This window comes from Micrococcus sp. GbtcB5 (assembly GCF_019091605.1).
GTDB lineage: Bacteria > Actinomycetota > Actinomycetes > Actinomycetales > Micrococcaceae > Micrococcus > Micrococcus luteus.
Window position 1 is genome coordinate 56,211 of record NZ_JAGXJK010000008.1, and the last position, 42,900, is coordinate 99,110.

Annotated in this window: 38 protein-coding genes, 4 tRNA genes and 2 rRNA genes (1 of these 44 cut by a window edge); 19 read left to right on the forward strand and 25 right to left on the reverse strand. The window is 73.8% G+C overall.

Annotation, left to right across the window (positions count from 1 at the left end; all coding sequences use genetic code 11):
• On the forward strand, positions 1–420 hold the end of the coding sequence (locus KVS67_RS04305) for an alcohol dehydrogenase catalytic domain-containing protein (RefSeq protein WP_041103050.1). 774 nt of this gene lie to the left of the window's left edge; 420 of the gene's 1,194 nt are visible here — the last part of the coding sequence; its start codon lies off the left edge, out of view; it ends in the stop codon at positions 418–420.
• A gap of 76 nt (positions 421–496) precedes the next feature.
• Here the strand turns inward: KVS67_RS04305 and KVS67_RS04310 are convergent, their stop codons facing one another.
• Positions 497–820, reverse strand: a complete 324-nt coding sequence (locus KVS67_RS04310; RefSeq protein WP_041103052.1) for a DUF202 domain-containing protein — start codon at positions 818–820, stop codon at positions 497–499.
• 4 nt (positions 821–824) lie between these two features.
• The gene (locus KVS67_RS04315) at positions 825–1,244 is read right to left on the reverse strand and encodes a YidH family protein (RefSeq protein WP_041103054.1); all 420 of its coding nucleotides are present in this window, start codon (positions 1,242–1,244) and stop codon (positions 825–827) included.
• Positions 1,245–1,337: 93 nt separating this feature from the next.
• Between KVS67_RS04315 and KVS67_RS04320 the strand changes: the two genes are divergently transcribed.
• Positions 1,338–2,468, forward strand: coding sequence for a VIT1/CCC1 transporter family protein (locus KVS67_RS04320; RefSeq protein ID WP_041103056.1), 1,131 nt, complete (start codon positions 1,338–1,340; stop codon positions 2,466–2,468).
• Positions 2,469–2,594: 126 nt separating this feature from the next.
• Here the strand turns inward: KVS67_RS04320 and sucD are convergent, their stop codons facing one another.
• The 3 genes from sucD to pcrA form a co-directional block, all read right to left on the reverse strand.
• A complete protein-coding gene (gene sucD / locus KVS67_RS04325) occupies positions 2,595–3,515 on the reverse strand; it encodes a succinate--CoA ligase subunit alpha (protein ID WP_012750749.1) in 921 nt (306 codons plus the stop codon).
• Between the two features lie 27 nt (positions 3,516–3,542).
• Positions 3,543–4,712, reverse strand: a complete 1,170-nt coding sequence (sucC, locus tag KVS67_RS04330) for an ADP-forming succinate--CoA ligase subunit beta (protein WP_101965708.1) — start codon at positions 4,710–4,712, stop codon at positions 3,543–3,545.
• A gap of 184 nt (positions 4,713–4,896) precedes the next feature.
• Positions 4,897–7,458: a DNA helicase PcrA gene (gene pcrA / locus KVS67_RS04335; protein WP_044659022.1), complete on the reverse strand. Its 2,562-nt coding sequence runs from the start codon at positions 7,456–7,458 to the stop codon at positions 4,897–4,899.
• 261 nt (positions 7,459–7,719) lie between these two features.
• Here pcrA and KVS67_RS04340 point away from each other — a divergent pair, with 261 nt between their 5' ends.
• The 3 genes from KVS67_RS04340 to KVS67_RS04350 all read left to right on the forward strand — a co-directional run bounded on the left by KVS67_RS04340 (position 7,720) and on the right by KVS67_RS04350 (position 9,838).
• A complete protein-coding gene (locus KVS67_RS04340; protein ID WP_101967279.1) occupies positions 7,720–8,901 on the forward strand; it encodes an acyltransferase family protein in 1,182 nt (393 codons plus the stop codon).
• 172 nt (positions 8,902–9,073) lie between these two features.
• Positions 9,074–9,721, forward strand: a complete 648-nt coding sequence (locus KVS67_RS04345; RefSeq protein ID WP_044659023.1) for a hypothetical protein — start codon at positions 9,074–9,076, stop codon at positions 9,719–9,721.
• A gap of 43 nt (positions 9,722–9,764) precedes the next feature.
• Positions 9,765–9,838: transfer RNA gene (locus tag KVS67_RS04350), tRNA-Arg, on the forward strand.
• A gap of 26 nt (positions 9,839–9,864) precedes the next feature.
• On the opposite strand, the gene KVS67_RS04355 is transcribed toward KVS67_RS04350, so the two are convergent.
• The 3 genes from KVS67_RS04355 to KVS67_RS04365 all read right to left on the reverse strand — a co-directional run bounded on the left by KVS67_RS04355 (position 9,865) and on the right by KVS67_RS04365 (position 13,186).
• Complete coding sequence (locus KVS67_RS04355) at positions 9,865–11,733, reverse strand: ABC transporter ATP-binding protein (protein ID WP_041103066.1); 1,869 nt, start codon at positions 11,731–11,733, stop codon at positions 9,865–9,867.
• A gap of 76 nt (positions 11,734–11,809) precedes the next feature.
• Positions 11,810–12,304 (reverse strand): HNH endonuclease, encoded by a 495-nt coding sequence (locus KVS67_RS04360; RefSeq protein WP_020628346.1) that lies wholly within the window; start codon positions 12,302–12,304, stop codon positions 11,810–11,812.
• 159 nt (positions 12,305–12,463) lie between these two features.
• Positions 12,464–13,186, reverse strand: a complete 723-nt coding sequence (locus tag KVS67_RS04365; protein WP_020628347.1) for a metal-dependent transcriptional regulator — start codon at positions 13,184–13,186, stop codon at positions 12,464–12,466.
• A 128-nt stretch (positions 13,187–13,314) separates the two neighbouring features.
• Here KVS67_RS04365 and serC point away from each other — a divergent pair, with 128 nt between their 5' ends.
• Entirely contained in the window at positions 13,315–14,442 is a 1,128-nt protein-coding gene (serC, locus tag KVS67_RS04370) for a phosphoserine transaminase (protein WP_115165379.1), read from the forward strand.
• Between the two features lie 19 nt (positions 14,443–14,461).
• Here the strand turns inward: serC and KVS67_RS04375 are convergent, their stop codons facing one another.
• Entirely contained in the window at positions 14,462–14,983 is a 522-nt protein-coding gene (locus KVS67_RS04375) for a DUF3027 domain-containing protein (RefSeq protein WP_063190190.1), read from the reverse strand.
• Positions 14,984–14,986: 3 nt separating this feature from the next.
• Positions 14,987–15,370: a cold-shock protein gene (locus KVS67_RS04380; protein ID WP_020628350.1), complete on the reverse strand. Its 384-nt coding sequence runs from the start codon at positions 15,368–15,370 to the stop codon at positions 14,987–14,989.
• Between the two features lie 211 nt (positions 15,371–15,581).
• Here KVS67_RS04380 and KVS67_RS04385 point away from each other — a divergent pair, with 211 nt between their 5' ends.
• The 5 genes from KVS67_RS04385 to KVS67_RS04405 all read left to right on the forward strand — a co-directional run bounded on the left by KVS67_RS04385 (position 15,582) and on the right by KVS67_RS04405 (position 19,784).
• Positions 15,582–15,845: a hypothetical protein gene (locus KVS67_RS04385; RefSeq protein ID WP_063190203.1), complete on the forward strand. Its 264-nt coding sequence runs from the start codon at positions 15,582–15,584 to the stop codon at positions 15,843–15,845.
• A gap of 78 nt (positions 15,846–15,923) precedes the next feature.
• Entirely contained in the window at positions 15,924–16,631 is a 708-nt protein-coding gene (locus tag KVS67_RS04390; RefSeq protein ID WP_063190189.1) for a response regulator transcription factor, read from the forward strand.
• Position 16,632: 1 nt separating this feature from the next.
• Positions 16,633–18,438 carry a HAMP domain-containing sensor histidine kinase gene (locus KVS67_RS04395; RefSeq protein WP_063190188.1) on the forward strand — a complete coding sequence of 602 codons (1,806 nt, stop codon included), beginning with the start codon at positions 16,633–16,635 and terminating at the stop codon, positions 18,436–18,438.
• A 55-nt stretch (positions 18,439–18,493) separates the two neighbouring features.
• Complete coding sequence (locus tag KVS67_RS04400) at positions 18,494–18,784, forward strand: WXG100 family type VII secretion target (protein WP_010079419.1); 291 nt, start codon at positions 18,494–18,496, stop codon at positions 18,782–18,784.
• A 67-nt stretch (positions 18,785–18,851) separates the two neighbouring features.
• A complete protein-coding gene (locus KVS67_RS04405) occupies positions 18,852–19,784 on the forward strand; it encodes a DUF4031 domain-containing protein (RefSeq protein WP_063190187.1) in 933 nt (310 codons plus the stop codon).
• Positions 19,785–19,893: 109 nt separating this feature from the next.
• Here the strand turns inward: KVS67_RS04405 and groL are convergent, their stop codons facing one another.
• The 3 genes from groL to KVS67_RS04420 all read right to left on the reverse strand — a co-directional run bounded on the left by groL (position 19,894) and on the right by KVS67_RS04420 (position 23,178).
• Positions 19,894–21,525: a chaperonin GroEL gene (groL, locus tag KVS67_RS04410; RefSeq protein ID WP_063190186.1), complete on the reverse strand. Its 1,632-nt coding sequence runs from the start codon at positions 21,523–21,525 to the stop codon at positions 19,894–19,896.
• A 318-nt stretch (positions 21,526–21,843) separates the two neighbouring features.
• A complete protein-coding gene (locus tag KVS67_RS04415; RefSeq protein ID WP_217564765.1) occupies positions 21,844–22,830 on the reverse strand; it encodes a LytR C-terminal domain-containing protein in 987 nt (328 codons plus the stop codon).
• A gap of 3 nt (positions 22,831–22,833) precedes the next feature.
• Complete coding sequence (locus KVS67_RS04420; protein WP_230282309.1) at positions 22,834–23,178, reverse strand: DUF3263 domain-containing protein; 345 nt, start codon at positions 23,176–23,178, stop codon at positions 22,834–22,836.
• Between the two features lie 36 nt (positions 23,179–23,214).
• Here KVS67_RS04420 and KVS67_RS04425 point away from each other — a divergent pair, with 36 nt between their 5' ends.
• Entirely contained in the window at positions 23,215–23,892 is a 678-nt protein-coding gene (locus KVS67_RS04425) for a uracil-DNA glycosylase (protein ID WP_036382484.1), read from the forward strand.
• A 13-nt stretch (positions 23,893–23,905) separates the two neighbouring features.
• Here KVS67_RS04425 and KVS67_RS04430 read toward each other — a convergent pair whose 3' ends face one another.
• From KVS67_RS04430 to KVS67_RS04450, 5 genes are all read right to left on the reverse strand, one after another.
• Positions 23,906–25,828, reverse strand: coding sequence for a threonine/serine exporter ThrE family protein (locus KVS67_RS04430; protein ID WP_063190212.1), 1,923 nt, complete (start codon positions 25,826–25,828; stop codon positions 23,906–23,908).
• A gap of 166 nt (positions 25,829–25,994) precedes the next feature.
• Positions 25,995–26,068, reverse strand: a tRNA-Val gene (locus KVS67_RS04435).
• Positions 26,069–26,268: 200 nt separating this feature from the next.
• Complete coding sequence (locus KVS67_RS04440; protein WP_231866357.1) at positions 26,269–27,720, reverse strand: S8 family peptidase; 1,452 nt, start codon at positions 27,718–27,720, stop codon at positions 26,269–26,271.
• Between the two features lie 276 nt (positions 27,721–27,996).
• A tRNA-Thr gene (locus KVS67_RS04445) sits at positions 27,997–28,073 on the reverse strand.
• 119 nt (positions 28,074–28,192) lie between these two features.
• Positions 28,193–29,065, reverse strand: a complete 873-nt coding sequence (locus tag KVS67_RS04450) for a thioredoxin domain-containing protein (protein ID WP_063190213.1) — start codon at positions 29,063–29,065, stop codon at positions 28,193–28,195.
• A gap of 107 nt (positions 29,066–29,172) precedes the next feature.
• Between KVS67_RS04450 and KVS67_RS04455 the strand changes: the two genes are divergently transcribed.
• Positions 29,173–30,474 carry a DUF4032 domain-containing protein gene (locus tag KVS67_RS04455; RefSeq protein WP_217564766.1) on the forward strand — a complete coding sequence of 434 codons (1,302 nt, stop codon included), beginning with the start codon at positions 29,173–29,175 and terminating at the stop codon, positions 30,472–30,474.
• A gap of 13 nt (positions 30,475–30,487) precedes the next feature.
• Here KVS67_RS04455 and treZ read toward each other — a convergent pair whose 3' ends face one another.
• From treZ to KVS67_RS04475, 4 genes are all read right to left on the reverse strand, one after another.
• A complete protein-coding gene (gene treZ, locus KVS67_RS04460) occupies positions 30,488–32,479 on the reverse strand; it encodes a malto-oligosyltrehalose trehalohydrolase (protein ID WP_217564767.1) in 1,992 nt (663 codons plus the stop codon).
• On the reverse strand, positions 32,476–34,956 hold the full coding sequence (gene treY, locus KVS67_RS04465) for a malto-oligosyltrehalose synthase (RefSeq protein WP_095695339.1): 2,481 nt from the start codon (positions 34,954–34,956) through the stop codon (positions 32,476–32,478). Before treY ends, treZ begins: the two co-directional genes overlap by 4 nt.
• Before the next feature lie 62 nt (positions 34,957–35,018).
• Positions 35,019–35,504 (reverse strand): hypothetical protein, encoded by a 486-nt coding sequence (locus tag KVS67_RS04470; protein WP_063190217.1) that lies wholly within the window; start codon positions 35,502–35,504, stop codon positions 35,019–35,021.
• 36 nt (positions 35,505–35,540) lie between these two features.
• Positions 35,541–36,584, reverse strand: a complete 1,044-nt coding sequence (locus KVS67_RS04475; protein WP_217564768.1) for an aldo/keto reductase — start codon at positions 36,582–36,584, stop codon at positions 35,541–35,543.
• 65 nt (positions 36,585–36,649) lie between these two features.
• On the opposite strand from KVS67_RS04475, the gene KVS67_RS04480 reads away from it, so the two are divergent.
• The 5 genes from KVS67_RS04480 (at position 36,650) to KVS67_RS04500 (ending at position 40,902) form a co-directional block, all read left to right on the forward strand.
• Positions 36,650–37,552 (forward strand): fumarylacetoacetate hydrolase family protein, encoded by a 903-nt coding sequence (locus KVS67_RS04480; RefSeq protein WP_123244020.1) that lies wholly within the window; start codon positions 36,650–36,652, stop codon positions 37,550–37,552.
• The gene (locus KVS67_RS04485; protein WP_123244021.1) at positions 37,539–38,279 is read left to right on the forward strand and encodes an NAD(P)-binding domain-containing protein; all 741 of its coding nucleotides are present in this window, start codon (positions 37,539–37,541) and stop codon (positions 38,277–38,279) included. Before KVS67_RS04480 ends, KVS67_RS04485 begins: the two co-directional genes overlap by 14 nt.
• A 62-nt stretch (positions 38,280–38,341) precedes the next feature.
• Positions 38,342–39,892 carry a DUF5129 domain-containing protein gene (locus tag KVS67_RS04490; RefSeq protein ID WP_095695337.1) on the forward strand — a complete coding sequence of 517 codons (1,551 nt, stop codon included), beginning with the start codon at positions 38,342–38,344 and terminating at the stop codon, positions 39,890–39,892.
• A gap of 92 nt (positions 39,893–39,984) precedes the next feature.
• Positions 39,985–40,482, forward strand: a complete 498-nt coding sequence (locus KVS67_RS04495) for a carboxymuconolactone decarboxylase family protein (RefSeq protein WP_095695336.1) — start codon at positions 39,985–39,987, stop codon at positions 40,480–40,482.
• Between the two features lie 57 nt (positions 40,483–40,539).
• Positions 40,540–40,902 carry a GNAT family N-acetyltransferase gene (locus tag KVS67_RS04500; RefSeq protein WP_217564769.1) on the forward strand — a complete coding sequence of 121 codons (363 nt, stop codon included), beginning with the start codon at positions 40,540–40,542 and terminating at the stop codon, positions 40,900–40,902.
• A gap of 65 nt (positions 40,903–40,967) precedes the next feature.
• Here KVS67_RS04500 and KVS67_RS04505 read toward each other — a convergent pair.
• Positions 40,968–41,044 (reverse strand) — tRNA-Pro (locus KVS67_RS04505).
• Between the two features lie 131 nt (positions 41,045–41,175).
• On the opposite strand from KVS67_RS04505, the gene KVS67_RS04510 reads away from it, so the two are divergent.
• Positions 41,176–41,604: a hypothetical protein gene (locus tag KVS67_RS04510; RefSeq protein WP_063190221.1), complete on the forward strand. Its 429-nt coding sequence runs from the start codon at positions 41,176–41,178 to the stop codon at positions 41,602–41,604.
• Positions 41,605–41,732: 128 nt separating this feature from the next.
• On the opposite strand, the gene rrf is transcribed toward KVS67_RS04510, so the two are convergent.
• Together rrf and KVS67_RS04520 are read right to left on the reverse strand one after the other, a co-directional pair.
• Positions 41,733–41,849 (reverse strand): 5S ribosomal RNA (gene rrf, locus KVS67_RS04515).
• A gap of 192 nt (positions 41,850–42,041) precedes the next feature.
• Positions 42,042–42,900: ribosomal RNA gene (locus KVS67_RS04520) — 23S ribosomal RNA — on the reverse strand; the annotation flags it as partial.

Below are 42,900 nucleotides of genomic sequence, written 5' to 3' on the forward strand. Positions count from 1 at the left end.
GCGGTGGACTGCGTCGGCTCCGAGGCCCACGGCCTGGGCTCCGCGTCCGATGAGATGCAGCCGATCGCCGCCGTGAACCAGGTCCTGGACATCACCCGTCCGGGCGGCGCCACGGGCATCATCGGCATCTACGGGCCGGACCCGATCGCGGAGACGAAGGCCGAGCAGGAGGGCACCTTCCCGGTGGACTTCGGCAAGGCCTGGATCAAGTCGCCCCACATCATCGGCGGCCAGGCGCCCGTCATGCGCTACAACCGCCAGCTGATGATGTCGATCCTGTGGGATCGGATGCCGTACCTGACGGAGATGGTCAACCCGCGCGTGATCAGCCTGGACGAGGCACCGCAGGCCTATGCGGAGTTCGACCAGGGCTCCCTGGAGAAGTTCGTCATCGACCCCCACGGCATGATCGCCCGCTGAGCGGTCCGCCTCCGGATGCACGACGGCGCCCCTCACCCGCCCCGCGCAGGTGAGGGGCGCCGTCGTCGTCCGCGGATCATGCCGCGTGCAGCAGCGTGGCGGTGATCCCGAGGGCCGCCAAGCCCACCACCAGCGCGACCATGCAGGCCACCGACGCCAGGGCCGGCCGGGCCTGCTCCCGCGCGATTCCGTCCGCGTGCGCCACGTAGCGCCGGCGCTGCGTGGCCAGCACCGCCGCCCCGCCGACGGCCGCCACCACCGCAGGCCCGAACGCCCACGCGCCGACGGTCGGCCACCACCTCAGGAACGTGAGGCTGAGGACGCCCAGCGCCAGGACCGTGCGGCCCCAGCTCATCACGGTGCGCTCGGGCTGCAGCCCCGGGTCGTGATGCAGGCGCATCGTCTCAGCCCCGCGGAAGGACGACGGCGGCCAGCAGCACCACGACGGCCAGCACGACGCCCCCCGCGAGGACCGGGACGATCAGCGGCAGCGGCAGCGGACGGCCGCGGCGCATCGCCCGCTCCACCCGGAGCCAGCGCGCGCCCGCGCCCAGGGCGAGCAGCGCCGCCAGGACGAGCAGCACCGTGCTCAGCACCACCCGGACCGGCGGCGCGAAGAGGGCGCCGGTGAACGCCTCCACCGCGACCCCGCCGGCCAGCAGCGCCAGCGCCGTCCGGACCCAGGCCAGGAACGTGCGCTCGTTGGCGAGCGTGAACCGGGGGTCCGGCTCCTCCCCGCCCGCCAGGAGGCGGTGCTGCCAGGCCGGCCGGCCGCCGTCGTGGGCGGCGGTCTCGGGGCCGTCGGGGGTCTCTGCTGCGTCCATGCGGCCATGGTAGCGACGGCGTAGACTGGCCGGTCGGGCGCGCCCGGCCGCGACGGCGCCGCCCGTCCCCGCCCGCCCATCCGATGGAGCCCCATGAGCCCCGCCCACACCGCCACGCCCGCGGCACGTCCCGAGCCGACCCGCGAACAGGTCCGACGCTGGCGCCGCTACCTCGCCGACGAGATCGCCGAGGGCCAGATCTACCGCGACATCGCCGCTCGCAAGGACGGCGTGGAGCGCGACATCCTGCTCGGCCTCGCCGAGGCCGAGCGCCGCCACGAACAGCACTGGCGGGCCCTCCTGGGCGAGCACGCCGAGAACCCGCCGCGCCCCTCCCTGCACCGCATCCTGCTGCGCTGGCTCGCGCGGATCTTCGGCTCCGTGTTCGTGCTGGCCCTGGCCCAGCGCGCCGAGTCGGACACTCCCTACGCGGAGGACCAGGACGCCCCCGAGGGCATGGTGGCGGACGAGGCCATCCACGAGGAGGTCGTGCGCGGCCTCGCCGCCCGGGGTCGCGAGCAGCTGGCCGGCAACTTCCGCGCCGCCGTCTTCGGCATGAACGACGGGCTGGTCTCCAACCTGGCGCTCGTGATGGGCATCGGCGCGACGGGCGTGGCGCCGTCCGTCGTGCTGTTCACCGGCGTGGCCGGCCTGCTGGCGGGCGCGCTGTCCATGGCGGCCGGCGAGTACGTCTCGGTGCGGTCCCAGCGGGAGCTGCTCGAGGCCTCCTCCCCCACCCAGATCACCCTCGAGGCGGCCCAGCACCTGGACCTGGACCACAACGAGCTCACGCTCGTCTACCTGGCCCGCGGCATGACGCCCGAGGACGCCGAGCACCGCGCGCTCGAGCGCCTCGGCTATCTCACGTGCGACTGCAACCCGCAGTTCTCCGCCCGTCCCGACGGCTCCCAGGGGCCGGTGGACCACTCGGACTCCTTCGCGGAGATCGGCTCGGCGTGGAGCGCCTCCCTGTCCAGCTTCGCGTTCTTCGCCTCCGGCGCACTCATCCCGATCCTGCCGTACATCTTCGGCATGTCCGGGCTGTGGGCCCTGGGCCTGGCGGCGGCGATGGTGGGCGTGGCCCTGCTCTTCACCGGCGGTGTGGTCGGGCTGCTGTCCGGCTCCTCACCGCTGGCTCGGGGCCTGCGCCAGCTCGCGATCGGCTTCGGCGCCGCTGCCGTGACGTACGTGCTCGGCCTGCTCTTCGGCGCGAACGTGGGCTGACGGGCGCCCACCGCCTGCTCCGCCCCGCACAGCACACGGCCCCTGCCCCTCAGGACGAGGGACAGGGGCCGTGGTGCATCCGCCTGCCGGTGCGGAGCGCCGGCATCGGCGCCCCCCACCGCGGGATCAGGCCTGGGCCTGCAGGATCTCCCGCATGAGCTGGGCGGTCTCGGACGGGGTCTTGCCGACCTTCACGCCCGCGGCCTCGAGGGCCTCCTTCTTGGCCTGCGCGGTGCCGGCGGAGCCGGAGACGATGGCGCCGGCGTGGCCCATGGTCTTGCCCTCCGGGGCGGTGAAGCCGGCCACGTAGCCGACGACCGGCTTGGTGACGTTGGCCTTGATGAACTCGGCCGCACGCTCCTCGGCGTCGCCGCCGATCTCGCCGATCATCACGATGGCCTGGGTGTCCGGGTCGGCCTCGAACGCCTCGAGGGCGTCGATGTGGGTGGTGCCGATGATCGGGTCGCCGCCGATGCCGATGGCGGTGGAGAAGCCGAAGTCACGCAGCTCGTACATCATCTGGTAGGTCAGCGTGCCGGACTTGGACACGAGGCCGATGGGGCCGGAGCCGGTGATGGTGGCCGGGGTGATGCCCGCCAGGGCCTCGCCCGGGGTGATGACGCCGGGGCAGTTCGGGCCGATGATGCGGGTCTTCGGCTTGCCGTCCTCGCCGGTCTTCGACTGGGACAGGGCGAAGAACTTGGCGGTGTCCTGCACCGGGATGCCCTCGGTGATGACCACGAGCAGCGGGATCTCGGCCTCGATGGCCTCGATGGCGGCGTCCTTGGCGAAGGCCGGCGGCACGAAGGCCACGGACACGTCCGCACCGGTCTTCTCCATGGCCTCCTTGACGGTGCCGAAGACGGGCAGCTCGACGGCGTTGCCGTCCTTGTCCTCGTGGGACACGGTGGTGCCGGCCTTGCGGGCGTTCACGCCGCCCACGATGTTCGTGCCGGCCTTGAGCATGAGGCGGGTGTGCTTGGTGCCCTCACCGCCGGTGATGCCCTGGACGATGACCTTGGAGTCCTTGTTCAGGTAGATCGACATAGCTGTTTCCTCAGTCTTTCCGAACGGTCAGTTCGCGGAGTGGGCGAGCTCGGCGGCCTTGTCGGCGCCCTCGTCCATGGTGGCGGCCAGGGTGACGAGCGGGTGGTTCGCCTCCTGCAGGATGCGGCGGCCCTCCTCCACGGCATTGCCGTCCAGGCGCACGACCAGCGGCTTGGTGGCGGTGTCACCCAGGATCTCGAGGGCCTTGACGATGCCGTTCGCGACCTGGTCGCACGCGGTGATGCCGCCGAAGACGTTCACGAACACGGACTTGACCTGCTCGTCGCCCAGGATGACGTCGAGGCCGTTGGCCATGACCTCGGCGTTGGCGCCGCCGCCGATGTCCAGGAAGTTGGCCGGCTTCACGCCGCCGTGCTGCTCGCCGGCGTACGCGACGACGTCGAGGGTGGACATCACGAGGCCGGCGCCGTTGCCGATCACGCCTACCTGGCCGTCCAGCTTCACGTAGTTGAGGCCGTTGGCCTTGGCCTTGGCCTCCAGCGGGTCCTCGGTGCGCTCGTCGACGAGGGCGGCGTGGCCCTCATGGCGGAACGCCGCGTTGTCGTCGAGGGAGACCTTGCCGTCCAGGGCGAGGATCGTGCCGTCGCCGGTCTTCACCAGCGGGTTCACCTCGACGAGGGTGGCGTCCTCCTTCTCGAAGACCTCCCAGAGCTTCTGGATGACCTCGGCGACGTCGGCGCGCAGCTCCTCGGGGAAGCCCGCCTCGGTGACGATCTTCTGGGCGGTCTCGGCGTCGATGCCGGTCAGCGGGGAGACGGGCACCTTGGCGAGGGCCTCGGGGCGCTCCTCGGCGAGCTGCTCGATCTCCATGCCGCCCTCGACCGAGCACATGGCCAGGTAGGTGCGGTTGGCGCGGTCCAGCAGCACGGAGAAGTAGTACTCCTCGGCGATGTCGGCGCCCTGGGCGATCATGACCTGGTGCACGGTGTGGCCCTTGATGTCCATCCCCAGGATGGCCTTGGCGTGCTCGTAGGCCTCGTCGGCCGTCTTGGCGACCTTCACGCCGCCGGCCTTGCCGCGGCCGCCGACCTTCACCTGCGCCTTGACGACGGTGACGCCGCCGATCTTCTCCGCGGCCGCCTTGGCCTCGTCCGGGGTCTGCGCAACGATGCCGGCCAGCACGGGGACGCCGTGCGCCTCGAACAGATCGCGCGCCTGGTACTCATACAGGTCCACGGTGGTGTGTCCTTCTTGGTCGAAGACAGGGTCTGCCGGCCTCGCCCGCGGGCGCGGCCGACGTCGACGCCCCCTCCGTGGCCGGGCCGGGCGCGGGGGCACGGCGGGGCGGCGGACGGCGGCGTTCCACGGCTCACTGTAGTCCACGCCCCGGGGCGACCGGGGGGTCGGCGGGCCGGTCCCGTCAGCCCTCGACCTTCGTCAGCGGGGCGTAGCGCAGCAGCAGCCGCTTCTGCGCCCCGGTGGCGTCGAAGGTGACGGTCGCGACGGTCTTGTCCCCCGCGCCCGCGACGGCGTCCACGCGCCCCTCGCCGAACGTGGCGTGGGAGACGCGGTCGCCCGGGCTGAGCGCCACGATCTCCTTCTGCGGCTGCACCCGGCTCGGCGCCTTCCCGCGCACCACGCCGGAGGGCACCGTGAGGTCCGCCGGCTCGTCCCCGCGGGTGAGGCGCTGGGGTCGCGCGCCGTCGTCGTCCCGGGACCGCCAGGCCGGCCGGCCGCCCCCGAACCGCCCCGCGTAGCGCGAGGTGCCGGCGCCGGTCAGGCTCAACGAGCCGGCCGAGCGGGTGGTGCCCTCCCGCTCCCAGTCGATGAGCGTCTCCGGGATCTCCCCGAGGAACTGGCTGGGCGGGTTGAACTGGTGCTGGCCCCACAGCGAGCGTGCCTCGGCGCGCGTCAGGAACAGGCGACGGCGGGCGCGCGTCAGGCCCACGTAGGCCAGACGGCGCTCCTCCGCGAGCTCCTTCTCGTCCGTCATCGAGCGGGCGTGCGGGAACACCCCGTGCTCCATGCCCGTCAGGAACACCACGGGGAACTCGAGGCCCTTGGCGGTGTGCAGCGTCATGAGCGTGACCTGGCCCTGCTGCTCGGCGAGCGCCTCGCCCTCCACGTCCGGGGCCGTGGGCAGCTGGTCTGCGTCCGCCACGAGCGCCACCTGCTCGAGGAAGTCGGACAGGGTGCCGTCCGGGTGCGTCGTCTCGAAGGAGCGGACGACGGCGACGAGCTCGCCGAGGTTGTCCGCGCGGGACTCGTCCTGCAGGTCCTCGGACTCGCGGAGGGCGGCCAGCATCCCGGACTGCTCGAGGACGGCCTCCAGGACGGTGGCCGGGCCGGCGGACTCGGCGACCTGGCCGAGGTCGTCCATCATCTGCACGAAGCCGCGGACGGCCTTGAGCGAGCGGGCGGCCATGCCGGGGGCGTTCTCGGCGTCGCGCAGGGCCGCGGAGAACGTGGAGCGGTTGCGCTCGGCCCACGCGGCGATGGCGCCCTCGGCCCGGTCCCCGATGCCCCGTTTGGGCTCGTTGAGGATGCGGCGCACGTTGACGTCGTCGTCGGGGTTGACGATCACCCGCAGGTAGGCGAGCGCGTCCTTGATCTCCTTGCGGTCGTAGAAGCGCGTGCCGCCGATGACCCGGTACGGGATGCCGCGCGTCACCAGCCGCTCCTCGAGCGCGCGGGACTGCGCGTTGGTCCGGTAGAACACGGCGACGTCGGCCGGGCGGATCCCGTCCTCGTCCTGCAGCCGGTCGATGGTGGTGGCGATCCACTCCGCTTCGGCGGACTCGTTCTCCGCGGCGTAGCCGACGATCGCCGGGCCCTCCCCCTCGGCCGTCCACAGGCGCTTGGGGCGGCGGTCCGGGTTGCGCTCGATCACCGCGTTGGCGGCGTCCAGGATGGTCTGCGTGGAGCGGTAGTTCTGCTCGAGCTTGATGGTGACGGCGTCCGTGAAGTCCTGCTCGAACTCGACGATGTTGCGGATGTCCGCGCCGCGGAACGCGTAGATGGACTGGTCCGAGTCGCCGACGACGGTCAGCTCGCCGCCGGGGGTCTCCACGCCCTCGGGGTCGCCCGCCGGGCCGGCGAGGAGCCGGATCAGGCGGTACTGTGCGTGGTTGGTGTCCTGGTACTCGTCCACGAGGACGTGGCGGAACCGGCGGCGGTAGTTGTCCAGCACGCGCGGGAACGCCTCGAACATGTGGACCGTCATGCCGATCAGGTCGTCGAAGTCCAGGGCGTTGGCCTGGCGCAGGCGGGCCGTGTAGTCCCGGTAGACGGCGGCGACGGCGCGGCCCCACGGGTCCCCCTCGGCCACGGTGGCGGCGTAGTCGTCCGCCTCCACGAGCTCGTTCTTCAGGGAGCTGATGCGGTTCAGCAGGGCCTTGGGCGCGAAGCGCTTCGGGTCCAGCTCGTGCTGCTTGGCGACGGTGGTGACCAGGCGCAGGCTGTCCGCCGAGTCGTAGATGGTGAACGTGGACTTCAGCCCGATGTTGGCGGCCTCGTTGCGCAGCAGCCGCACGGCGGAGGAATGGAACGTGGAGATCCACATCCGCTGGGCGGTGGGACCGATCAGCCCGGCCACGCGCTCGCGCATCTCCGCGGCGGCCTTGTTCGTGAAGGTGATGGCGAGGATCTCGTGCGGCCGCGCCCGGCCGGTGGCGAGCAGCCACGCGATGCGGTGGGTCAGCACCCGGGTCTTGCCCGAGCCGGCGCCCGCCACGATCAGCAGCGGCGCCCCCGTGTGGGTCACCGCGGCGGCCTGCTGCGGGTTGAGCCCCGCCACGAGCGACTCGGGAGTGTGCGCCGGAGCGGCCGGGCGGGCGTCCTCGCCCCAGGCCTCGGGGTCCGCGGCCGCGCGCGTGACGGCCGGGGGCACGAGCCCGGGCAGGGCGGTCTCCGGGTCCGCGGGGCGGCGGGTCCGGTCGAGGTTCAGGGGCGTGCGTCCGAGCGCGGAGAAGAGGTCAGCCATGGCGGACCCAGTCTAGGCGCGGCCCCGGACGCGACAGGGGGCGCCGTCGTCGCCATCCCCCACCGCGCCGCCCCGCCCCACCCCACCCGCACTTTCGAACGTGATGTGGGGCCTATCTCGCGTTCGAAAGTCCCCAAGACCCCGATTCCACGTTCGAAAACCGGCGGGAATCGAACGGCCCGCTATGGTCTTCTGGGCGTTCCGCGCGATGTGGCGGCGGAGCCTCCTTCCCCTGCCCCGCCACGTCACCCCGGAGCCGCCATGTCCACCACGCCGACCCCGCCCATGTCCCACGGGTCCACCCCCAGCCGGATGACCTGGATGGACGCGATGCGCGGATTCGCCGTGCTGCTGGTGATGTTCACCCACACCTACACGATGCCGCAGGGCCTCGACGCGACCTTCAGCTCCGTGGCGTTCGCGAACGTGGTGCAGGTGTTCCAGTCGTGGCGGATGCCGATGCTCGTGTTCCTGTCCGGCGTCCTGCTGCCCCGCTCCGTGTCCAAGCCGCTGGGCACGTACTACCGCGGCAAGGCGGAGCGGATCCTGTGGCCGTTCCTCGTCTGGATGGTCGTGCTGGCGCTGGCCACGGGCAGGCCCGGGTCCCTGCTGTCCGGCGAGTTCTGGCGCGGTGGCGCGTGGCACCTGTGGTTCCTGTGGGTGCTCATGCTCTGCTATCTCATCGGCCCGGTGATCCGCCGTGTCCCGGCGCTGGTGGTCGCGGCCGTCCTCTTCGTGCTGCTCCTGGAGTTCGTCAGCGGCCCCCGCGACTGGGTGCGTCCCCTGTACTGGGGTGTGTACTTCTTCCTCGGTGCCGCGTCCGCGCGACTGCTCCCCCGGATCCGCACGGCGCCGGCCGCCCTGGGTGTGATCGCGGTGATCCTGATGGTGCTCACCGTGACGGCCACGCGCACCGGCGCGCTCGTGGTGGCGGAGCGCCAGCCCTGGTCCGTGTTCGCTGCTCTGCCGGGGATCCTCGTGGTGCTGTGGCTCGGCCCGCGCCTGCCCCGTCTGCCGTTCCTCGAGTTCTGCGGCCGCCGCTCGATGGTCCTCTACGTCGCCCACATGCCGGTGCTGATCCTGGCGGTGGCGGCCTTCCGCGACCTCGCCGCGGTCCGCCCGGTCGACTTCTACGTGGCCATCGCGTCGTTCACGTTCCTCGTCCCGCTCGCCCTCGCGCTCGGCTACCGACGGGTGCGCTGGCTCTTCGAGTTCCCGACGGCGGGACGCGGCCGGGAGCGGCCACGCACCCGGGCAGCGGTCCCGGAGGCGGCCGACGCCGTGCCGGCGCAGACCGCCGAGCCCGCCCCGACGACGGCGCCCCTGCCGGTCGTCGAGCCGGCGTCCGAGCCGCAGTCCACCGCGGGGCCGGCCCCGGCCACCGAGCCGGCGTCCGACGCACCCGCCCAGGTCCCCCGCCCGCGGCCTCGCCACGCGGACTGAGCCGCCCCGGACTCGCCCCCACCCGCACTTTCGAACGTGATGTGGGGCCTATCTCGCGTTCGAAAGTTCCCATGACCCCGATTTCACGTTCGAAAGTGAGCTGGGCTGGGCGGGGCTGGGCGGGACCGGACCGGCTCGGCCGGTCTGGGAGGATGGACCGCGGAGGTGCCCCGTGTCCCAGAAGTCTCGCAAGTCCCGTCCGCGCCCGTCGCGGCCCGCCGCGCGCCCGGTCGCCGAGTCCCCGCGCTCCCGTCCCACGCTGCGGGACGTCAACGTCCGTGAGGACCTCGCCGCGGCCGCTGAGCGCGAGGGCAGCCCGGCGATCCCGGTGAGCGCGCTGATCGTGACCACCCTGCTCGTGGGCGCGTACCTCCATCTGCTGGTGCTGCAGCAGATGACCCAGCTCAGCGGCGGCCTGGCGATGCCGGACTCCCTGCTGTTCTACGGGCAGGACCACATCCGCGCGCTCTCCGCGGTCATGGACGAGGACGCCCGCGGCCAGCTGAACTGGGTGCACAAGACGGCCGGCGTGATCTTCCCGATCGCCGTGGCACTGACGGTCACCGCGGTCGGCGCATGGCGCCTGCGTCCCGTCGGCGCCAAGTGGGCCGTCTTCGGGCTGGGCGTGCTGTTCGCGGTCGTGGACATCTGCGAGAACATCGCGATCGAGCAGGCGATCGCCGCCGGCGGCCCGGGCACCGGCCTGGCCGCCGCCCTGACGCTGACCCGCTGGGTCCTGCTGGCGCTGCTCGCGCTGGCGGTGGCCGTGATGCTGTGGGCCGGGCGGCGCCGTCGTGGTCGCGCCACGCGGGCGGCCTGAAGGGCTCGGCTAGACTCGCTCACCGGACCGACGCACGGTCCGCGCCCCAGTAGCTCAGTTGGATAGAGCGACCCTCTCCTAAAGGGTAGGCCGTCGGTTCGATTCCGGCCTGGGGCACCTGGGCGGCCGGTCCGGTCGCCGCCTCATTCCGCGTCGGCGAACTGCGTGGTGTAGAGCTCCGCATACCGCCCGCCCGCCGCGAGCAGCGCGGCGTGCGTGCCGCGCTCCACGATCCGCCCGGCCTCGACCACGAGGATCTCGTCCGCGCTGCGCACGGTGGAGAGCCGGTGCGCGATCACGATCGCGGTCCGCCCGGCCAGCGCCTCCCCCAGCGCCTCCTGGATGGCGCGTTCGTTGGTGGAGTCCAGCGCCGCCGTCGCCTCGTCCAGCACCACGACGCGCGGAGCCGCCAGCAGCAGCCGCGCGATCGTCATGCGCTGCCGCTCGCCGCCGGAGAGGCGGTAGCCGCGCTCGCCGACCACGGTGTCCAGCCCGTCCGGCAGCGCCTCGACCACGGGGCGCAGGCGGGCCCGCTCGACGGCGTCCCACAGCTGCTCGTCCGTCGCGTCGGGGCGGGCCAGCGTCAGGTTGGCGCGCACGGTCTCGTGGAAGAGGTGGCCGTCCTGGGTCACCATGCCCACGGCCCGCTGCAGGTCCGCGAACGCGAGGTCCCGCACGTCCACGCCGCCGATCTCGACGGCGCCGGAGGTGACGTCGTGCAGGCGCGTGACGAGCGAGGCTATGGTGGACTTGCCCGCACCCGAAGAGCCCACGAGGGCCACGGTGGCCCCGGCGGGCACGGCCACGTCGATCCCGTGCAGCACCTCCTCGCCGCCGCGCGTGTCCAGCACGGCGACCTCCTCGAGGGAGGCCAGGGACACCTGCTCCGCGGTGGGGTAGGCGAAGCGCACGTCCCGCAGCCGCACGGACAGGGGCCCCTCCGGCAGGGCCGCGGGCCGCGCGGGCTCCGTGATGAGCGGCTCCAGGTCCAGGACCTCGAACACGCGCTCGAAGCTCACGAGCGCGCTCATGATCTCCACGCGGGCGTTCGCCAGCGCGGTCAGGGGGGCGTACAGGCGGGTCAGCAGCAGGGCGAGGGTGACGACGTCGCCGGCGTCGAGGGTGCCCGCGATCGCCTGGAGCCCGCCCACGCCGTACACGGCCGCGAGCGCGAGCGCGGAGACCAGGGTGAGCAGCGTGGTGAAGACGGCCTGGCGCACGGAGATGTCCACGCCGGTGGCGCGCACGCGGTCCGCGCGGCGGGCGAACTCGGCGGACTCGGCGGCGGGGCGGCCGAAGAGCTTGATGAGTGTGGCGCCGGGAGCGGAGAACCGCTCGGTCATCTGGTCGCCCATGGCCGCGTTGTGCCCGGCCCGTTCGCGGGACAGGTCCGCCAGCTTCGAGCCGACCGCCCGGGCCGGCACCAGGAACAGCGGCAGCATCACGAGGGACAGGACGGTGACCTGCCAGCTGGTGGCCACCATGACGCCCAGGGTCAGCGCCACGGACACCACGTTCGCGACGACGCCGGAGAGGGTCCGCGAGATCGCCGACTGCGCCCCGATCACGTCGTTGTTCAGGCGTGAGACGAGCGCGCCGGTGCGGGTGCGCTGGAAGAACGCCACCGGCATGCGCTGCACGTGGTCGAACACGGCGGTGCGCAGGTCGTAGATGACGCGTTCCCCCAGCCCGGCGGAGAGCCATTTGGTGAACACGGACAGCGCCGCGTCGAGCACGGCCACGAGGGCGATCAGCAGGGCCAGCCGCACCACGAGCCCGCGGTCCGCGCCGCCGGTGATCGCGTTGACGACGTCGCCGGCCAGCACGGGCGAGGCCACGCCGAGCACCGCGCCCACGATGGACGCCGCGACGAACACGATCAGGCGGGTGCGGTACCGGCCCGCGAACGCGATGGTCCGGCGCACCGTGCCGCGGGCGAGGCTCTGCTGGGCGTCGGACTGCCCGCGGGTCATCCGCATCATGGACATCCGTGCCGCCGACTCCATGCTCATGGGCCCCTCCGCTCTCTCGACCGTTGGAGAGTCTAGGAACCGCCGGGCACGGGCGGGCGCGATTCCGCTTCCGGCGTCAGGCCGCCAGGCGCAGGTAGTCCCGCCACGCTTCGGCGGGCCGCTCCAGCTCGCGGATCCGCCACTGGGCCCCGCGCGGGCGCACCGGCTCCACCCGCAGCCGCCAGCCCAGGGCCTCGAGCGAGCGGTCCGCCTTCGCCCCGTTGCAGCGCAGGCAGCAGGCCACGAGGTTCTCCCACGAGTTCTCGCCGCCCCGCGAGCGCGGCCGCACGTGGTCCACGGTGGTGGCGTGGGCGCCGCAGTAGGCGCAGCGGTGTCCGTCCCGGCGCAGCACGCCCTTGCGGGAGACCGGGGCCGCGTCCGTGTGGGGCACCCGGATGTACTGGTGCAGCAGGATCACGAGGGGCCGGCCCCACGCGCGGGTGGGGCTGCGCATCGGGTCACCGGCGTCCTCGAGCACGCTCGCCTTGCCGGTGGCCACGAGCAGCAGCGCCCGGCGGTCGGAGACGACCGAGAGGGGTTCGTAGCCGGCGTTGAGGACGAGTGTGCGCATCGGGGGCCTCGGAAGCGTGGGGACACAGGGGCGTCGTGTCCCCACGCTAGACGCGGGTGCATCGGCGCGCCGCGTGTCGCCTGCGGCGGCGGAAGAGGTTCACCGGCCCGTCACCGGGCCATCACGCCCCCGTCACGCACGACGACGGCGCGCCGCGCCTCAGCCGTCGAGACGCTCGACCCACACGTGCGCGGCCGTGGCCTCGGCCAGCTCGAGGGCCCCGCCGTCCGCGGCCGCGCCGTCCTCCGCCTCGCCCTCGACCCGGATGTACCCGGCGTCGCGGGCGGCCTCGGCACGCACCACACGGCCGGGGGTCACGCCGGCGCCGGCCAGCTGGGCCAGCAGCTCGGGGTCGGTCTGCACGCCCTCGGCCAGCCCGCGGACGCGGAACCGGCCGGCGGTGGCGGCCTCCTCGGAGAGCCGGGCGCCCGCCAGGCCCATGTCGCGGCTCCAGTCCTCGGCGGAGGCCTGCTCGGGCCGGGGCGGGATCGGGGTGCCGTAGGGGGTCTCGGTGGGGTTCTCCAGGAGCGTGAGCAGGCGGCGCTCCACCTGGTCGCTCATCACGTGCTCCCAGCGGCAGGCCTCCTCGTGGACGAGCTCCCACTCGAGGCCGATCACGTCCGCGAGCAGGCGCTCGGCCAGGCGGTGCTTGCGCAGCACGGACACGGCCCGCTCGCGGCCCGCCACGGTCAGCTCCAGCCGACGGTCCGCGCCCACGTGCACCAGCCCGTCCCGCTCCATGCGGGCCACGGTCTGGGAGACGGTGGGGCCGGAGTGCTCCAGACGCTCGACGATGCGGGCGCGCAGCGGGGGGATGCCCTCCTCCTCGAGCTCGAGGATCGTGCGCAGGTACATCTCGGTGGTGTCGATCAGATCCGTCATGGCACGTCCTCTTCCCTCGGGCTCTTCGTCCCGGACATCCTAGCGAGGCGTGAGTCACGTGGACGGCCGGTGGTCCCGGGCGCGGGAGAATGGGCGCGACCCGCGACCCCGAAGCGTCAGGAGCACGCATGACCTCCCCCGCCGAGATCACCATCCCCCAGGACCTGCTGCCGGCCGACGGCCGCTTCGGCGCCGGCCCCTCCAAGGTCCGCCCCGAGCAGCTGAGCGCGCTCCAGGACGCAGCCGGGCTGCTCGGCACGTCGCACCGTCAGAAGCCGGTCAAGGACCTGGTGGCGAGCGTCCGGTCGGGCGTCGCCGAGCTGTTCTCGGCGCCGGAGGGCTACGAGGTGATCCTCGGCGTCGGCGGCTCCACCGCGTTCTGGGACGCGGCCGCCTTCAGCCTGGTCCGCGAGCGCGCCCAGCATCTGAGCTTCGGCGAGTTCGGCTCGAAGTTCGCCAAGGCCACCGACCAGGCGCCGTTCCTGGCGCCGTCGGACATCCGCACCTCCGAGCCGGGCACCCGCCCCGAGCCGGAGGCCGTGGCCGGGGTCGACGTGTACGCGTGGCCGCACAACGAGACCTCCACCGGCGTGATGGCGCCCGTCGTCCGCCCCGCGGGCATCGACGAGGACGCGCTGGTCGTCGTCGACGCCACCTCGGCCGCGGGCGGCCTGCCGGTGGACGTGTCCGAGGCGGACGTGTACTACTTCGCGCCGCAGAAGAACTTCGCGTCCGACGGCGGTCTGTGGCTCGCGCTGTTCTCCCCGCGGGCCCTGGCGCGGGTCGCGGAGATCAAGGAGTCCGGCCGCTGGATCCCGGCGTTCCTGGACCTGGCCACGGCCGTGGAGAACTCCCTCAAGGACCAGACCTACAACACGCCCGCGCTGGCCACGCTCGTCATGCTGGACGCGCAGCTGCGCTGGATGAACGGCCAGGGCGGGCTGGACGCGATGACCGCCCGCACCGCCGACTCCTCCTCGCGCGTGTACGCGTGGGCCGAGGCGTCGTCGTTCGCCACGCCGTTTGTGGCCCGGCCCGAGGACCGCTCCGCCGTGGTCTGCACCGTCGACTTCTCCGACGACGTCGACGCGGCGGCGGTCGCCCAGGCCCTGCGCGCGAACGGCGTGGTGGACGTGGAGCCCTACCGCAAGCTCGGCCGGAACCAGCTGCGGATCGCGACCTTCGCCGCGACCGAGCCCGAGGACGTCGCGGCGCTGCTGCGCTGCATCGACCACGTGGTCGAGCGCCTGGCCTGAGCCGCCGGGGTGCGCCGGCTCAGCCGCGGTCGGCCGCCGCGGGCTCGGGTGCCGTCTGGGCGGCGTCGTCCGGCGCGGCCTCGGGCGCCGGGGAGCCGGGCACGCGGCCCTCGGCCACGGCCTTGAGCCGCTCGCGTTCCTCCTCGTTCACGCGCTCGGCGTACGGCACCCACGGGGGCGCCACGAGCGAACCCTCCCCCGCCATGAGGCCGGTCTCGCACACGGTGACCTGCCTGGCGCGTGGGGCCCGGGCGATCGTCACGTACCAGAGCCAGCCCGCGTAGCCGGGCATGCGGCACGCGAAGCGGTGCGTCAGGAGCCGGTCGTCGTCCACGAGCACGTCCACGTGCTCCCCCACCTCGTCCGGGGCGGCCAGCCCGGCCAGCCCCGCGCGGGCGGCGTCCACGGCGGCGGCGAGCAGCTCGTCGCGGCGGGGGGCCCGGCGACGCGCGGGCGGCGCGGCCGGCCTCTCCTCGGCGGGCGCGGGCTCGGCGTCGGGGCTCCGGTGGTCGATACGCGGGGCGTCGTCGTGGGTGGTCATGGCTCAGGCCTCCAGATCGTCGGCGACACGGCGCAGCACCTGTGCCATCTTCTGCGCCTGGGCGCGCTGGGGGTAGCGGCCGCGGCGCAGGCCGTTGGAGGTCTGGTCCAGCCACGTGATGAGGTCCTCCATGAGGACGGCCATCTCGGTGGCGCCGGGTCGGTGGTTGCGGACCACCGAGGGTGCGGCGTCGAGCACGCGCAGCGAGAGCGCCTGCTTGCCGCGGCGGCCCTCGGCCACGCCGAACTCCACGCGGGTGCCTCCGCGCAGCTCGGTCACCCCGGCCGGCAGGGCCGAGGCGGGCACGTGGACCTCCTCGCCCTCGTCCGTCTGGGCGAACCCGAAGCCCTTGGTCGAGTCGTAGAACTTGATGCGCCCGGTGGGCATGTGCGTCACCTGCTCCTCGTCATGTGGGTCCACCGCGTCGGGCCGGCGCCGCAGGGGCGGCCGTGCTCTCGTCTCGGGTCGGCGGGGTCCGGCACCGGCGTGGCGGTGCGCCGCGGCATCGGTGGGACCAGCCTGGCCGTGCGCCCGGAGGGGACGGCGGAGGACGTGGTCGTCAATGACCTCCCAGGATAGCCCGACTAGAGTGGCGGGCATGCCTCGGACCTCCACCCTCCCCGCCTCCGCGCCCGCCGCCGACCCCGCCGATCACCGGGGCGGTCGTGGCGTCGTCCTGGTGCTGGGCGTGGCCGTGACGGCGGTGTCCGCTCTGGCCCTGGTGGCCCTGCTGGTCGCGTACTTCCTGGCGTGGCCGGCGTCCCCGGCGCTGTTCGCGCTCGCGCTGTTCGGCCTGCCCGTCGGCTTCGGCCTGATGCTGCTGCACGTCGTGCTGGGCGCCGTCCGGCGCTCGCGCCGCTGAGGCGCCGAGCCCAAGACGCCCCGCGACATCCAGCGCCCTTTCAGGGTGTTCCCAGGTCGGAGCGGTTGACTGGGTCCCATGCAGCCTCAGAACCCCGAAGCACGCCTCCTGGTGGTGGACGACGAGCCCAACATCCGCGAGCTGCTCTCCACATCCCTGCGCTACGCCGGCTTCGAGGTCACGGCCGCGGCCAACGGCCGGGAGGCCCTGGACGCCGCCGAGGAGTTCCAGCCGGACCTGGCCGTGCTGGACGTGATGCTCCCGGACATGGACGGCTTCACCGTGACCCGCCGCCTGCGCTCCGCCGGCCGTCACTTCCCCGTCGTGTTCCTCACCGCGCGGGACGGCACCGAGGACAAGATCACCGGCCTGACGGTCGGCGGCGACGACTACGTGACCAAGCCGTTCTCCCTCGACGAGGTGGTCGCCCGCATCCGCGCCGTGCTGCGCCGCACCGCCTCCCTCGACGACGACGCGGCGGTGCTGCGCGTGGACGACCTCGAGCTCGACGACGACGCGCACGAGGTCCGCCGCGGCGGCGAGGTCGTGGACCTCTCCCCCACCGAGTTCAAGCTGCTGCGCTACCTCATGATGAACCCGAACCGGGTGCTCTCGAAGGCCCAGATCCTGGACCACGTGTGGGAGTACGACTTCAACGGGGACGCCTCGATCGTCGAGTCCTACATCTCCTACCTGCGCCGCAAGATCGACGTCGGCGGCCGCGAGAAGATGATCCACACCAAGCGCGGCGTCGGCTACATGCTCCGCACCGCGGACAAGCGCTGACGTGCGTGCGCGGCTCGACGCCGCGGCGGCCCACGTCCGCCATCCGCGCGCCTGGCTGAGGGGCACGTGGCAGGGGCAGTCCCTGCGCACCAAGCTGGTCGTGATGATCGCGGCGCTCATGCTGGCCCTGGTCGCCGTCACCGCCCTGGCGACCGCGGCGCTGTTCCGCCAGGAGGCGGTGCGCCAGCTGGACGAGGACATGGCCGCCAACCGGGACACCGTCTCGATGTACCTGGCCAACGTCGCCCAGACCGGTGAGTACTACATGCCGCAGCTGCCCATCCTGCGCTTCTACGGCGTCGTGTGGGACAACGAGGGCGCGCGGGTCGTCCAGACCCCGGTGATGCCGGACGCGGACGAGCCGGCCCTGCCGGACATCACCCCGGCCGAGGCCCTCGAGCGCGGCTCCGCCTCCTTCGAGGTGCCCGGCACACAGCCGGACTCGAGCGGCTGGCGCGTGCAGCTGTACGGGCTCAGCAGCGGCGACGGCACCATGGCCGTGGCCCTGCCCCTGCAGAGCGTGACCTCCTCCGTCGAGCGCGTCACCTCAATCGTCGTGACCATCGGCCTGCTCGCGACGGCGGGCACCGTGATCGTGGCCAACCTGGCGGTCCAGCGCGCGTTCCGCACCCTGAACCGCGTGGAGCGCACCGCCGCCAAGATCGCCGCCGGCGACCTGAGCCAGCGCGTGGAGAGCGCGGCGCCCGACACCGAGGTGGGCCGGCTCTCCCGCTCCCTCAACGCCATGCTCGCGCACATCGAGTCCGCGTTCCGGGACAAGGAGATCTCCGAGGACAAGATGCGCCGATTCGTGCAGGACGCCTCCCACGAGCTGCGCACCCCCCTGGTCACCATCCGCGGATTCTCCGAGCTGTACCGGCACGGCGGGCTGCGCGAGGAGGAGGACGTCGCCGCCGCCATGCAGCGCATCGAGTCCGAGGCCACCCGCATGACCCGCCTCGTGGAGGACCTGCTCACCCTGGCCCGCCTCGACGAGCAGCGCCCCCTCGAGCACGCCCCGGTGGACCTGCTCATCCTCGCGATGGACTCCATGATGGACGCCTCCGTGAACGCCCCGGACCGCAAGGTCACCCTCGTGGGCCCCGACGGCGACCGGGCGGCCCCGGCGCCCATCCTCGGCGACGAGAACCGGATGCGCCAGGTGGTGGTGAACCTCATGGCCAACGCCCTGCGCTACACCCCCGCCGGCACCCCCATCGAGATCGCGGTCGGCACCGTCGACCACCTCGGCGGCCAGGCCGGGGCGGACGGCGCGGGCCGCAGCTCCGTGATCGAGATCCGTGACCACGGGCCGGGCGTGTCCGAGGAGGACCGCGCCCGCATCTTCGAGCGGTTCTACCGCGCGGACACCTCCCGGCACCGCGAGACGGGCGGCACGGGGCTCGGCCTGGCCATCGTCGCGGCGATCGTGGCCCAGCACGGCGGCTCCGTCCGGCTGCTGGAGACCGAGGGCGGCGGCGCCACCTTCTCCGTCCACCTGCCGTGGGCGCCGTTCGAGGACGAGGCGGACGAGGACGTCGAGGACGAGCGCCCGTCCGCACGGGACACCGACGACGACGCGGCCGGTCCGCCCAGCGGCCCCCTCGCCCTGACCGCGCCGTCAGGAGCCGGCGCCAGCGCCGCGGACGCCGCCCGGAGCAGCCGCCTGCTGCGGGCGGCGGAGCGGTTCCGTCGTGCCTCGGCCGAGCGCCGCCGTCGGGCTTCTGCTCCTGCACAGGCGCCCGAGGCCAGCGTCCCGTCCCCAGGCGAGGACGACCCGGCGGCCGGGCGCGACGCGCGTCCCTAGCGTGGTGCCCGGCGGCACCCGCCGCCCATCAGCACTCATCAGAGGGGACAGTCACATGAGCATCGTGCAGATCGACGTCGAGGACCTGCGGGCCAAGAGCGGGGCGGTGGAGGGCTCCATCGGCCGCCTCCAGGCGGAGGTGAGCACCATGGAGGCCAACCTGCGCCAGCTGCAGGACACCTGGCGCGGCCAGGCGGCCGCGAACTTCCAGGGCGTGCTCACCGAGTGGCGCGCCACCCAGCAGCGCGTGGAGGAGTCCCTGGCGGGCATCCGCCGCGCGATGGACGCCGCCGCCACCCAGTACCAGGACGCCGAGACCGCCAACGCCGCGATGTTCCGGTTCTGAGCGCCCGGAACGGTCCGGGGTGCGGCCGGCCGGCCGCGCCCCGGTCCGTGCTTCCTAGAGTGGGGGCATGACCGTCCTGATCGACCCGCCCGCGTGGCCCGCCCACGGCACCGTGTTCTCCCACCTCGTCTCCGATGCCTCCCTCGAGGAGCTCCACGCGTTCGCGCGGGCGGCGGGGCTCTCGGAGCGGGCCTTCGACCGGGACCACTACGACGTGCCCGCGCACCGACGTGCCGAGCTCGTGGCCCGCGGGGCGGTGCCCGTCACCGGACGGGAGCTGGTGCGCCGGCTCGCCGCCTCGGGGCTGCGCGTGCCCGCCCGGAGCCGCGCCGAGAAGCGGGACGTGGTCCTCGCCCGACGCTGGGCGCGGCTGTTCGAGGGCACGGCGGCGAGCCCGGACGCGGTGACGACGGCGGGACACGACCTGCTGGCCCGCTGGGCGGAGCCGCATCGGCACTACCACGACCCGGCCCACCTGCTCGCGGTGCTCGAGTCCGTGGACCTGCTCGAGCGGGCGGGGGCAGAGACCGGGACGGATCCGCGGGCGGTCCGCCTGGCCGCGTGGTTCCACGACGCCGTCTACGCCGGGGACCCCACCGCGCCCGCCGGCCAGGACGAGGCGGACTCGGCCGCCCTGGCCCGGGACGTGCTCACCGCTCCGCGGCTGGCCGTGCCGGCCGACGTCGTCGACGAGGTGGCGCGCCTCGTGCTGCTCACCGCCGCCCACGACCCCGCCCCGCACGACGCGGCCGGGGCGGTGCTCTCGGACGCGGACCTCGAGGTCCTCGGCCGCTCCCCCGAGGCCTACGCCCGCTACGTGGCCGCGGTGCGGCGGGACTACGCGCACGTGTCCGACGCGGACTGGGTCCGCGGTCGCAGCAAGGTGCTGGACGCCCTGCTGGACGCCGAGCGGCTGTATCGGACCGCGCCCGGCCGAGCACGCTGGGAGGCCGCCGCCCGCCGCAACCTGGCGGCGGAACGGGCCGCGCTGTCGGCCTGAGCGGGGCGCCCCGGTGCTGACCCGGGACGCGGCGAGGCCCGCCTCCCGGGCGGGGAGGCGGGCCTCGCAGGCTGGGCGCCCGAACGGGCCGGGCCGGCTCAGCGGCTGATCACATCATGCCGCCCATGCCGCCCATCGGGTCCATGCCCTCGGCGCCGGCGGCGGCCTTCTCGGGCTTGTCCGCGACGACGGCCTCGGTGGTCAGGAACAGGCCCGCGATGGACGCGGCGTTCTGCAGGGCCGAGCGGGTCACCTTCACCGGGTCGTTGATGCCGGCGGCCAGCAGGTCCTCGTACTCGCCGGTGGCGGCGTTCAGGCCGTGGCCGTCGTCGAGGGTCTTGACCTTGTCGGCCACGACGCCGGGCTCCAGGCCGGCGTTGAGGGCGATCTGCTTCAGCGGGGCCTCGATGGCGACCTTGACGATGTTCGCGCCGGTGGCCTCGTCGCCCTCGAGCTGCAGGCCGCCGAACGCCTTGGCGCCGGCCTGGATCAGGGCGACGCCGCCGCCGGCGACGATGCCCTCCTCCACCGCGGCCTTGGCGTTGCGCACGGCGTCCTCGATGCGGTGCTTGCGCTCCTTGAGCTCCACCTCGGTGGCCGCGCCGGCCTTGATGACGGCCACGCCGCCGGCCAGCTTGGCGAGGCGCTCCTGCAGCTTCTCGCGGTCGTAGTCCGAGTCGGTGTTCTCGATCTCGGAGCGGATCTGGGCCACGCGGCCGGCGATCTGCTCGGCGTCGCCGGCGCCCTCCACGATGGTGGTCTCGTCCTTGGTGATGACCACCTTGCGGGCGGTGCCCAGCAGGTCGAGGGTCGCGTTCTCCAGGGACAGGCCCACCTCGGAGGAGATGACCTGGCCGCCGGTGAGGATGGCGATGTCGGCGAGCATGGCCTTGCGGCGGTCGCCGAAGCCCGGGGCCTTCACGGCCACGGACTTGAAGGTACCGCGGATCTTGTTGACCACGAGGGTGGCCAGGGCCTCGCCCTCGACGTCCTCGGCGATGATCAGCAGCGGCTTGCCCGACTGCATGACCTTCTCGAGGATCGCCACCATGTCCTTCACGGAGGAGATCTTCGAGTTGACGATGAGGATGTAGGGATCCTCGAGGACGGCCTCCTGGCGGTCCGCGTCGGTCACGAAGTAACCGGAGATGTAGCCCTTGTCGAAGCGCATGCCCTCGGTGAGCTCGAGCTCGAGGCCGAAGGTGTTGGACTCCTCGACGGTGATGACGCCCTCCTTGCCGACCTTGTCCAGGGCCTCGGCGATGAGGGAGCCGATCTGCTTGTCCGCGGCGGAGATCGAGGCGGTGGCCGCGATCTGGTCCTTGGTCTCGATCTCGCGGGAGGCGGAGAGCAGCTCGGAGGTGACGGCCTCCACGGCCTTCTCGATGCCGCGCTTCAGCGACAGCGGGTCGGCGCCCGCGGCCACGTTGCGCAGGCCCTCGCGGACCAGCGCCTGGGCCAGCACGGTGGCGGTGGTGGTGCCGTCGCCGGCGACGTCGTCGGTCTTCTTGGCGACCTCCTTGACGAGCTCCGCGCCGATCTTCTCGTACGGGTCCTCGAGCTCGATCTCCTTGGCGATGGAGACGCCGTCGTTGGTGATGGTGGGAGCGCCCCACTTCTTCTCCAGCACCACGTTGCGGCCGCGGGGGCCGAGGGTCACCTTCACGGCGTCGGCCAGGGTGTTCAGGCCCTTCTCCAGGCCGCGGCGGGCCTCTTCGTCGAATGCGATGGTCTTGGCCATGTGCAGGTCCTTTCTGGACGTCGGCTTCCTACTGCTGGTGGCTGACCCGCGCCGATGCCCGCGACGGACGGCCCCTGGGGGCCTCACCGGTGGACAGGTCCTCCTCCACGGCGCCGGACCGGCCGGGGTACGGCTGGCAGTCGCGCCTTCGGAGTGCTAACCCCATTATGAGCACTCGCACCGGGAGAGTGCAAAAGGTCTGCGGTGCGGGGCCCGCCCTTCCGCGGACGGCGGACGGCCCCCGGCAGAACGCCTCGGAAGGCGCCCCGCCGGGGGCCGGAAAGGGCGCGCGGCCGACACGGCCGCACGACGGGCGGATCAGCCGGTGACGACCACCGCGACGCCGTTCACCTGCAGGTTCGGGGTCTGCATGACCGGGAAGCCGAGCTCCTTGCCGACCGCCTCGGCGGCGGCCTTGTTGGCCGAGCCGTTGTACAGGACGGTGGAGGACTGGATGCCGTAGCCGCTCCAGTTCTTCGCGTCCACCGAGGTGTAGCCGGCGCCCGTGAGCCGCTGCGCGTAGGAGGCGGCGAGGCCCTGGGTGCGGGTCGCGTTGTACACGGTGACGTGGGTGCCGCGCACGGCCGCGGACTGCGCGGCTGCACGAGAGCTCGACGCGGCCGCAGACTGCGCGGCCGCACGAGAGCTCGACGCGGCCGCAGACTGCGCGGCCGCACGGGAGCTCGACGCGGCCGCGGACTGCGAGCGCGAGGCCTCCGCCGCGGCGGCCGAACGGGACGCGGCGGCGCGCGAGGACTCCGCCGCCTGGACGGCCGCCGCCGACCGGGACGCCTCTGCGGACTGCGCGGCGGCCTCGGAACGCGAGGCCTCCGCCGCCTGTGCCTCCGCGGCGGCCCGGGACGACGCGGCAGCCTGGGACGACTCGGCGGCCTCGGCGGCAGCCGCCTCCTGCGCCGCCCGCGAGGACTCGGCCGCGGCCGCGGAACGGGACGCCTCCGCCGCGTCCTCGGACGGGGTGGCGGACTCGGTCGCGGACGCAGTCGACGCCGACGCGGAGGACGCCGAGGAGGACACGGACGACGCCGACGTCGACGGCGCGGCAGCCGGGGCCGTCGTCGAGCTCTCGGCGGCGACGGGCTCGGAGCGGTCGCCGGTGAGCCACGGCAGGACGACGCCCACGAACAGGCCGGCGAGCAGGACGAGGCCGGCCACCCAGAGCAGCGGGCTCAGGCGGCGACCCCCGCCCGCGGCGGTCGCGCCGGCAGCGGCGAAGGACTCGCGGTGCGCGCCGCGCTGGTCCGTGTACTCGGGGACCTCGTCGAAGCGGTCGGGCTGGTAGGCCATGGGTCAGTTCTCCTGGCGGGAAGCGGGCGTGGACGGCGCCGGATCCGCGGGTCCCCTCCGGGCCCGGCTGCGGGTGCCGCGCTTGCGCAGCAGCCGCGTGACCAGCAGGGGTCGGTAGGCCAGGGCGGCCTCACGGTCCAGCAATCCGTTCAACACCTGATAATAGGCGGTCGGAGACAGCCCCAGACGCTCTCGGACGGCGTGGTCCTTGGCCCCGCCGTACCGCCAGGTGGCGGCCTCCAGGTCCAGGACCGCACGCTCCAGGTCCGTCAGCTCGTCCCGTCGCGCACGCGCGCGGGCACCCTCCTCCGGGGCCGGATCGGGCGAGACGGGCGTGGGGTGGGACATGGCGGCCACTGTACCCACCCGGTCTACCCTCGGGGCATGGAGTTCATCGCGCCCCTGGATCCGGGCTGGGAGGCGGCCCTCGCCCCGCAGGCCGCCGCGTTCGAGCAGGTCGGCGAGGCCCTGCGTGCCCGCCGGGCGGCCGGAGAGCAGGTGCTGCCGGCGCCGGAGCACATCCTGCGGGCGTTCCGTCAGCCGTTCGCGGACGTCCGCGTCCTCGTGCTGGGCCAGGACCCCTACCCGACGCCGGGCCATCCGATCGGCCTGAGCTTCGCGGTGGACCGCCACGTGCGGCCGCTGCCCCGCTCCCTGGCCAACATCCACCGGGAGCTGCACGACGACCTCGGCATCACCCCGCCCGCCCACGGGGACCTCTCCGCGTGGACGGACCAGGGCGTGCTGCTGCTGAACCGCGCCCTCAGCGTGCGGGCCGGCGCACCCGGCAGCCACCGCGGCCTCGGCTGGGAGCAGATCACGGAGGCCGCGGTGCGGGCCCTCTGCGCGCGCGGCACCCCGCTCGTGGGGCTGCTGTGGGGAGCCGACGCGCGGCGCATGGCGCCGCTGCTGACGGCGGCGGGGGCCGGCGTCGTGGAGTCCCCGCATCCCTCGCCCCTGAGCGCCCACCGCGGGTTCTTCGGCTCCCGGCCGTTCAGCCGGGTGAACCGGCTCCTCGAGGCGGCCGGCGCGGCCCCGGTGGACTGGCGCCTGCCCGACTGAGCCGGGCCGCCGGTCAGCCGCGCTGGTGCATCACGAGTTCGGTGGGCAGCAGCGTGCCCATCCGGTCGGTGATCGGCTTGGCCAGGGTGTTGCCGAAGGCGACGCCGGCCGCGATCGCCACGACGATGACCGCGGCGTTGAACAGTCCCTCGACGCCCAGCAGCGTGGCCCCGGTCTCCACGGTGAACCCGTAGACGGACCGGAACATGGTGAGTCCGGGAAGCAGGAACAGCATGGACGGCAGGACGATCACGAGCGCCGGGGCCGCGAGCCGCTGGGCCACCAGGCGGCCGAGGAACCCGACCGCCGCCGCGGCGACCGCGGGCACCAGCCGGTCGCTGACCCCGATCTGCTGCGCCGCCAGGTACGCGCCGAAGCCGGCCCCGGACACGAGACCGCAGGCCAGGATCTGGGGCCACCGCGACTGCTCCACCACCGCGTCCGCCATGCCCGCGGCCATCACGAGGCCCAGCAGCAGCAGCGGCGGATAGCTCAGCGTCCCCGCCTCGGCCAGGTCCAGCTGTTCGAATCCCAGGAGATCCCCGATGCCCACGGCGATCATGATCCCGGCCATCACGCCGGCGAACACGAGCAGCGCGGAGAGGAAGCGGCCCGCGGCGGTCACCGGGAAGCCGTGGATGGCGTCCTGCACCGCGGTGACGAACCTCGCCGTGGGCAGGAGCATCATGATGCCGCCGGCGATCACCAGCGCCGGGTTGACCGGCAGGTCGAGGGCGTGGGCCATCAGCGCGATCACCGTGGCCGTGATCGCCCCGAACATCGTGGAGAAGATCTCCGGGAAGCGCGCCTTGTCCGCCTGGACCTTGAGCCAGAAGACCAGCCAGGTGGAGACCATGCCCAGGGCCGCGCCCGTCCAGGTCCCCCCGATGAACGGCACGAAGCAGGCCACGAACACGCCGGAGAAGAGGACCTCGAAGACGGCGGGGAACGGCTTGGGCTGATGCCGGATCTCCACGAGCCGGCGCTGGGCCTCGGCCCGGTCCACCTCGCCCGCGGCGATCTCCTCGACGAGCCGGTGGACGGCCACGAGCCCCTCGAAGTTCACCGAGGCCGAGCGGACCACCCGCTGGAGGGTGAACGGGGCCTCGCCGCGTGAGGAGTCGGGCGCGTAGTTCAGGGAGATGGACTGGTTGGTCAGGTCCACCTCGGTCTCGAGGATCCCGTAGGCCTGCGTGGCCACGATGATCGAGGTCTCCACGTCCAGCGAGGCCGCCCCGAAGCTGAACATCGTCTCGCCCAGCTTGAGCGCGAAGTCCAGGGTGGTGCGGGCCTCGAGGGCCTGCGCCTCCGCGCGGCGCTGCTGCAGCGTGGAGCGCATGCGGCGCCCATACGGCGAGGAGTGCAGGCGGTCGGCCAGCACGAGCGCCTGCGTCGGCAGGTTCTCGACGAAGACCTCACGGGAGCGCCGGCCCCGCCGACGCCCGCGCTTCTCGGGCGGGCCCACGGGGACCACCGGGTCCGGGACGGTGACGTCCGGCGCGGGGATCACATCCGGGGCGGGCAGGGCGCCGTCGGCCTCCGCGGGCGCCAGGACGGAGGTGGGCACCTGCTCGGACAGCGGCGGCTCGGTCAGGGGCGCGTCCGCGGCCGGCTCCGGCAGCGTCTCCGCCTCCGGCTCGGCCGATTCCTCCGGCTCCGGCGCCGGCGTCGAGACCGGATCGGCGGCGGCGGGGCGGACCACGGGCGGCAGCGGCTCGGTCGGCTCGACGGCGACCGCGGCCGCGGCCGGGTGGGCCGACTCCGCCGGGTCGAGGTCGAGCAGGCCGGGGTCCTCCGGGTCGATCGCGAGGTCGCCGACAGCGGCGGCGTCCTCGGCGCCGGCCGGGCGCAGCACGGGGATGAGCGTGGGGACGGCCGGGGGCTCCGCGATGTGGGGGTCGAACCGCGCCGGCTCCTGGGTGCCCTCCTGCTCCATGCGGCTCACCCTCTCCTTCCGTATGCGGGCGCTGGACGCGAGACGGCGGTGGGCCGAGCCCCGCCGACGCGTCCATCCAACCACGCCGACACCTCCCCCGCCGGGGCCTTCGGCACCGCGGCCCGGGGATGCGAAAGGGCCCTCCCGGAGGAGGGCCCTGCTGCGGTGGATCTTACTGGACTCGAACCAGCGACCTCTCGCGTGTGAAGCGAACGCTCTAACCAACTGAGCTAAAGATCCGGGCGTCGCCCCATGGGGGTGACAACTCGAAGAACGATACCTCAGGCGGCGTCGCCTGTCCACCCGGGCGACGGCCGCCCCGCGCACGGCGGAGCGGCCGTCGAGAGCCGACGAGCACGTCAGGCGTCGGTCAGCGTGGCGCCGGGCTCGAAACCGCCCTGGGCGACCAACGAGGCCCCGGCGCCCGGAGCGGGCCCCGGTCAGGAGCTGCCGCCGAGGGAGGAGACCGCCCTGGTGGCGTCCGCCAGACCGGCGCCGCAGCCTGCGTAGCAGGTCACCGGCATGGACCGGGCCGTGGACGTGAGGGTGGACTCGACCTGGGCCGGGGTGAGGCTCGGCCGCTCGGCCAGCAGCAGGGCGGCCAGGCCCGCGACGTGCGGGGTGGCCATCGAGGTGCCGTTGTAGGCGGCGTGGCCGGCCGTCGTCGGGGTGGTGGCGCCGTTGTTCACGGTCGAGATGATGTTCGCGCCCGGGGCGGTCACGTCCACGACGGAGCCGTAGTTCGAGAACGAAGCGCGGGCTCCCTGCGAGGTGGAGGCGGCCACCACGATGGTGTTCCGGCAGTTGGCCGGGCGCACGTTGGCGGCGGGCTGGTTCTCGTTGCCCGCCGCCACAACGACGGGCACGCCGCGGGAGACGGCCGCGTTGATCGCGTTCTGGTAGGTGGTGCCGCACATGCCGGAGCCGCCGAGGGACATGTTGATGACGTCCGCCGGGTTCGGGTTGGCCGGCACGCCCGCCACGGTGCCGCCGGCGGCCCACACGACCGCGTCGGCGATGTCGGACAGCGAACCGCCGCACTTGCCGAGCACGCGGATGGGCTGGATCTTCGCGTTCGGGGCCACACCGACGACGCCCTGGGAGTCGGCCACGGCCGCGACGGTGCCCGCCACGTGGGTGCCGTGCCACGAGGAGTCGGAGGCGCCGGTGGTGCCGCACTCGCCGGCGGCGTACCAGTCGCCCTCGTCGCGCGGGTTGGAGTCGCGGCCGCCGCCGTCGCGCGCCGCCCTGCCGTCGGAGATGAAGTCGTAGCCGGGCACGACGTTGCGGTCGAGGTCCGGGTGGGAGGTGATGCCGGTGTCGATGACGGCCACGGTCGCACCGGAGCCCGTCGTGCGGTCCCACGCCCCGGGGACCCGCATGCCGTGGGTGCCGGTGAAACCCCACTGCTGCGAGTAGAGGGCGTCCACGGGGCTCAGGCCGGTGGCGGTGAGGATGGCGTCCGGCTCCACGGCCTCGACCGCCCCGGAGGCCTTCAGGTCGGCCATGAACTTCGCGGACTCGGCCTGATCCAGCTTGCGGTCCGCCTTGACCACGCGGGAGCCGAGCGCGGTCTCACGCAGCTCCTTCACGGAGACGCCGGCCTCCTTCGCGGCCTTGCCCCAGGCGTTCGCGCGGCCCTTCGCGTGGGCGTTGGCGGCGGTCTCCTTGTAGGTGACGATGAAGGAGTCGTAGCCGTCGGCGTTCGGGTCCTCCACCTGCGCCGCCGCCAGGGGCGAGGCGGCGGTCGGGGTGGCTGCCGGTGCGGCGGGGGCGTCGCCGGAGGGGGCCGCGAGCGCGGGGGACGAGGTCAGGGTCCCGCCGGCGAGGACGGCGCCGGCCACGAGGGCGCCGATGCGGCGGCGGGTGCTGCGGGGTGGGGAGGACTGCACGGGATCTCCTCGGAGTTCTGGGCCACCGGACGCGGGTGCCCGAGGGGCTCGGGCCGGGGTGGCTGGGATCACGGTAAGGTCACGATTCCGTCACGACGAGGCCCAGGGTTGAAGTCTGGCGGATGGTCGAGGCATCTCTGGCGGATCCGCCAGCCGTACCTGGCGGATGGCCACGGGCGCGCACAGCGGCGCCCCAGCGTCGGCCCGCGCCGGACGCGACGACGGCGCCGCGCCCTCCCGGCGGAGGTGCGCGGCGCCGTCGGGCCCGCGGTGGGGTGGAGCCCCCTGCCGGATTCGAACCGGCGACCTGCTGTTTACAAGGCAGCTGCTCTGGCCAGCTGAGCTAAGGAGGCTTGCGGCCGGCGCCCGGGGCGCCGCGGCCGGCCCTTCCAGCGTACAAGGCCCGGGCGGACGGCGCGGGGCGCCCCCTGCGTGGGGACGCCCCGCGGACCTCGGCGACGGGTCAGCCGGGTCAGCCGGCGATCTTGGCGCCCGCCCAATCGGCGAAGGTCTTGTCCTCGCCGTCGAGGGCCCAGTTCTTCCCGTCCACGAACACGGTGGGGGTGCCGGCCACGCCGGCGACGCGCGCCTGGCGGGTGGTGTGCTCGACCGCGGAGCGGAACGTGCCGTCCTCGACGCAGGAGGCGATGTCCGCGCCGTGCTCCTGCGCGAGCTGCGTGATCGCCGCGTTGTCCAGGCCCTTGCCCTGGTGCTCGTCGTAGGTGGCGAACAGGGCGGCCACGAAGCCGTTGTAGGCCTCGGGCTTCTGGTCCGCCACGCAGTACGCGGCGTTGGCGGCGCGGGCCGAGTAGTTCTGGTTGTTCGGGGCGCTCAGGTAGTCCACCATCCGGTACTCGACCGTGGCCTCGCCCTGTTCGAGCCACTGCTCGATCTGGTCCGCGTTGGAGGTCTCGAAGTTCGCGCAGTGCACGCAGTTGAAGTCCGCGTAGAGCACGATCCGCGTCGGCTCGCCGTCCGCCCGGGCCTCGGTGTCCGGCAGGGTCTCGGGCTGGGAGCTCGCGGACTGCTTCGGCACCTCGATCCTCGAGGGGTCGACCTCGCGTTCTCCCGCGCCCTCCGCCAGGCCCGTGGCCGAGGTCAACTCGATGCCGCCCTGCTCGTTCGTCACGGCGGGGATGGGGCCGGCGGCCGCGGCGTCGTCGCCGTTGCGGTTGAGCACGAACGCGACGACGAGGCCGATCACGAGCACCGCCGCGAGGACCGAGCCCCAGATGACGCCGGTGCGGCGGCGGCGGTCCTTCCTGCGCTGCTCCTCCTGGATCTGGCGGGCACGCGCACGGGCGTCCTTCGCCGAGGTGTGCGAGCCTGACGTGTTCCGGGCCAAGGGTCCTCCTCGTGGGGCAGTCGGTCCGGGTCGAGCACCGGAGCCGGCGGGCAGCGGGCGCGCCGCGCCAGGCGAGCATAGCGGCCCTGTCTGGAAGGATCGTGACCATGGACACCGTCGAGACCCCCTCCCCCGTCGATCGACTGACCATCACGGGGGCCCCCTCGGGGGACGCCTCCGAGGACCCGGCGACGTCGCTGCTCGCCCTGCCCTGGGCGCTCCCCCTCGAGACGTGGCCGCGTGAGGTGCTGGCGGCCCTGCCGCGCGGCATCTCCCGTCACGTGGTGCGCTTCGCCCGCATGGGCGGGGGCATCGTGGCGGTGAAGGAGACCACGGAGGAGCTCGCGTTCCACGAGTACCGGCTGCTGCGCCGGCTCGAGCGGGGCCCGGCGCCGTCGGTGGTGCCGGTGGCCGTGGTCACCGGGCGCACCCACGACGACGGCACGCCGCTGCCCGCCGCCCTCGTCACCCGGCACCTGCGCTTCTCCCTGCCGTACCGCGCCGTGTTCTCGGAGCGCCTCGAGCGCCGCACCCTCGTGCGGCTCATGGACGCGCTGGCGACCCTGCTCGTGGAGCTGCACCTCGAGGGGTTCTTCTGGGGCGACGTCTCCCTGTCCAACGTCCTGTTCCGGCGCGACGCGGGCGGGTTCGCCGCCCACCTGGTGGACGCCGAGACCGGTGAGCTCCGGCAGCGGCTGTCCACCGGCCAGCGCGAGCACGACCTGGACGTGGCCGCCGTGAACGTGGGCGGCGAGCTGCTGGACCTGCAGGCCAGCGGGCTGCTGGACCCGGAGGTGGACCCCGTCACCACGCCGGACCTGCTCGTGGCCTCCTACCGCCGGCTGTGGGACGAGCTGACCGGCCCCCTGCTGTTCCCCCGCGCCGAGCCATGGCGCCTGGACCGCCGCGTCCGCCGCCTGCAGGAGCTCGGGTTCGAGCTGGCCGAGTACTCACTGCGCGCCGCCGACGCTCCCGGGATGATGATCGCCCGGCCCGTCGAGATCCACGCGGGCTACCACCGCCGTCGGCTGACCCGCCTCACGGGACTCGAGGTCCAGGAGAACCAGGCCCGCCGGCTGCTCGTGGACATCGAGGCCGCCCGCCGGGAGTGGGACCCGTACATGGACATCGAGGCTGCGGCGCACCGCTGGGTGGTGGAGGTGTTCGACCCCGTGGTCCGCTCGGTGCCCCTTGAGCTGCGAGCCAAGCTCGAGCCCGCCGAGGTGATGCACCAGCTCCTCGAGCACCGCTGGTACCTCTCCGAGGCCCGCGGCCAGGCCGTGCCCCTGCAGGAGGCGGTGGACTCCTACGTGGACACGGTGCTGCGGGCCCGCCGCGACGAGGACGCGGTGGCACTGCACCCCACGACCACCATGCTGCGCGCCGTCCCGCCCGCGGACGCGGACTGAGCCCGGACGCGGCTCAGCGGCGCAGGAGCAGGAAGCCGGGGGCCGGGACCGCCGCCGGCACCGTGCCGGGGCCGAGCGGGCCGTGGTCGCCGTGGCCGGCGAGGAGCTCGGCCCGCGTCAGGTCCGCGGGCACGGGCAGCGGCTCCGCGCCGAGGGCGACGAGCAGGACGACGTCGGCGTCCTCGCCGGCGCGGGTGAGGCGCACGTGGCGCCGGGCCGCGTCCACCTCGGCCCGGACGCGGTCGCGGCGAGGGTCGGTGAGCTGGGGCAGCGTGCGACGCAGGCCGATCAGGGTGCGGTAGGCGGCGAGCACGCGCGCTCCCCGGCCGTGGCCGTCCGCGCCGCCCGCAGCCTCCGCCCAGTCCAGCACCGCCGCGTCCCGCGTGGCGGGGTCCTGCGGGTCGGGGACGTCGGCCGGATCCCAGCCGTGCGCGGCGAACTCGCGGCGACGTCCCTGCCGGACGGCGTCCCCGAGCTCGGGCTCGCGGAACGAGGTGAAGAACGGCCACGGCGTCGAGGCCGCGAACTCCTCCCCCATGAAGAGCATCGGCACGTGCGGGCCGGTCAGCAGCAGGGCGGCCTCGGCCGCGAGCGCGCCCTCGGACAGGACGGCCGCTGTGCGGTCGCCGCCGGCGCGGTTGCCCACCTGATCATGGTTCTGGATGCTGGCCACCCACGCATGGTTGGGGATGGTGTCCGGCACGGGGCGCCCGTGGTCACGGCTGCGGAAGGTGGAGCGGGTGCCGTCGTGGAAGTAGGTGCGCTCCATGACCTTGGCCACCGCCTCCAGCGGGGCGAAGTCCGCGTAGTAGCCGTGGGTCTCCCCCGTCGCGGCCACGTGCAGGGCGTGGTGGACGTCGTCGTTCCAGGCCGCGGCGAGGCCGAGCCCGCCGGCCTCGCGGGGCAGCACCAGACGCGGGTCGTTGAGGTCGGACTCGGCCAGGAGGGGCACGGGTCGGCCGGCACGGGCCGCGATCCCGTCCGCGAGCGCGGCCATCTCCTCGAGCAGGTGCACGGCGCGGGCGTCCCGCAGGGCGTGCACCGCGTCGAGGCGCAGCCCGTCCACGCGCATCTCCTCGAGCCAGAAGCGGACGTTGTCCAGGACGAGCCGGCGCACCTCGTCCGAGTCGGCGCCGTCCAGGTTCAGGCCGTCGCCCCAGCCGGTGCCGCCCGGGCCCAGATACGGCCCGAACACCTGCAGGTAGTTGCCGGAGGGGCCCAGGTGGTTGTGCACGACGTCCTGGACCACGCCGAGGCCGGCGGCGTGGGCGGCGGCCACGAAGCGGCGGTAGGCGGCGGGGCCGCCGTAGGACTCGTCGACGGCGAACCACGCCACCCCGTCGTAGCCCCAGTTCCGAGGGCCGGAGAAGGAGTTCACGGGCAGCAGCTCGACGTGGGTGACCCCGAGGTCCCTCAGGTGCGGCAGGCGGGCGATGGCGGCGTCGAGGGTCCCCTCCGCCGTGAAGGTCCCCACGTGCAGCTCGTAGAGGACGGCGCCGCGCAGGCCGCCGCCCTGGGGCGCGGCCGGATCGGACTCCACCCCGGGCGGCCCGGCCCAGCCCTCGTCCGGCCACGCGAAGACGCGGCCGGCGACGTCGCGGCGGGAGGGCCCGTGGACCGTGTCGGGCTGGCGGCGGGAGCGGGGGTCCGGCACGGGGTCCGCCCCGTCCACGCGGTAGCCGTAGCCGGGGTCGGCCGGCGGCTGGGCGGCGTCGAGGCCGAGGGCGGCCAGCGGGTCCTCCGTGGGCGTCCACCAGCCTCCGGCGGCGGGGGCCATGGCCACGACGGCGGCGACGGGCCAGCGGTCCTCGGCGTCGTGCAGGGCGCCGGGCTCGGTGTCGACGAGGACGAGGTCGACGCTCTCGGCGTGCGGCGCCCAGACGGCGTAGGGGATGGCGCGCGCGGCGTCGACGGCGGCCCGCTCGGCCGCGGCGGGGTCCACGGGGTCGGAGCCGATCGGGTGCAGGCCCGGGGCGGGGGCGTCGGCCGGACGGGGCTCGGTCACGGGGCGGTCCTCTCTCGGCGGTCGGACGGGGCGTGCGCCGGGACGAGCAGCGCGACGGGCAGGGTGCTGAGCAGTTCGTCGAGGCGCACGGCGCCGCGCGCGTCCGGGTGGACGGGGTGGCCGGTGACGGCGTCCTCCCACCGCCCGGCCGGCACGGTCACGACGGTCTCGCCCCAGCCACCGGCGGCCGCGAGGCGGACGGGCCAGCGGGTGGCCACGGCGAGCGCCCCGCCCCGGTCGAACGCGATCGCGTGCTCGGCGGCGGGCCCGGAGACGTCGAGCGGGCGGTGGCCGGTGAACAGCTCGGGCCGGTCGCGGCGGGTGCGCAGCACCGCCGCGACGACGGCCAGCTTGGCGGCGGCGGGGTCGTCGAGGCCGGGCGTGTGGCCGGCGTCGAGGCGGTCCAGCAGGTCGGCCCGGGCCGCGAAGTCCACGGGGCGGCGGTTGTCCGGGTCCACGAGGGTGGGGAAGGGCACCTCCGTGCCCTGGTAGACGTCGGGGACGCCGGGGGCGGCGAGCTGGACGAGCTTGTGGCCGAGCTGGACCACCAGGCCGGGCTCGGCGATGCGGTCCGCGACGGCCTGCAGCACGCCCCGGGCAGGCCCCTCGGGGGAGGTGACGGCGGCGGCGAGCGCGGCGAGCCGGGCCTCGAACTCGGGGTCCTGGTCCGTCCAGGTGGTGGCCAGGGCCGCCTCGCGGGAGGCCTTCTGCAGGAAGCCGAGGATCCGCTCCTCCTCCGGTGCGGTGCCGTCCGTGGGCCAGACGCCCACGATGGACTCCCAGAGCAGCCGCTCGGCGTCGGGGTGGCCGAGCGGGTGGAGGCGCCTCAGCTCGGCGAGCTCGGCGGCCCAGCGGTCGGGCTCCTCGGCGAGCACGGCGATGCGGGCGCGCACGTCCTCGCCGCGCTTGGTGTCGTGGGTGCTCAGGGTGGTCATGGCCGTCGGCCAGGCGGCCTGGCGCGCCTGCTGGGCGGCATGGAAGTCGGCCAGGGACAGGGCGACGTGGGAGGGGTCTCCGCCGACCTCGTTCAGATTGGCCCACCGCGTGTACCGGTAGAAGGACCGGTCCTCGACGCCCTTGGCCATCACCATGCCGGAGGTCTGCTGGAACCGGCGGGCCACGGGCGAGTCCGGGTCGGTCAGCTCGGGCCGCAGGTCACCGAGCACGTCGGCGAGGCCCGGCTCCGCCGCGGCCGCGTCCGCCAGCGCACCCTCGAGCACGGCCAGGCCCACGGGCAGGTAGGTGCGGTACACGGGCAGGCGGGCGAGCACGGCGGCGAACGCGGCGGCCACGTCCTCGTCCGGGTGGGCGCCGAGGGCGTGCACGGTGCGGACCTCCCGGGCCAGCCGGGCGGTCTCGGCCGCGAGGGAGCCGGTGGCCACGTCGTGCTTGGCCCGCACCACGGCCTCGCCCCACTCCCGACGACGGCGCGCGTCCTCGGCCGCATCGCCCGCGGCCTCGGGATGCATGAAGACGCGTTCGACCTCGCCGAGCGCGTCGTAGCCGGTGGTCCCGTCCACGGGCCAGTCCGCGGGCAGCGCCTCACCGGGCTCGAGGATCTTCTCCACCACGAGGTAGCCCTCCGGCAGGACGTGGGAGCGCAGGCGCCGCGCGTAGCCGGCCGGGTCCGCCAGGCCGTCCGGGTGGTCCACGCGCAGCCCGTCCACGAGCCCTTCGCGGACCCAGCGGGCGGGTTCGGCATGGACGACGTCGAAGACCTCGGGCTCCTCCACCCGGACGCCCGCGAGCGTGGTGACGGTGAAGAAGCGGCGGTAGTTCAGCTCGGCGTCGCCGCGGCGCCAGCCGACCAGCCGGTAGTGCTGGCGGTCGTGCACGGCGCGGGCCAGGCGGGCCTGCACCGCGGTCGGCTCCTTCGCCGGGTCCGCCGCCGCGAAGACCTCCGCGGCGCGCAGCCCGGTCTCCGCCTCGGCGGCCTCGAGCGATCCGGGGGCGAGGGGGTAGACGTTGTCCCAGTAGCGCAGACGGCCGCCCTCGGCGTCGACGACGAGACGATCCAGTTCCGCGTCCGCGTCCCCGTCAGGGCCGTCCCCCAACACGGGGATGAGCAGGGAGCCGCCGCCGGCCGCCCAGTCCACGTCGAACCACGCCGCATGCGCCGCCTCGGGACCGTGGGTGAGCACGTCCCACCACGCCGGATTGGCCGGGGGCGTGGCCACGCCCACGTGGTTCGGCACGATGTCCACGAGCACGCCCATGCCCGCCTCGTGCGCGGCGCGCGCGACCATGTCCAGTCCCTCGGCCCCGCCGCGGGCGGCGTCCAGCCGCGTGGGGTCCACGACGTCGTATCCGTGGTCGGAGCCGGGCTCGGCCTCGAGCAGCGGCGAGAGGTAGAGCCAGTCCACGCCCAGGCGCCGCAGATAGGGCACGAGCCCGGCCACGGACTCCAGCGGCAGATCCGGGCTGACCTGGAGCCGGTAGGTGGACGCGGGGGCGGAACGGACGGTCGAGGTGCTCACGCGGCGACGCTAACAGAGGCCCCCGACGCGGCATCAGGCCCGACGGACGGCGGCGGACGCGGTCACGGGGCCGGACGCAGCGGCAGGTCCTCGTACTTCTCCGGCGGGTTGTGGAAGATGTCCTCGCCGACGAAGGGCTCGCCCGAGGGGTCGACCAGGACCATCTCGTCCCGCAGGACGGTCCCGTCCGGCTGGGTGAGGTCGATGATGAACCCCGTGCCGGACTGGCGGATGCGCTCGATCGAGGTGTAGCCGTACTTGGCCGTCAGGTTCTGACGCAGCGTGTCCAGCCCCGCCAGGTGCGTCCCCACACCCACGCTGGCCAGCACGGCCGCGACCGCCAGCATCACGGCCCCCACCCGGCGCTGCAGCCGGGTGTTGTCCAGGACGTCCACCTCGGTGTTGCGTCCGTGCTCGTCAGCGTGCCGCCGGTGCCGGCGCTCGCGCCAGATCCCGGCGGCCAGCAGGATGCCGCCGACGACGAGCGCGAGGGCGGCCGCCCAGTAGGCGAGCCAGGGGGTGAAGAGGTTGACGGGCGCGAAGGTCATGCCCCCAGTGTGACATCCCTCACGTCCGCGGGCCGCTCAGGGCAGGCCGGCACCGCGCACCGCGGTCCACAGGCGGTGCCACTGCGCGGAGTCCATCGCCTCGGCCGCGGCGGCCGCCTCGGCGCACGCGGCGACGCGCTCCGGGTCCTGGGTGCCGATCACGGGCCGCACGCCCCACGGCAGGCGCAGCAGCCACGCGAGCACCACGGCCTCCCGACTGACGCCCAGCTCCGCTGCGACCTCGCCGACGACGCCGGCCGCGCCGTCGTCGCCGGAGCTGAACCGGCCCTGGCCCAGCGGCCCCCAGGCCTGCAGCTCGATCCCCTCGGCGGCGCACACCGGGCCGAGGCGCCCGGCGTCGGCGTCCGCGGGGGCGTCCGGGTGGTTGGCGAGCACGACCGCCTCCACGAGGGTGCGGTGGTGCAGGCCGAGCTCGACCTGGACGCACGCCAGCCCGGTCCCGTCCGCCGCCTGGCTCTCGAGCTCGCGCTGGAACTCGAGGACGCGGCCCACGCCGAGGTTGGAGACGCCGAGCTTGCCGACCAGGCCCGCCTCTCGCGCGTCGAGGAAGGCGCGCACGGTGTCGGCCACGGGCGTGAGGACGTCGGGCCGGTGGATGATCAGGGTGTCTACGCGCTGCTCGCCGAGGCGGGCCAGCGAGCCCTCCAGCGAGGCGCGCACGTGCTCGGGCGAGGAGTCGTAGCGGGTCAGGCGCCGCCCGGCCGGGTCCGTCTCGTGCAGGACGATCCCGCACTTGGTCTGCACCTTCAGGGCGGAGCGCTCCTCATAGGGCAGCTCGTGCAGCAGCCGGCCGACGGTCTCCTCGGAGCGGCCGGCCCCGTAGATGTCCGCGGTGTCCAGCAGATCGACGCCGGCCTCGATCCCGGCGCGCAGGGCGCGGCGGGCACGCTCCACGGCCGCCTCGGCCTGCGCTGCGCCCGCGGGCCCCTCCGGCCCCGCCCCCGGATCGGCGCCCGGGGGCGGCGGGGGAACGGACCCCCAGGCCATGGTCCCGAGGACGATCGGGGTGGCCGGGGTCGGGTCGGGGTCGAGCGGCGGATGCGTGGGGGCTGTGCTCATGGCCTCACCGTCTCACGTCCGCCCGCCCCGGGTCCGGACCCGCCGCCCTGTGATGGGATGGGTCCATGAAGCTCGCCACGTTCCGCCAGCCCGACTCCGACGCCGCCTACCCCGGCGCCACGTTCGCCGCGGTCATCACCTCCGTGCACCCCGAGGACCCCGAGGTCGCCGTGCGCGCCGTCGCCCTGCCGGACTGTCGCGACGTGGGCGAGTACCTCACCGCCACGCCGCAGGAGCAGCGGGAGATGGTGGAGGGCGCCCTCCGCGCGGCGCAGGCCGACCGGTCCCTCCTGCTGGACACCTCCGGCCTCGTCTACGACACGCTCGTGCCCTTCCCCACCAAGGTGTTCTGCGTGGGCCTGAACTACACGAACCACATCGACGAGACGGGCCTGGAGCGCCCTGAGCATCCGACGCTGTTCGCGAAGTTCCCGCAGTCCCTCACGGGTGCACTGGACCCGATCGAGGTCCCCGAGGAGGACCACCGGGTCGACTACGAGGGCGAGCTGTGCATCGTGGTCGGGGAGCCGGGCCGACGCATCGCCGTCGAGGACGCCCCGGAGCACATCGCGGGCTACGCGGTGGCCAACGACATCTCCATGCGCGGCTTCCAGGGCCGCACCTCCGAGTGGCTGCAGGGCAAGGTGTGGGAGGCCTCGACGCCCGTGGGTCCGTGGCTGGTCACCCCGGACGAGTTCCCGGCGGACGCGCGCGTCCTCACGCACGTCAACGGCGAGCTGCGTCAGGAGGACCGGGTCGCCGACGTCGTCTTCTCCCCCGCCGAGCTGGTCTCCTACGCCTCGCAGCTGATCACCCTGAACCCGGGCGACCTGATCCTGACCGGCACGCCCGCGGGGGTCGCCCTGGCCCGCCGTGACGCCGAGGGCCGCCGCCCGTGGCTGCGTCCGGACGACGTCGTCGAGGTGGAGATCACCGGGCTGGGACGCCAGCGCAATGAACTCGTCTGAGGCGGCGCCGGCGGACGCCCTGCCCCGCGTCGTCGGCATCCTCGGTGCGGGGCGGGCGGGCACCGCGCTGGCACGGGCGATCGCGCGCATCCCCCGCCTCTCCCCGGGCACGGCCGCCCCGCGGGTGATGGTCGCGGGCACGCGGCGCCCCGCGGCGGTCCAGCGCCACCTGACGATCTACGCGCCCGAGGCCGTCGCCGTGTCGGCCGAGGACCTGGCGGCGGAGGCGGAGCTCGTCGTCGTGGCCGTGCCGCGCGAGGCGCTCGACGACGTCGACCCGCTCGCCCTCGCCGGGCCGGCCACGCGCGCCGTGGTGGACCTGACGAACACGTGGGGGGACGAGCCGGTCCCGGCGTGGCTCGACGACGACGGGTCGCCGGGCACAGCCCGGATCGCCGCGCGCTGGGCCGCCGCGGGGCTGCGCGTGCCCATCGTGCGCGCGTTCTCGGAGATCTCGCACCACGACCTGGAGGACGCCGGGCGCGCCACGGCCCCGCGTCGCGCCCTCGCGGTGGGCACCGAGCCGGCCGACACGGCGCCCGAGCCGGCCGCGGTCGCCGCCGCGCGCGACACGGTGGTCGCCCTCGTCACCGCGATGGGCTTCGACGCGGTCCCCTACACGGGCCTCGACCGGGCCGGGGTCCTCGAGCCGGGGGCGGCGGGATTCGGCACCGCGCACGACGCCGGCCGGCTCGCCGCGCTGCTCGCCGACGCGCCCACCGGCTGAGGCGCGCCACCGGCCGCGGTGCCTACGCTGGGCGGGACCGCCGACCCTCCCAGGAGGCCCCCGTGACCCGTCCGACGCACCGCACCGCCCGCCGCACGCTCACCGCGGTCGCCCTGTCCGCCGCCGCCCTCACCGGACCGGCGGCGTCCGCCACCGTCGTCGCCCTGCCGGTCACGGCGGGGGTCACGGGCGCCGCCGCGCCGCAGGCCCACGCCGTGGCCTGGGACCAGGTGGAGCTCGTGGATGACGCGGGCGTGATCGACCTCGCCCAGCTGCGCCGTGACCTGGCGGGGATCGAGTTCCGGGAGCCGACCCGCGTCGCCGTGGTCACCGAGCGCGGCCCGGACCTGTCCGCACTGGACGACGACCGCGCGTCTCAGGCGTTCAACGGGCGGGTGCTCGAGCGGGCTCGCGCGGAGCACCCGGACTGGCTCAGCGCGGACGGCCAGAAATGGGCCGACGGCCTCGTGATCGTGGCGCTCGACCCGGACAACCGGTTGATCGGGGTGTACGTGGGCGAGGACCGGATGCTCAGCACGGACCGGCTGCGGGAGGTGCGCGAGGCCGGACACGAGGCGGCCCGTGCGGCCCGGTGGACGGACACGGTCGTGGAGGTGACGGACGCCGCCGCAGAGCTGATCGGGCGCCCCTGGTGGCAGGCTCCCGAGCTGTGGTTCGGCGCGGGGATCGTCGGTGTGGCGGGCGGTGGCGCCGCGGCCGCGGCACTCGCGAGCCGACGGCGTCGCCGCCGCCGGACGGCCGACCTGCTGGCCGAGGCCCGCACCCACCTGACCCCCGTCACCCTGGAGATGGACACCACCGAGGTGAACGCGTCCACGGTGCCCGAGGACTCGCCCCACGCGGCCGCGCTGATGGAGCGCTTCCGCAACTTCCGGCGCCAGGCGCTCGATGCGTCGGCGGAACTGGACCGCCTCGAGGCCCTGCCGGAGCGCAGCCTGCATCGCACAGAGCACGCCCGGGCCGCGGAGGACGTCCGGGACCGCGCCCGTGAGCTCGACCGCCTCGACGACGCCGTGGCCGCGGCGAACACCTTCCTCAACCGCCACGCGGGGTGGCCGTCGGCGTGGGACCAGCAGACCGCCCCGCTGCGGGCCGACCTGGACGCCGTCGGCACGCTGGCCTCCTCCGTCGGCTCCGCCGGAGCCGTCCGGTCCGCCGTCGCGGCGCTGGAGTCCTTCCGCGCCGAGGCCCAGGACCGGCTCGAGGCGCTGGGTGCGGACCTGCAGGACGACCGCCTGACCCCGGCCGCGGCGTTGGACGAGCTGGACGCGCTGCGGCGTCGCCTGACCGGGCTCGTCTCCGCCCTCGCCGACGCCGAGGTGGCGGCGTTCGGCAAGGACGAGGCCGAGCGTGAGCTGCTGCGCGACGAGCTGCGCTCGCACCGTGGCCCGGCCCGGTCCGCGCGCGGCTCGATCCTGGACTCCGCACTGCCGGCGGATGCCTACTGGACGGTGGTGGCCTTCACCACGGGCCACCAGGCCGGCGAGCGGTCCGTCCAGGACCATCGCCAGGCGCAGTCCAGCTCCTCCGGGACCGGCTACGGATCCTCGGGCGGCTCGTTCTCCGGGGCGGGCTCGTCCGGCCGATTCTGAGCCGATCGGGGCCGGATCTGAGCCGGAAGCTCGTCCGGGCCGGGCACCCGGTCCCTGGCCCACCGTTCCGTTCTGCGAGACATTGAAGGACCATGACCGCCGCTGACACCCCCGAACCCCGCCAGAACCCCCTCGCGTTCTTCCTCGACAAGGCCGTGCCCGAGGCGTGGCACGCGGTCGGGCCGCTGGTCTCGGCCGCGCGCGCCGCCGCCGAGCAGGCCGGGCTGGACCGGCAGCTCGTGGAGCTCGTGAACCTCCGGGTCTCCCAGCTCAACGGCTGCGTGTTCTGCCTGGACCGGCACACCCGCCAGGGCGCCGACGCCGGTCTGAGCGTGCAGCGCATGGGGCTGCTGCCGGCGTGGCGTGAGGCAGGGGCCGTGTACTCGGAGCAGGAGCGCGCCGCGCTCGAGCTCGCCGAGGCGGTCACGGACCTCCCCGAGCAGGAGCAGCTGAACTACGTGCAGGCCTCCACGGCCGCCGTGCTCACGGACGCCCAGTACGCGGCCGTGCAGTGGGTCGCGATCGTGATGAACCTGACGAACCGCATCTCGATCCTGTCCCATCACCCCGTGCGGCGCCGGGACGGCTGACCCCTTCCCCGTCGTCGGCCCGGCGGCGGGGTCCACCCAGGAACGAGAGGATCGACCATGTCCGAGCAGACCCCCAGCCTGGAGCACCCGCAGGTCCGCAAGAACGGGGAGAGGTACGAGATCGTCGTCGATGACGCGGGCACGGTGGCCGGCTTCACGGTGGCGATCGACGACGACGCCGCCGACGGCCCGGCCCAGCGGATCTTCCCGCACACCAAGGTCGACCACCAGTACGAGGGCCGGGGCCTGGCCTCGAACCTCGTGCGCGAGGCGCTGAAGGACACCGTGGCCGCGGGCCGCCGGATCGTCCCCGTGTGCCCGTACGTGAAGGACTGGGTGGACGAACACGACGACGTGGCCGGCGAAGTGGACCCGGTGCGCCCCGAGCATCTGGAGTTCCTGGAGTCCCGCCAGGACTGACGCACCGCACCCGGTGAGCACCCGGAGACGAGAAGAGCCCCCGCCGATCCGGCGGGGGCTCCTTCTGGTCGGGGTGACAGGATTTGAACCTGCGGCCTCGTCGTCCCGAACGACGCGCGCTACCAAGCTGCGCCACACCCCGTTGGAGGTCTCAGACCTGAATCCAACAGAGACCGACTATACCAGCCACACCGGGTGCCGCCAAACCGAGAGGCGGGGCAGAATCGCACGCGTGAGACCTCTGCGCACCCGACGAATCCGAGAGAGGCCGGCATGAGCTGGTGGCCGTTCTCGCGTTCCTCCGCGAACCCCTCGCCCGACGACGACGGCGCCCCGGCCGCTGCCGAGCTCGAGGAGGCCGTGGCCGCCCTGCGACGGCTGTTGCGCGCGGAGCGGCACCGACTGCGCCCGGACAGCTGGGCCCTCGCGTGGGAGATGGTCGAGCACGCCGCCGAGTACAGGCCGGCCTGGGCTCGCCTGCAGCGCACACGGCCCGTGGAGACCCAGGAGCTCGTGCTCGCCCTCACCGGGCGCTTGGAGCCGCTGCTGTGCGACTTCCTCGCTCTCCCCGACTCGGAGAAGCCCACCCATGCCGACGCCGTGCACGCGCGCCTTCGGGAGCAGAGCACGGAGCACGGCCGGCTGCGCCGCCGGCTCACCCGCGCGCTCACGGCGCGGCTGCGGGCCGGCGAGGAGCTCTGAGCGCCGAGGGGGAGGCACCCCGGAACGCAGAAAGCCCCGTGCAGATCGCACGGGGCCGCCCGGTGAATCCTCCCGGGAATGCGGGAAGGGCCTCGCACACAACGGTGCGAGGCCCTCCCTCAAAGAATGTCCGGCGGCGACCTACTCTCCCACAACCTCCCGGCTGCAGTACCATCGGCGCTGTGGGCCTTAGCTTCCGGGTTCGGAATGGAACCGGGCGTTTCCCCCACGCTATGACCGCCGTAACCCTAACCCCACACCACCACCCTCAACACGGGCAACAGCAGGGAAACCTACGGGTCACACAACAGTGACACTATTCAACTCAAAACACATCAACCACCCACCAACAAGCAGACAGCCGGTTGCAATCAGACAACCGCACAGTGGACGCGAACACCAACCCATCACCTTGAAGCAAGCAATAGGATAAGAGTGTGTGTAAGTCATCGGCCTATTAGTACTGGTCAGCTTCACGAGTCTTCAGTCCTCGCTTCCACATCCAGCCTATCAACCCAGTGTTCTAGCTGGGGGCCTCACACCCTCAAAGGGGCAAGGAAATCTCATCTCGAAGCCGGCTTCCCGCTTAGATGCTTTCAGCGGTTATCCATCCCGAACGTAGCTAATCAGCCATGCACCTGGCGGTACAACTGACATACCAGAGGTTCGTCCGTCCCGGTCCTCTCGTACTAAGGACAGACCTTCTCAAATTTCCAACGCGCGCAGAGGATAGGGACCGAACTGTCTCACGACGTTCTGAACCCAGCTCGCGTACCGCTTTAATGGGCGAACAGCCCAACCCTTGGGACCTACTCCAGCCCCAGGATGCGACGAGCCGACATCGAGGTGCCAAACCATGCCGTCGATATGGACTCTTGGGCAAGATCAGCCTGTTATCCCCGAGGTACCTTTTATCCGTTGAGCGACGGCCGTTCCACAACGAGCCGCCGGATCACTAGTCCCGACTTTCGTCCCTGCTCGAGCTGCCACTCTCACAGTCAAGCTCCCTTGTGCACTTGCACTCGACACCTGATTGCCAACCAGGCTGAGGGAACCTTTGGGCGCCTCCGTTACACTTTAGGAGGCGACCGCCCCAGTCAAACTGCCCACCTGACACTGTCTCCCGGGTCGATAAGCCCCGTAGGTTAGAATTTCAATACAGTCAGGGCGGTATCCCACCAGCGCCTCCACCGAAGCTAGCGGTCCGGTTTCAATGGCTCCCGCCTATCCTGTACAAACTGGACCAAAATTCAATATCAGGCTACAGTAAAGCTCCAGGGGGTCTTTCCGTCCTGT

What these genes read in the sequence shown, in the direction of transcription:
- groL (WP_063190186.1), bottom strand. Translation starts at nt 21,525, where the DNA reads ATGGCCAAGACCATCGCATTCGACGAAGAGGCCCGCCGCGGCCTGGAG.
- KVS67_RS04475 (WP_217564768.1), bottom strand. Translation starts at nt 36,584, where the DNA reads ATGAGCACAGCCCCCACGCATCCGCCGCTCGACCCCGACCCGACCCCG.
- KVS67_RS04400 (WP_010079419.1), top strand. Translation starts at nt 18,494, where the DNA reads ATGAGCATCGTGCAGATCGACGTCGAGGACCTGCGGGCCAAGAGCGGG.
- KVS67_RS04405 (WP_063190187.1), top strand. Translation starts at nt 18,852, where the DNA reads ATGACCGTCCTGATCGACCCGCCCGCGTGGCCCGCCCACGGCACCGTG.
- KVS67_RS04455 (WP_217564766.1), top strand. Translation starts at nt 29,173, where the DNA reads ATGGACACCGTCGAGACCCCCTCCCCCGTCGATCGACTGACCATCACG.
- KVS67_RS04355 (WP_041103066.1), bottom strand. Translation starts at nt 11,733, where the DNA reads ATGAGCATGGAGTCGGCGGCACGGATGTCCATGATGCGGATGACCCGC.
- KVS67_RS04485 (WP_123244021.1), top strand. Translation starts at nt 37,539, where the DNA reads ATGAACTCGTCTGAGGCGGCGCCGGCGGACGCCCTGCCCCGCGTCGTC.
- KVS67_RS04415 (WP_217564765.1), bottom strand. Translation starts at nt 22,830, where the DNA reads ATGGCCTACCAGCCCGACCGCTTCGACGAGGTCCCCGAGTACACGGAC.
- KVS67_RS04310 (WP_041103052.1), bottom strand. Translation starts at nt 820, where the DNA reads ATGCGCCTGCATCACGACCCGGGGCTGCAGCCCGAGCGCACCGTGATG.
- KVS67_RS04360 (WP_020628346.1), bottom strand. Translation starts at nt 12,304, where the DNA reads ATGCGCACACTCGTCCTCAACGCCGGCTACGAACCCCTCTCGGTCGTC.
- KVS67_RS04340 (WP_101967279.1), top strand. Translation starts at nt 7,720, where the DNA reads ATGTCCACCACGCCGACCCCGCCCATGTCCCACGGGTCCACCCCCAGC.
- KVS67_RS04495 (WP_095695336.1), top strand. Translation starts at nt 39,985, where the DNA reads ATGACCGCCGCTGACACCCCCGAACCCCGCCAGAACCCCCTCGCGTTC.
- KVS67_RS04380 (WP_020628350.1), bottom strand. Translation starts at nt 15,370, where the DNA reads ATGCCCACCGGGCGCATCAAGTTCTACGACTCGACCAAGGGCTTCGGG.
- sucD (WP_012750749.1), bottom strand. Translation starts at nt 3,515, where the DNA reads ATGTCGATCTACCTGAACAAGGACTCCAAGGTCATCGTCCAGGGCATC.
- KVS67_RS04470 (WP_063190217.1), bottom strand. Translation starts at nt 35,504, where the DNA reads ATGACCTTCGCGCCCGTCAACCTCTTCACCCCCTGGCTCGCCTACTGG.
- KVS67_RS04480 (WP_123244020.1), top strand. Translation starts at nt 36,650, where the DNA reads ATGAAGCTCGCCACGTTCCGCCAGCCCGACTCCGACGCCGCCTACCCC.
- pcrA (WP_044659022.1), bottom strand. Translation starts at nt 7,458, where the DNA reads ATGGCTGACCTCTTCTCCGCGCTCGGACGCACGCCCCTGAACCTCGAC.
- KVS67_RS04390 (WP_063190189.1), top strand. Translation starts at nt 15,924, where the DNA reads ATGCAGCCTCAGAACCCCGAAGCACGCCTCCTGGTGGTGGACGACGAG.
- KVS67_RS04320 (WP_041103056.1), top strand. Translation starts at nt 1,338, where the DNA reads ATGAGCCCCGCCCACACCGCCACGCCCGCGGCACGTCCCGAGCCGACC.
- KVS67_RS04315 (WP_041103054.1), bottom strand. Translation starts at nt 1,244, where the DNA reads ATGGACGCAGCAGAGACCCCCGACGGCCCCGAGACCGCCGCCCACGAC.
- serC (WP_115165379.1), top strand. Translation starts at nt 13,315, where the DNA reads ATGACCTCCCCCGCCGAGATCACCATCCCCCAGGACCTGCTGCCGGCC.
- KVS67_RS04500 (WP_217564769.1), top strand. Translation starts at nt 40,540, where the DNA reads ATGTCCGAGCAGACCCCCAGCCTGGAGCACCCGCAGGTCCGCAAGAAC.
- KVS67_RS04365 (WP_020628347.1), bottom strand. Translation starts at nt 13,186, where the DNA reads ATGACGGATCTGATCGACACCACCGAGATGTACCTGCGCACGATCCTC.
- KVS67_RS04425 (WP_036382484.1), top strand. Translation starts at nt 23,215, where the DNA reads ATGGAGTTCATCGCGCCCCTGGATCCGGGCTGGGAGGCGGCCCTCGCC.
- KVS67_RS04375 (WP_063190190.1), bottom strand. Translation starts at nt 14,983, where the DNA reads ATGACCACCCACGACGACGCCCCGCGTATCGACCACCGGAGCCCCGAC.
- KVS67_RS04420 (WP_230282309.1), bottom strand. Translation starts at nt 23,178, where the DNA reads ATGTCCCACCCCACGCCCGTCTCGCCCGATCCGGCCCCGGAGGAGGGT.
- KVS67_RS04510 (WP_063190221.1), top strand. Translation starts at nt 41,176, where the DNA reads ATGAGCTGGTGGCCGTTCTCGCGTTCCTCCGCGAACCCCTCGCCCGAC.
- KVS67_RS04385 (WP_063190203.1), top strand. Translation starts at nt 15,582, where the DNA reads ATGCCTCGGACCTCCACCCTCCCCGCCTCCGCGCCCGCCGCCGACCCC.
- KVS67_RS04430 (WP_063190212.1), bottom strand. Translation starts at nt 25,828, where the DNA reads ATGGAGCAGGAGGGCACCCAGGAGCCGGCGCGGTTCGACCCCCACATC.